The 57,671-nt window shown below is 50.1% G+C and carries 54 protein-coding genes (1 of these 54 only partly in view); 36 read left to right on the top strand and 18 right to left on the bottom strand.

Annotation, left to right across the window (positions count from 1 at the left end):
* Positions 1-103 precede the first annotated feature (103 nt).
* Both fabB and fabA read right to left on the bottom strand, forming a co-directional pair.
* Positions 104-1,324 (bottom strand): beta-ketoacyl-ACP synthase I, encoded by a 1,221-nt coding sequence (gene fabB / locus XMM383_RS06985; protein WP_173494746.1) that lies wholly within the window; start codon positions 1,322-1,324, stop codon positions 104-106.
* Between the two features lie 41 nt (positions 1,325-1,365).
* Positions 1,366-1,881 (bottom strand): 3-hydroxyacyl-[acyl-carrier-protein] dehydratase FabA, encoded by a 516-nt coding sequence (gene fabA, locus XMM383_RS06980; RefSeq protein WP_173480360.1) that lies wholly within the window; start codon positions 1,879-1,881, stop codon positions 1,366-1,368.
* A gap of 121 nt (positions 1,882-2,002) precedes the next feature.
* On the opposite strand from fabA, the gene tmpT reads away from it, so the two are divergent.
* Complete coding sequence (gene tmpT / locus XMM383_RS06975) at positions 2,003-2,635, top strand: thiopurine S-methyltransferase (RefSeq protein ID WP_173483846.1); 633 nt, start codon at positions 2,003-2,005, stop codon at positions 2,633-2,635.
* Between the two features lie 150 nt (positions 2,636-2,785).
* Here tmpT and XMM383_RS06970 read toward each other — a convergent pair whose 3' ends face one another.
* Positions 2,786-3,754: a polyprenyl synthetase family protein gene (locus XMM383_RS06970; RefSeq protein WP_173483847.1), complete on the bottom strand. Its 969-nt coding sequence runs from the start codon at positions 3,752-3,754 to the stop codon at positions 2,786-2,788.
* 254 nt (positions 3,755-4,008) lie between these two features.
* On the opposite strand from XMM383_RS06970, the gene rplU reads away from it, so the two are divergent.
* The 4 genes from rplU (at position 4,009) to proB (ending at position 7,155) form a co-directional block, all read left to right on the top strand.
* On the top strand, positions 4,009-4,320 hold the full coding sequence (gene rplU, locus XMM383_RS06965) for a 50S ribosomal protein L21 (protein WP_173480363.1): 312 nt from the start codon (positions 4,009-4,011) through the stop codon (positions 4,318-4,320).
* Between the two features lie 24 nt (positions 4,321-4,344).
* The gene (rpmA, locus tag XMM383_RS06960) at positions 4,345-4,602 is read left to right on the top strand and encodes a 50S ribosomal protein L27 (RefSeq protein ID WP_173482883.1); all 258 of its coding nucleotides are present in this window, start codon (positions 4,345-4,347) and stop codon (positions 4,600-4,602) included.
* A 227-nt stretch (positions 4,603-4,829) separates the two neighbouring features.
* Entirely contained in the window at positions 4,830-6,029 is a 1,200-nt protein-coding gene (gene cgtA, locus XMM383_RS06955) for an Obg family GTPase CgtA (RefSeq protein WP_173480365.1), read from the top strand.
* A gap of 1 nt (position 6,030) precedes the next feature.
* On the top strand, positions 6,031-7,155 hold the full coding sequence (gene proB / locus XMM383_RS06950) for a glutamate 5-kinase (protein ID WP_173483848.1): 1,125 nt from the start codon (positions 6,031-6,033) through the stop codon (positions 7,153-7,155).
* A gap of 308 nt (positions 7,156-7,463) precedes the next feature.
* Here the strand turns inward: proB and rpsT are convergent, their stop codons facing one another.
* A complete protein-coding gene (gene rpsT / locus XMM383_RS06945; protein WP_173480367.1) occupies positions 7,464-7,730 on the bottom strand; it encodes a 30S ribosomal protein S20 in 267 nt (88 codons plus the stop codon).
* A 243-nt stretch (positions 7,731-7,973) separates the two neighbouring features.
* Between rpsT and murJ the strand changes: the two genes are divergently transcribed.
* From murJ to XMM383_RS06885, 12 genes are all read left to right on the top strand, one after another.
* Positions 7,974-9,467 carry a murein biosynthesis integral membrane protein MurJ gene (gene murJ / locus XMM383_RS06940; protein WP_217363611.1) on the top strand — a complete coding sequence of 498 codons (1,494 nt, stop codon included), beginning with the start codon at positions 7,974-7,976 and terminating at the stop codon, positions 9,465-9,467.
* A gap of 101 nt (positions 9,468-9,568) precedes the next feature.
* Positions 9,569-10,501 carry a bifunctional riboflavin kinase/FAD synthetase gene (ribF, locus tag XMM383_RS06935; RefSeq protein WP_173494745.1) on the top strand — a complete coding sequence of 311 codons (933 nt, stop codon included), beginning with the start codon at positions 9,569-9,571 and terminating at the stop codon, positions 10,499-10,501.
* A 15-nt stretch (positions 10,502-10,516) separates the two neighbouring features.
* Positions 10,517-13,327, top strand: coding sequence for an isoleucine--tRNA ligase (ileS, locus tag XMM383_RS06930; RefSeq protein WP_173482881.1), 2,811 nt, complete (start codon positions 10,517-10,519; stop codon positions 13,325-13,327).
* Positions 13,305-13,802, top strand: coding sequence for a signal peptidase II (gene lspA / locus XMM383_RS06925; protein ID WP_173494744.1), 498 nt, complete (start codon positions 13,305-13,307; stop codon positions 13,800-13,802). The genes ileS and lspA overlap by 23 nt, the downstream gene beginning before the upstream one ends.
* 3 nt (positions 13,803-13,805) lie before the next feature.
* A complete protein-coding gene (locus XMM383_RS06920) occupies positions 13,806-14,234 on the top strand; it encodes a peptidylprolyl isomerase (RefSeq protein ID WP_173482879.1) in 429 nt (142 codons plus the stop codon).
* 57 nt (positions 14,235-14,291) lie between these two features.
* A complete protein-coding gene (locus tag XMM383_RS06915) occupies positions 14,292-14,726 on the top strand; it encodes a type IV pilin protein (RefSeq protein ID WP_173494743.1) in 435 nt (144 codons plus the stop codon).
* A 2-nt stretch (positions 14,727-14,728) separates the two neighbouring features.
* The gene (locus tag XMM383_RS06910) at positions 14,729-15,193 is read left to right on the top strand and encodes a GspH/FimT family pseudopilin (protein WP_173494742.1); all 465 of its coding nucleotides are present in this window, start codon (positions 14,729-14,731) and stop codon (positions 15,191-15,193) included.
* A 7-nt stretch (positions 15,194-15,200) separates the two neighbouring features.
* Positions 15,201-15,821: a PilW family protein gene (locus XMM383_RS06905; protein ID WP_173494741.1), complete on the top strand. Its 621-nt coding sequence runs from the start codon at positions 15,201-15,203 to the stop codon at positions 15,819-15,821.
* Between the two features lie 2 nt (positions 15,822-15,823).
* Positions 15,824-16,906 carry a hypothetical protein gene (locus XMM383_RS06900; RefSeq protein WP_173494740.1) on the top strand — a complete coding sequence of 361 codons (1,083 nt, stop codon included), beginning with the start codon at positions 15,824-15,826 and terminating at the stop codon, positions 16,904-16,906.
* The gene (locus tag XMM383_RS06895; RefSeq protein WP_173494739.1) at positions 16,906-18,936 is read left to right on the top strand and encodes a hypothetical protein; all 2,031 of its coding nucleotides are present in this window, start codon (positions 16,906-16,908) and stop codon (positions 18,934-18,936) included. The genes XMM383_RS06900 and XMM383_RS06895 overlap by 1 nt, the downstream gene beginning before the upstream one ends.
* A gap of 35 nt (positions 18,937-18,971) precedes the next feature.
* Positions 18,972-19,466, top strand: a complete 495-nt coding sequence (locus tag XMM383_RS06890) for a prepilin-type N-terminal cleavage/methylation domain-containing protein (RefSeq protein WP_173494794.1) — start codon at positions 18,972-18,974, stop codon at positions 19,464-19,466.
* 257 nt (positions 19,467-19,723) lie between these two features.
* Positions 19,724-21,352 carry an NAD+ synthase gene (locus tag XMM383_RS06885; protein WP_173494738.1) on the top strand — a complete coding sequence of 543 codons (1,629 nt, stop codon included), beginning with the start codon at positions 19,724-19,726 and terminating at the stop codon, positions 21,350-21,352.
* 135 nt (positions 21,353-21,487) lie between these two features.
* On the opposite strand, the gene XMM383_RS06880 is transcribed toward XMM383_RS06885, so the two are convergent.
* Entirely contained in the window at positions 21,488-25,408 is a 3,921-nt protein-coding gene (locus XMM383_RS06880; RefSeq protein ID WP_173494737.1) for a NahK/ErcS family hybrid sensor histidine kinase/response regulator, read from the bottom strand.
* Positions 25,409-25,686: 278 nt separating this feature from the next.
* Here XMM383_RS06880 and XMM383_RS06875 point away from each other — a divergent pair, with 278 nt between their 5' ends.
* The 16 genes from XMM383_RS06875 to XMM383_RS06800 all read left to right on the top strand — a co-directional run bounded on the left by XMM383_RS06875 (position 25,687) and on the right by XMM383_RS06800 (position 41,725).
* Positions 25,687-25,941 (top strand): DUF4212 domain-containing protein, encoded by a 255-nt coding sequence (locus tag XMM383_RS06875; RefSeq protein ID WP_173482871.1) that lies wholly within the window; start codon positions 25,687-25,689, stop codon positions 25,939-25,941.
* Between the two features lie 10 nt (positions 25,942-25,951).
* Complete coding sequence (locus tag XMM383_RS06870; protein ID WP_173482870.1) at positions 25,952-27,667, top strand: sodium:solute symporter family protein; 1,716 nt, start codon at positions 25,952-25,954, stop codon at positions 27,665-27,667.
* 244 nt (positions 27,668-27,911) lie between these two features.
* Positions 27,912-29,738, top strand: a complete 1,827-nt coding sequence (locus XMM383_RS06865; protein ID WP_173494736.1) for a DUF294 nucleotidyltransferase-like domain-containing protein — start codon at positions 27,912-27,914, stop codon at positions 29,736-29,738.
* A gap of 40 nt (positions 29,739-29,778) precedes the next feature.
* Entirely contained in the window at positions 29,779-30,399 is a 621-nt protein-coding gene (locus tag XMM383_RS06860) for a 3'-5' exonuclease (protein ID WP_173480382.1), read from the top strand.
* 79 nt (positions 30,400-30,478) lie between these two features.
* On the top strand, positions 30,479-31,129 hold the full coding sequence (gene ccmA / locus XMM383_RS06855; RefSeq protein WP_173482868.1) for a cytochrome c biogenesis heme-transporting ATPase CcmA: 651 nt from the start codon (positions 30,479-30,481) through the stop codon (positions 31,127-31,129).
* Positions 31,129-31,809 carry a heme exporter protein CcmB gene (ccmB, locus tag XMM383_RS06850; RefSeq protein WP_173480384.1) on the top strand — a complete coding sequence of 227 codons (681 nt, stop codon included), beginning with the start codon at positions 31,129-31,131 and terminating at the stop codon, positions 31,807-31,809. The genes ccmA and ccmB overlap by 1 nt, the downstream gene beginning before the upstream one ends.
* A gap of 5 nt (positions 31,810-31,814) precedes the next feature.
* Positions 31,815-32,564: a heme ABC transporter permease CcmC gene (gene ccmC / locus XMM383_RS06845; protein ID WP_173494735.1), complete on the top strand. Its 750-nt coding sequence runs from the start codon at positions 31,815-31,817 to the stop codon at positions 32,562-32,564.
* 55 nt (positions 32,565-32,619) lie between these two features.
* Positions 32,620-32,799, top strand: a complete 180-nt coding sequence (gene ccmD, locus XMM383_RS06840; protein WP_173480386.1) for a heme exporter protein CcmD — start codon at positions 32,620-32,622, stop codon at positions 32,797-32,799.
* Positions 32,796-33,257, top strand: a complete 462-nt coding sequence (gene ccmE, locus XMM383_RS06835; protein WP_173480387.1) for a cytochrome c maturation protein CcmE — start codon at positions 32,796-32,798, stop codon at positions 33,255-33,257. Before ccmD ends, ccmE begins: the two co-directional genes overlap by 4 nt.
* Complete coding sequence (locus XMM383_RS06830) at positions 33,254-35,215, top strand: heme lyase CcmF/NrfE family subunit (RefSeq protein ID WP_173494734.1); 1,962 nt, start codon at positions 33,254-33,256, stop codon at positions 35,213-35,215. Before ccmE ends, XMM383_RS06830 begins: the two co-directional genes overlap by 4 nt.
* Positions 35,216-35,224: 9 nt before the next feature.
* Positions 35,225-35,758 carry a DsbE family thiol:disulfide interchange protein gene (locus XMM383_RS06825; RefSeq protein ID WP_173480389.1) on the top strand — a complete coding sequence of 178 codons (534 nt, stop codon included), beginning with the start codon at positions 35,225-35,227 and terminating at the stop codon, positions 35,756-35,758.
* Entirely contained in the window at positions 35,755-36,216 is a 462-nt protein-coding gene (locus tag XMM383_RS06820; RefSeq protein ID WP_173488516.1) for a cytochrome c-type biogenesis protein, read from the top strand. Before XMM383_RS06825 ends, XMM383_RS06820 begins: the two co-directional genes overlap by 4 nt.
* The gene (gene ccmI, locus XMM383_RS06815) at positions 36,216-37,463 is read left to right on the top strand and encodes a c-type cytochrome biogenesis protein CcmI (RefSeq protein ID WP_173482865.1); all 1,248 of its coding nucleotides are present in this window, start codon (positions 36,216-36,218) and stop codon (positions 37,461-37,463) included. The genes XMM383_RS06820 and ccmI overlap by 1 nt, the downstream gene beginning before the upstream one ends.
* Positions 37,464-37,509: 46 nt before the next feature.
* Complete coding sequence (locus XMM383_RS06810) at positions 37,510-39,135, top strand: cell division protein ZipA C-terminal FtsZ-binding domain-containing protein (protein ID WP_173494733.1); 1,626 nt, start codon at positions 37,510-37,512, stop codon at positions 39,133-39,135.
* A gap of 11 nt (positions 39,136-39,146) precedes the next feature.
* On the top strand, positions 39,147-41,474 hold the full coding sequence (gene ligA, locus XMM383_RS06805; protein ID WP_173494732.1) for an NAD-dependent DNA ligase LigA: 2,328 nt from the start codon (positions 39,147-39,149) through the stop codon (positions 41,472-41,474).
* Entirely contained in the window at positions 41,474-41,725 is a 252-nt protein-coding gene (locus XMM383_RS06800) for a YheU family protein (protein WP_371731417.1), read from the top strand. Before ligA ends, XMM383_RS06800 begins: the two co-directional genes overlap by 1 nt.
* A gap of 45 nt (positions 41,726-41,770) precedes the next feature.
* On the opposite strand, the gene mnmC is transcribed toward XMM383_RS06800, so the two are convergent.
* Genes mnmC through galU form a run of 4 tightly spaced genes read right to left on the bottom strand, consistent with a single transcriptional unit; the run spans position 41,771 to position 47,523 of the window.
* On the bottom strand, positions 41,771-43,738 hold the full coding sequence (mnmC, locus tag XMM383_RS06795; RefSeq protein WP_173483864.1) for a bifunctional tRNA (5-methylaminomethyl-2-thiouridine)(34)-methyltransferase MnmD/FAD-dependent 5-carboxymethylaminomethyl-2-thiouridine(34) oxidoreductase MnmC: 1,968 nt from the start codon (positions 43,736-43,738) through the stop codon (positions 41,771-41,773).
* Between the two features lie 15 nt (positions 43,739-43,753).
* Positions 43,754-45,019, bottom strand: coding sequence for a UDP-glucose/GDP-mannose dehydrogenase family protein (locus XMM383_RS06790; RefSeq protein ID WP_173480395.1), 1,266 nt, complete (start codon positions 45,017-45,019; stop codon positions 43,754-43,756).
* Positions 45,016-46,635: a glucose-6-phosphate isomerase gene (gene pgi / locus XMM383_RS06785; protein WP_173480396.1), complete on the bottom strand. Its 1,620-nt coding sequence runs from the start codon at positions 46,633-46,635 to the stop codon at positions 45,016-45,018. The genes XMM383_RS06790 and pgi overlap by 4 nt, the downstream gene beginning before the upstream one ends.
* Positions 46,636-46,644: 9 nt before the next feature.
* Positions 46,645-47,523, bottom strand: a complete 879-nt coding sequence (gene galU, locus XMM383_RS06780; protein WP_173482860.1) for a UTP--glucose-1-phosphate uridylyltransferase GalU — start codon at positions 47,521-47,523, stop codon at positions 46,645-46,647.
* A 130-nt stretch (positions 47,524-47,653) separates the two neighbouring features.
* On the opposite strand from galU, the gene XMM383_RS06775 reads away from it, so the two are divergent.
* The gene (locus tag XMM383_RS06775; RefSeq protein ID WP_173494731.1) at positions 47,654-49,432 is read left to right on the top strand and encodes an O-antigen ligase; all 1,779 of its coding nucleotides are present in this window, start codon (positions 47,654-47,656) and stop codon (positions 49,430-49,432) included.
* On the opposite strand, the gene XMM383_RS06770 is transcribed toward XMM383_RS06775, so the two are convergent.
* Genes XMM383_RS06770 through tsaD form a run of 9 tightly spaced genes read right to left on the bottom strand, consistent with a single transcriptional unit; the run spans position 49,417 to position 57,137 of the window.
* Positions 49,417-49,788, bottom strand: a complete 372-nt coding sequence (locus XMM383_RS06770) for a Na+/H+ antiporter subunit G (RefSeq protein ID WP_173480399.1) — start codon at positions 49,786-49,788, stop codon at positions 49,417-49,419. The two genes, XMM383_RS06775 and XMM383_RS06770, sit on opposite strands and share 16 nt — an antisense overlap.
* Positions 49,789-49,807: 19 nt before the next feature.
* Positions 49,808-50,077, bottom strand: coding sequence for a K+/H+ antiporter subunit F (locus XMM383_RS06765; RefSeq protein WP_173480400.1), 270 nt, complete (start codon positions 50,075-50,077; stop codon positions 49,808-49,810).
* Entirely contained in the window at positions 50,071-50,568 is a 498-nt protein-coding gene (locus XMM383_RS06760; protein ID WP_173482858.1) for a Na+/H+ antiporter subunit E, read from the bottom strand. The genes XMM383_RS06765 and XMM383_RS06760 overlap by 7 nt, the downstream gene beginning before the upstream one ends.
* Positions 50,565-52,076 (bottom strand): monovalent cation/H+ antiporter subunit D, encoded by a 1,512-nt coding sequence (locus XMM383_RS06755; protein ID WP_173494730.1) that lies wholly within the window; start codon positions 52,074-52,076, stop codon positions 50,565-50,567. Before XMM383_RS06755 ends, XMM383_RS06760 begins: the two co-directional genes overlap by 4 nt.
* Entirely contained in the window at positions 52,073-52,417 is a 345-nt protein-coding gene (locus tag XMM383_RS06750) for a Na+/H+ antiporter subunit C (protein WP_173494729.1), read from the bottom strand. The genes XMM383_RS06755 and XMM383_RS06750 overlap by 4 nt, the downstream gene beginning before the upstream one ends.
* Positions 52,417-55,209: a monovalent cation/H+ antiporter subunit A gene (locus XMM383_RS06745; protein WP_173483868.1), complete on the bottom strand. Its 2,793-nt coding sequence runs from the start codon at positions 55,207-55,209 to the stop codon at positions 52,417-52,419. The genes XMM383_RS06750 and XMM383_RS06745 overlap by 1 nt, the downstream gene beginning before the upstream one ends.
* 43 nt (positions 55,210-55,252) lie before the next feature.
* The gene (folK, locus tag XMM383_RS06740) at positions 55,253-55,732 is read right to left on the bottom strand and encodes a 2-amino-4-hydroxy-6-hydroxymethyldihydropteridine diphosphokinase (protein WP_173483869.1); all 480 of its coding nucleotides are present in this window, start codon (positions 55,730-55,732) and stop codon (positions 55,253-55,255) included.
* Entirely contained in the window at positions 55,732-56,091 is a 360-nt protein-coding gene (gene folB, locus XMM383_RS06735; RefSeq protein WP_173480406.1) for a dihydroneopterin aldolase, read from the bottom strand. The genes folK and folB overlap by 1 nt, the downstream gene beginning before the upstream one ends.
* Complete coding sequence (tsaD, locus tag XMM383_RS06730; protein ID WP_173480407.1) at positions 56,088-57,137, bottom strand: tRNA (adenosine(37)-N6)-threonylcarbamoyltransferase complex transferase subunit TsaD; 1,050 nt, start codon at positions 57,135-57,137, stop codon at positions 56,088-56,090. The genes folB and tsaD overlap by 4 nt, the downstream gene beginning before the upstream one ends.
* 175 nt (positions 57,138-57,312) lie before the next feature.
* On the opposite strand from tsaD, the gene rpsU reads away from it, so the two are divergent.
* Entirely contained in the window at positions 57,313-57,528 is a 216-nt protein-coding gene (rpsU, locus tag XMM383_RS06725; protein ID WP_169451420.1) for a 30S ribosomal protein S21, read from the top strand.
* A gap of 70 nt (positions 57,529-57,598) precedes the next feature.
* Positions 57,599-57,671 carry the start of a GatB/YqeY domain-containing protein gene (locus XMM383_RS06720; protein WP_173494728.1) on the top strand. Its footprint extends 371 nt past the window's final position, so the window shows 73 of its 444 coding nt (coding positions 1-73); the start codon lies at positions 57,599-57,601; its stop codon lies off the right edge, out of view.

Here is a 57,671-nt window from a genome sequence, read left to right as displayed (position 1 = left end):
ATCTCCAGTTAATTACTGCTTCATTTATAGCATGGATTTAGTTGTGGTTAATAGGTACAAAAAAGCGACCCGTAGGTCGCTTTCTTATTGAGCAGTATGGCGATTAGCCGTTGTACTTCTCGAACACCAGAGTCGAGTTGGTACCGCCAAAGCCGAAGCTGTTCGACATAACGCGCTGTAGGTCGACGCCATCTTTGCGTGTAGTCACGACAGGTAGGCCTTCAGCCTCTGGGTCGATCTCTTCAATGTTCGCTGAGGCGCAGATGAAGTTGTTCTCTTGCATCAGTAGACAGTAGATCGCTTCCTGTACGCCTGTAGCGCCCAGTGAGTGACCCGCCAGTGACTTAGTCGAGCTGACCGGTGGCATCTCTGTACCGAAGGTCTCTTTCATCGCTTTCAGCTCTTGAATATCGCCAGCAGGTGTCGAAGTACCGTGTGAGTTGATGTAATCGATCTCACCATCAACCGTGCTCATAGCCTGTTGCATACAGCGAACAGCGCCTTCACCGGATGGGGCAACCATGTCGTAACCATCGGAGGTCGCGCCATAGCCTACAAGTTCAGCGTAGATTTTCGCACCGCGTGCTTTAGCGTGTTCTAGCTCTTCAAGAACCAGCATGCCGCCGCCACCTGCGATCACGAAACCGTCACGGTTTGCATCGTAAGCGCGAGACGCTTTTTCTGGTGTTTCGTTGTATTTGCTTGATAGGGCGCCCATGGCATCAAACATGACACTCAAAGACCAGTGTAGCTCTTCACCACCGCCAGCAAAGACAATGTCCTGTTTGCCTAGTTGGATCTGTTCCATCGCGTTGCCAATACAGTGTGCGCTGGTCGCACAAGCAGAGGTGATTGAGTAGTTCACACCTTTGATCTTGAATGGGGTAGCAAGACAGGCTGATACGGTAGAGCCCATGGTGCGAGTCACGCGGTATGGACCGACACGACGAACGCCTTTATCACGAAGGATGTCGGCGGTTTCAACAATGTCAGCCGACGAAGCACCACCAGAACCTGCGATCAGGCCAGTACGTACATTCGAAACCTGATCTTCTGATAGACCCGCATCTTTAATGGCTTGTTCCATTGAGATGTATGAGTAAGCTGCTGCATTACCCATGAAGCGGCGCAGTTTACGATCGATCAGTTCATCCAGATCCAGATCATCAATACTGCCTGCAACCTGGCTACGGAAGCCAAGATCAGCGTATTCCTGCTGGAATTTAATGCCTGACTTGCCCTCTTTTAGTGATTCCAGAACGCTCTCTTTGTCAGAACCTAGACAAGAAACGATACCCATTCCGGTAACAACTACTCGACGCATGTTTACTCTCTCTCTAATTGTGTTTCTAAGCGTTAACGCTCTTAGAAGTTTTCGGTGCTGGTGAATAGACCGACTTTAAGATCCGTTGCTGTGTAGATCTCGCGACCATCCACTGATACCGAACCGTCTGCAATACCCATAACCAATTTACGCTCAATCACGCGTTTCATCTGGATGTTGTAAGTGACCTTCTTAGCAGTCGGTAGTATCTGACCTGTGAATTTAACCTCACCTGAACCCAGTGCGCGACCGCGACCTGGGTTGCCTTTCCAGCCTAGGTAGAAGCCAACGATCTGCCACATTGCGTCTAGACCAAGACAGCCAGGCATAACAGGATCGCTAGGGAAGTGACAGTCGAAGAACCAAAGATCTGGACGAATATCTAGTTCAGCGATGATTTCGCCTTTACCGTGCTCGCCACCTTCAGCAGAGATCTTGGTAATACGGTCCATCATAAGCATGTTGCCAACAGGTAGGCGGGCATTGCCTTCGCCAAACATTTCGCCGTGGCCACAGCTTAGAAGTTCGTCACGGTTAAAAGATGATTGTCTAGTCATGGTGTTCTAATTCACAGTCTTAATTACAAAAATTTGCCGGATTATACCTTTTTAGGGCTCGCTAAGCACGACATCGATCAGTTAAATTACCTGAATCACCCCATTTTAAGGAAAAACCCCTATGAAACACGCCTTCTGGCATGAGCGCTGGTCTGAAAATCGCATCGGTTTTCACCAGTCAGATTTTAACCCTTGGTTGACGAAATATTGGTCCACACTTGAGCTGTCTGGAGAGGAGTCTATCTTTGTGCCGCTCTGTGGTAAAAGCCGCGACATGCTTTGGTTGCGTGAGCAGGGTCATAAGGTCATCGGTGTTGAGTTGAGTGATCTGGCGTGCCGTGACTTTTTTGCAGAGCAGGGTGTCGATATCGATGCCATTGATGAGGGTGCTTTTCACCGTCGTGAGCGTGATGGAATCTCTCTGTTGGCTGGTGATGTCTTTAAAACCACCCGCGCTGCGCTCAATAACCCACGAGCCATCTACGATCGAGCGGCACTAATAGCACTTCCGCCCGAGATGCGAATCGACTACTCCGCGCACATCGCAAGGCTCACAGTGGTAGGCGATCAGATTTTGTTGATTGCGCTCGAGTATGACAATCCTAGAAACGAACCACCTTTTTCAGTAAAAGGTGATGAAGTGCAACGTCTATTCTCTGCTGAGTTTGAGATTGAAGAGCTTGATAGCGCTGATCTAAGTGAAGGGCGTTTTGAAAATCAGCGTGAAGTGGTTTATCGGTTGGTGCGTCGGTAGGTCGAAGCCAGTGAAGGTGACAGGCTAAAAGCCAGTCACCGGCCAAGAATCGTGACTGACTTCAGTCTGTCATCGGCTATTTCAGCGTCTTCCTGATAATTTATGTTATTGGAAAGCGGATGACAGGCTGAAGGCCTGTCACCAAAGTGTTCACTGGGTTCTTGCGATAGCCAAATCAGCAATCTGATTCAGCGTCACTTTAAACGAAGTGTCTGGTAGAGAGGCGATCGCGTTTTTCGCTTTATCGATCTCTTCGGCTGCTTTTTGACGCGAGTAGTCTATCGATCCATTGCGTTGCACGATCTCGAGTACCGGTGATAAATCATCCAGTCCACCTTTGCGGATCGCTTGGCGAATCAACTCTCTATCTTCATCGCTGCCGACGCGCATTGCATGAATCAGCGGCAGTGTGGCTTTGCCTTCGGCGAGGTCGTCTCCAACGTTTTTACCCATGGTTTCGCTATCAGATAGATAGTCGAGTAGGTCATCGACGATTTGGAAGGCGATGCCAAGGTGGCGACCATAAAGTCTTAGGGCTTCACGATTCTCTGCAGAGCTGTCCGCTAGAATTGCTCCGACCTCTGTTGCTGCTTCAAACAGCATGGCCGTTTTGCCAAGAATGACCTGAAGGTAAGACTCTTCACTGGTATCTGGGTTGCGCTGGTTTAGCAGCTGCAGAACTTCGCCTTCGGCAATGATCGTAGTGGCGTGTGAAATGACCTGCATGATCTCCATGCGGCCAATCTCAACCATGATCTGGAATGAGCGAGAGTAGAGGAAGTCACCGACTAATACGCTCGGCGCATTACCCCACTGAGCGTTTGCGGTGGCGTTACCGCGACGTAGCTCAGAGTTGTCGACCACATCGTCATGCAGCAGTGTTGCCGTATGAATGAATTCGATGACCGCTGCCAGTGGAATGTGTTGTTCCCCTTTATAGCCAGCGGCATTGGCAGCCAGTAGAACCAACAACGGACGCAAGCGCTTACCGCCACCTTCAACAATGTGATGTGCAATCTTCTCTACTAGAGGGACATTGGAGCCAAGATTGTTAAGGATGTAATCCGTAACGGCATCGAATTGAGGCTCGATCAGTGGGTTGAGTTGGTGTGGTTGCATTTTGGCTACTACTTATAAATGACAGACGGATGCTAGGGGGTGAGAGCGGGGGTGTCAATATGACTCTGGTGTATAGGCCTTCCAATGCCTCAATTTAGTGTAAATAAGGGTTGAGTTTGAGTGGGGGGTTCTGTATTATTCTGCGCCCTAGCTTGTCCAAATAACGCTCCCTGTGCGAGGGTGTCGTAAGACATCAGCCCTTCAGAGCAGGTTTCGTATTAGTAGCCGGGTAAGCAAAATATTGGAGAACACAGATGTTTGCAGTAATCGTAAGCGGTGGTAAACAGTACCGCGTACAAGAGGGTCAGACCCTTAAAGTAGAAAAGCTAGCGGTTGAAGCTGGTTCAAACGTTGATTTCGATCGCGTACTACTTGTTAGCAACGGCGACGACGTTAAAGTTGGCGCGCCAGTTGTTGAAGGTGCTAAAGTTTCTGCTGAAGTGGTATCACACGGTCGCGGTGACAAGGTGAAAATCATCAAGTTCCGTCGTCGTAAGCACCACATGAAGCGTCAGGGCCACCGTCAGTGGTACACTGAAGTTAAAATCACTGGCATTAACGGCTGATCAACGAATCTAGGAGATTAGAGAATGGCTCATAAGAAGGCAGCCGGCTCAACGCGTAACGGACGCGATTCGGAGTCGAAACGCTTAGGCGTTAAACGTTTTGGTGGTCAGGAAGTACTTGCGGGTAACATCCTGGTTCGTCAGCGCGGTACTAAATTCCACGCTGGTACAAACGTAGGCATCGGCAAAGACCACACTCTATTTGCGAAAGCAAACGGTGTTGTTAAGTTCGAAGTTAAAGGCCCTTACAACCGTAAATTCGTTAGCATCGAAACTGCCTAAGTTTCGTTGTTACGTAAAAAACCCGCTTAGGCGGGTTTTTTTGTTTTTTAGGCCGTGTCAGCGTGTCAGGCTGAAGCCAGACAGGGCTTGAAAAGCTATTAAGTTCAAAAAAGCATGTAAGGTTGATTCTTACCAGAGTAAAATCAGCCCACTGAGGGAAAATAGGATCATGTCGTTAGGTTTGACAGACGATCTGGCCCTATTTTTCCTCCATTTAGGAGAAAGAGATGAAGTTTGTTGATGAAGCACTGATTACCGTACAAGCCGGTAAAGGCGGAAACGGCTGTATGAGTTTCCGTCGCGAGAAGTACATTCCAAAAGGTGGCCCAGATGGTGGCGACGGTGGTGATGGTGGTTCTATTTTTGTCGAAGCCGATTCAGGTCTTAATACGCTAATCGATTACCGCTTTACGCGTCACTACAAAGCACAAAACGGTGAGGGCGGTCAGGGTCGTCAGTGTACCGGTTCCAAAGGTGAAGATCTGGTGCTTAAAGTGCCAGTCGGTACCACCATTGTGGATGTGGATACCGATGAGGTGTTGGCGGATCTGACGGCTGTCGGTCAGGTCGAAAAGATCGCTCAGGGCGGTTGGCACGGCTTGGGTAATACGCGTTTTAAAAGCAGTGTAAACCGTGCGCCTCGTCAAACGACTAAAGGTTCCGAGGGTGAGTTGCGTAACGTTCGTCTGGAGTTGCGTGTCCTGGCTGATGTCGGCCTTCTTGGTCTGCCAAATGCCGGCAAATCGACGCTGATTCGTTCTATCTCAGCCGCTAAGCCTAAAGTGGCTAACTACCCATTCACTACCTTGGTACCTAACCTGGGTGTCGTTCGCACCGAAGCGCACCGCAGTTTCGTCGTTGCCGATATCCCTGGAATCATTGAAGGTGCCGCAGAGGGTGCCGGTCTTGGTATTCGCTTCCTAAAACACTTGGCGCGTAACCGTGTACTGTTGCACCTGGTTGATATGGCGCCTTGGGACGAGGTGACACCTGCTGAAGCAGCGGTCACTGCAGTTAATGAGCTGAATAAGTTCTCGCCTACCTTGGCTGATCAGCCTCGCTGGTTGTTGCTGAATAAGATCGACATGGTGCCAGAAGAGGAGCTTGAAGAGCGTTGTCAGTCAGTGATCGATGCGTTGGAATGGGATGGTCCGGTATTCCGTATCTCTGCTATCAACAAGCAAGGCACTGATCTTTTGGTCCATCAGTTGCAAGACTATCTTGATGAGAAGAAAGAGGCGCTTGCAGAGAATCCAGAATTGGTGGATGCAGAGCGTGAGCTGCGTATGCAGATTGACCGTGAAGCGCGTGAAAATCTTGAGCGTATGCGTGCCGAAATGCGTGCGCGTCGTGAAGCGGGCGAAGCTGATGATTGGGATGACTTCGATGATGACGATTACGATGTTGAAGTGGAGTACGTAAAGTAACATGTCTGCATCACGTCAACGGTTAACAGAAAAGGGTCGTTGGGTCGTCAAAATCGGCAGTGCGCTGCTGACGGATGATGGTAAAGGTCTAGATCAGCAAGCGATTGTTGGCTGGGTTGAGCAGATCGCTAAACTGGTGCAGCAGGGTGTTGAGGTGGTTCTTGTCTCTTCAGGTGCTGTAGCCGAGGGGATGAATCGTTTAGGCTGGTCAGAACGCCCAAGCGAGATGTATAAGCTGCAAGCCGCCGCCGCTGTCGGTCAGATGGGTTTGGTTCAAGCGTATGAATCTATTTTTCAGCAACACAACCTTCATACCGCGCAGGTTCTTCTGACGCATGATGACCTCTCTAACCGTAAGCGTTATCTAAACGCACGTTCAACGTTGCGCTCTCTAATCGATCTGGGCGTCGTAGCCATCGTTAATGAGAATGACACGGTTGTGACCAGTGAGATTCAGTTTGGTGATAACGATACGCTCGGTGCGTTGGTGGCTAATGCCATTGAAGCCGATGCGCTGATTCTGCTGACGGATCAGAAAGGTCTGTTCACCGCAGATCCTCGCTCTAACCCTAATGCTGAATTAATCGCCGAAGGTCGAGCTGAAGATGATCACTTCCTTCAGATTGCAGGCGGAGGCGGTAAGTTGGGTCGCGGTGGTATGGCAACTAAAGTACGTGCCGCTCGACTTGCGGCTCGTTCAGGTGCTGTAACGGTTATTGCTAGCGGTCGTGAAGAGAGTGCGTTGTTAAGAATCTTCTCGGGTGAAGAGATTGGTACGTTGTTAGTACCTGATCACGGTCGCCAAGCTGCGCGTAAACACTGGATCGCAGGGCATCTTCAGGCGCGTGGTCGTCTAGTCTTGGATGCTGGCGCGGTGAAAGCGCTTAAAACGGGTGGCAAATCACTGCTGCCTGCGGGTGTTGTCAAAGTAGAGGGTGATTTCTCACGGGGTGAGATGGTCGAGCTGGTCGATACTGACGGTGAGGTTATCGCACGCGGCTTGGTTAACTACGCCTTCGATGAGGCGGACCGTATCAAAGGTCACGCCAGCCAAGAGATCGAATCCCTTATCGGTCACATCACTGATCCAGAGCTAGTCCATCGCGATAATATGGCGTTGGCCTAAATCGTTGGAGCGGTCTGGGTGTCTGGTTGCAGCCTGACAATCGCTATCCCAGCAGGTTAATCCTCTAGCTAAAAGCACCAGTGACTGGCTTCAGCCTGTCATCTGCTTTATCGGTGTTTTCCAGATTGGCAGTAAAGTCTACCAGCGGATGACAGGCTAAAGCCTGTTAAGCACACGGATGTGATGTATACAGTAATTGCAGGAGCAAATTACTGTCACCGGTATGTACTCTGTCAGCATCTTCCAGATTGCAGGCAACAAAAAACCCGCTAATTAGCGGGTTTTTGGAAAAGCTTTTAAGCAGTCGCTTATGCAGCCATCGCTTTGATGCGTGCGTTTAGGCGGCTCTTAGTGCGTGCAACAGCGCTCTTCTTGAAGATTCCTTTGTTTACTGAGCTATCTAGGATAGGCTGAGCAACTTTGAATGCTTCGTTAGCAGCAGCTTGGTCACCACCAGCAACTTCTTTTAGTACTTTCTTGATGTAAGTACGTACCATGGAGCGCAGGCTAGCGTTATGTTGACGACGCTTTTCCGCCTGGCGAGCACGTTTACGAGATCCTGCGGAATTTGCCACAGCTGAGCTCCTTAAATTTGAGTTAAACAAACGAGACAAGTGTCTCTCAAAATTGGATGCGAAATTATTCCGATATCGTTGCCGTCTGTCAAGCATTAAACACAGAAGAAATGCACTTTTAGTTGACCTTCTTCTTAGGTAGGCGATAATCGACGGATTAATTCGGCACTTTGAGGTTAAAAGTTGAGTCAAAAAGCGACATCTGGCGGCGGTCTGCTGCGCTCAAGTGCTGTAGTTGGCATCATGACCATGATCTCGCGAGTGCTGGGATTAATTCGTGATGTGGTGGTCGCGGGTTACTTTGGCGCCAGCGGTGCATCCGACGCTTTTTTTGTCGCATTCAAAATCCCCAACTTTTTACGACGTCTTTTTGCTGAAGGGGCTTTTGCTCAGGCTTTCGTGCCGGTGCTCTCTGAGTATCGATCGCAACGTGATTTAAAAGCGGTTCAATTTCTCGTCAATCGTACCGCCGGCAGCTTGGGTTCGGTGTTGTTGCTGGTCACGCTGGTGGGCAGTCTGGGTTCGCCACTATTGGCGATGCTGTTTGCGCCTGGGTTTTATATGTCAGGCTCCGAGAGCTTTGGTCTTGCGGCTGACATGCTGCGCATTACCTTTCCCTATCTGATGCTGATATCCCTAACCGCATTTTGTGGTGCCATTCTGAACTCCTATGAGCGATTTGCGGTGCCTGCCTTCACCCCGGTATTGCTGAATCTCTGTCTGATCGGTTCAGCGGTCTACTTAAGCCCCATGTTTGATCCGCCCATTATGGCGCTGGCTTGGGGTGTGTTGATGGCCGGTACCGTCCAACTGCTGTTCCAGTTGCCGTTTTTAGCGCGCCTGCGTCTATTGCCCGTGCCGCAAGCCGGTTGGAAGGATGAAGGGGTGCGGCGCATCCTGAAACTGATGCTGCCGGCTCTATTTGGTGTATCGGTTGCACAGATTAACCTGCTATTGGATACCGTGCTTGCCTCGTTCTTGCAGACGGGCAGTGTCTCTTGGCTCTACTACTCAGATCGTCTGGCAGAGCTGCCCTTGGGGGTATTTGGTATCGCGATTGCGACGGTGATTCTGCCAAGCCTTTCTCGTAAACACGCTGAAAAGTCAGGGGAAGAGTTCGCCAAAATGTTGGATTGGGCAGTGCGAATGGTGCTATTGATCGGCATTCCTTCGGCTGTGGCGCTGATTCTGTTGGCGGAGCCTCTGCTAACGACGCTGTTCCACTATGGTGAGATGACCGATCGCGATGTCAGCATGGCGGCTATGAGTCTTCGTGCTTATGGCTTAGGTTTGCTCGCATTTATGCTCATCAAGGTGCTGGCGCCGGGCTACTTCTCTCGCCAAGATACCAAAACCCCCGTCAAAATCGCTGTTAAAGCGATGGTGGCGAATATGGTATTTAACCTGATTCTTATCTTCCCTCTGGCGCATGCGGGTCTTGCGCTAGCAACCGCGCTGTCCGCCTTTATGAATGCGGGTTGGCTTTTGCATGGCTTAATTAAACAGGGTGTCTTCAAGTGGCAAACTGGCTGGTTAAGGTGGTCTATGCAGTTGTTATTTGCCAACGCATTGATGGCGGTGGTTATTCTGCTGTTCGCACCAGTTGCTTCCGACTGGTTATCGGCCGGTTTGTGGCAGAGAGTCGAGTGGATGTTCCTGCTCGTGGCCGGCGCAGTTCTGGTTTACTGTGCCTCTTTGATCCTTTCCGGTGTGCGAATTCGTCATTTGCGTGGCTAAAGTCATAAACATAGTGTTTTAGGTCTTAATTAGAGGGGCCTGCATGCGCTATAATCGCGCGTTTATTATTTGTCTGATGCTTGGGTGAAACTGATAACGCAATGGAACTGATTCGAGGGCTTCACAATTTACGCGATCATCATCGCGGCTGCGTTGCGACGATCGGTAACTTTGACGGCGTTCACTTAGGCCATCAGATGATACTGTCAGGTGTGCGAGAAAAAGCGCAACAACTGGGGTTGCCCTCTGTTGTGATTGTGTTTGAACCGCAACCACGTGAGTTTTTTTCGCCAGAGTCTGCGCCACCTCGTCTAACGCGTTTCGGCGAGAAGCTTCGCCTGTTAGAAGCTGAAGGGGTTGATCGCGTGCTTTGTCTTAGCTTCAACGAGCGTTTACGTTCACTGTCAGCTGAGGCGTTTATTGATGAGCTGCTGCTGAAGGGCTTGGATGTAAAGCATTTTGTGGTGGGTGACGATTTTCGTTTTGGTTGTGATCGCCGTGGCGATTACGCACTGCTTAAGGCTGCAGGTGAATCACACGGTTTTACCGTCGCTGACACACCGACACTGATTTTAGAGGATGAGCGCGTCAGCAGTTCACGCGTTCGTGAAACGCTTGCCGCTAACAACTTATCCTTGGCTGCTCGATTGTTAGGGCGTCGCTATCGTGTCACCGGCCGTGTGCAACATGGGCAAAAAGTGGGTCGTGAGCTCGGCTTTCCGACAGCCAATGTACGCATGCACAAGTATGCCTGCCCTATGCGGGGTGTCTACACGGTAAGGGCGCACTTGGCGGGTAAGGTCTACAACGCGATTTGCAATGTTGGCAGTCGGCCGACACTTAATGGTGTTCGTCCTGTATTGGAAGTGCACCTGCTAGATTTTACGGGGCAGCTCTATGGTGAGCTGCTCAGTGTTGAATTTTTACATCCAATGCGTGCGGAGCAACGCTTTGATGGATTGGATGCTTTGCGAGAACAGATCGCAAAAGATATCGCTGCAGCGCGCGCTTGGTTCGCTGCCGCAAATACCTAAACTGGGACTGGATTGATGACCGATTACAAACCGACTCTAAACCTGCCGGAAACTGCGTTCCCAATGCGCGGTAACCTGCCATCTGCTGAACCTAAGCGTCTTGCTAAATGGAAAGAGATGGATCTTTACGCACGAATTCGTGAAGTGAGCGCAGGTCGACCAAAATTTATTCTGCACGATGGCCCTCCTTACGCTAACGGCAGCATTCACATTGGTCACGCGGTGAATAAGATCATCAAAGATATGATCATCAAATCCAAAACCCTAAGTGGTTTTGACTCGCCTTACACGCCGGGTTGGGACTGTCACGGTCTACCAATCGAGCACAAGGTTGAGACACTGATCGGTAAAGCGGGCGAGAAAGTTTCTTACGCGGATTTCCGTGCTAAATGTCGCTCCTATGCGACTGAGCAGATCGCCGGTCAGAAAGAGGACTTTATTCGTCTAGGTATTCAGGGTGATTGGGATGACCCTTACCTAACGATGAACTTCAAAACCGAAGCGAATACCGTTCGTGCACTGGGCAAAATTGCAGAACGAGGCCACCTAGTGAAAGGTTACAAACCGGTCTACTGGAGTGTTGTCGGTAAATCAGCTTTGGCTGAGACTGAGGTTGAGTACCAAGACAAAACATCTACTGCGATTGATGTGCGTTTCACCTTTGTTGATCAAGCCAAAGTGAATGCACTGTTCGGTACTGACAAACAGAACGTCTCGCTCGTCATCTGGACAACCACACCTTGGACAATTCCTGCTAACCAAGCGGTATCGGTTAACGGTGAGTTGGAGTATGCCCTGGTTGAAGTGCACCTTGAGAGCGGTGTCGATTACCAGGTTCTAGCCGAGTCGATGGTTGAGTCGATCATGGAGCGCTGGGGCGTAGATAAGTTTGAAGTATTAGGCCGTGTAAACGGTGCGGCGCTGGAGCTGCTTCAACTTGAACACCCTGTGTTTGATCGTGAGGTGCCTGTGATTTTGGGTGATCACGTCACTACCGATGCAGGTACCGGTGCGGTTCACACGGCGCCTGATCACGGTATGGACGACTTCGTTGTCGGTAACCGCTACAACCTTAAAACCCTAAACCTTGTTCAAGCGGATGGTGTCTACACTGACGCGGCAGGTGAGTTTGCTGGCATCCATGTCTACAAAGCGGATGCACCGGTGACGGAAGCGCTAGAGCGTGAAGGTAAGTTGGTGCACCTAAAACGTTTCCAACACAGCTACCCACACTGCTGGCGCACCAAAACACCACTGATCTACCGTGCAACGCCACAGTGGTTCATCTCTATGGAGAAAGAGAACCTGAAAGCGGACGCAATGAATGCGATCAAGGGCGTACAGTGGTTCCCAGATTGGGGTCAGACACGTATCGAAGCGATGGTTGGTCAGAGCCCAGATTGGTGTGTATCACGTCAACGTACTTGGGGTACGCCGATTACGCTATTCACTCACAAGCAGACAGGTGAACTTCACCCACGCACGACTGAGTTGATCGAGCAGGTTGCGCAGCGTATCGAAGAGACCGGTATCGACGCATGGTTTGATCTAGATCCAGCAGAGCTGTTGGGTGAAGAAGCAGCGGATTACGATAAAGTGACCGATACCATGGACGTTTGGTTCGATTCGGGTGTCACGCACCACTCAGTTCTGCGTACCAAAGAGAGCCTGCACTTCCCGGCTGATATGTACCTAGAGGGGTCGGATCAGCATCGTGGTTGGTTCCAGTCGTCACTGAAAACATCGATTGCGATTAACGGTTGTGCACCGTACAAGCAGGTTCTGACTCACGGCTTTACTGTCGATGAGAAGGGCTACAAGATGTCTAAGTCACTGGGTAACGTCATTGCACCACAGCAGGTGAATGACAAACTAGGTGCGGATATTCTTCGACTTTGGGTTGCCTCTACAGACTACTCAGGTGATATGGCTGTATCGGATCAGATTCTTCAGCGTACGGCAGACAGCTACCGTCGTATCCGAAATACATCGCGCTTCCTATTGGCGAACCTAAACGGCTTTGACCCAGAAGCGCACAGCGTAAAACCAGAAGAGATGCTGGCGCTGGATCGTTGGGCAGTTGATTCTGCTTACCGTTTGCAGCAGCGAGTGATCGATGCGTACAACAGCTACCGTTTCTTGGATGTTTACCAGCAAGTTCACAACTTCTGTGCACAAGAGCTGGGTGGTTTCTACCTAGACATCATTAAAGATCGTCAGTACACCACTAAGCCAGATAGCTTGGCGCGTCGTTCATGTCAGACCGCTCTGTACCACATTGCACAGGCGCTGGTTCGCTGGATTGCTCCGATCTTGAGCTTCACCGCTGATGAGATCATCGAAGTGCTACCAGGTAACAACCCTGAAAGTGCCATGCTAACGACTTGGTACGAAGGCTTGTTTGAGATGACTGCAGACGATGCTTTTGGTCGTGAGTACTGGGAGCGTGTGCTGCAGGTTAAACAGGCGGTTAACAAGTGTTTGGAAGAGGCGCGTAACGAGAAGCTAGTTAAAGCCTCGCTAGCCGCTGAAGTGACACTCTATGCTGATGAGCAGATCACTGCCGATTTGAATCGCCTAGGTGATGAGCTTCGCTTCGTATTGATTACATCGACTGCTAGCATTGAGCCGCTAGCGAATGGCGCAGACGCTCGTGAAACAGCGGTTGAAGGTCTTAAAGTCGCAGTTAAAGCGTCGGAAGAGGCGAAGTGTGCTCGTTGTTGGCACCACCGTGAAGATGTCGGTCAAAACGCCGATCACCCAGAGCTGTGTACACGTTGTGTCGATAACGTAGAGGGCGAAGGTGAGCAGCGTCACTACGCGTAACCCTTCAGCACTGCAGTGGCTATGGCTCAGCCTAGCCATTGTAGTGCTTGATCTTGGCAGTAAAGCGTTGGCATCCAGTATGCTGAGCTACAACCTGCCGATCGCTATTCTTCCCATCTTCGATCTAAGACTGCTGCATAATACGGGCGCAGCCTTTAGTTTTTTAGCCAGTGAAACGGGGTGGCAACGTTGGCTGTTTGTGGCCATTGCGGTTGTCGTGAGTGGGTTGATCGTTCACTGGCTACGCCAAACGGAGCCACAGCAAAAGATACAGGCCTTTGGCTATGCCGCTATTTTAGGCGGTGCTCTGGGCAATCTTTTTGACCGTATTGTTCACGGTTATGTAGTGGATTTTTTGTCCTTTCACTACGCAGGTTGGTATTTCCCAGCCTTTAATATCGCCGATGTGGGTATCACCCTCGGCGCCATCGCATTGATTGTTGATGCACTATTTTTATCAAAAGACCGGAGCTAATAGATGAGCGAACTTACCATTGAACAGGGCCGTAAAGTGACCATGCACTTCGCGATCAAACTCACCGATGGACAGATCGTGGACTCGAACTTCGAAGGTGCTCCTGTCGAATTCGAAGTGGGCGATGGTAATATCCCCGAAGGCTTTGAAGCCGCTTTGTCTGGGCTGAAAGTGGGCGATCATCTCGATCTAACCATCGATCCAGAGCGCGGCTTTGGTCAGCACAACCCAAGCAACATCCAAACCATGAAACGCTCAGACTTCAAAGATATGGAGTTAGAGCCGGGCTTGGTCATCTCATTCCAAGAGCCCGGTGGTGAACTACCCGGTGTCATCGTCGAGTTCGATGACGAGCGTGTGGAGGTTGATTTCAATCACCCTCTTGCAGGAAAAACGATTCTTTTCGAAGTTCAGGTTCTGAATATTCAGTAAAACCCCCTCCATATTCTGTTCCTCTGCTATATTTAATGAATGTAACGGAGGGACTCAATGCGTCACCAAAAAGGCTTTACTCTGATTGAATTGATGATCGTAGTGACGATCATCGGAATTCTTGCGGCCATCGCTTATCCGGCTTATCAGGATTATGTGCTTCGAGCCAAGCGTGGAGACGCGATGAATGGATTGGCCGCAATTCGCATTGCTCAAGAGAAGTACCGTGCTAGCAATGTTTCTTTTGCAACTACAGTTGATCAGTTAACTAATCATTCATCAAATACATTGGATATTAATTACAGTAGTTCTCCGGAGGGGCACTACTCTATATCACTGCTTACCGGAGCATCATTAGCTAACGCTTCATCATTTTGGGCTACAGCTTCGGCAAGCCATTCTGATCCAGAATGTGACAAGCCCTTCCTTGTTGATCGAAATGGCAAGGTTACTAGCGATTCAAATTATGCTGGCGCTAATTGTTGGGAGTGATGATGTTTTCTGATGTTAAGCAGAAAGGTGTCACTATGATTGAGGTGATGGTGACGGTAGCTATCTTCGGAATCATTGCGGCTATCGCTATACCTTCTTATCAAGACTATATTGCTAGAGAGCGTTTGGTCGGTGCGGCTCAGGCAATCTATAGTCAGGCGATATTAGCTAGGCGCCAAGCTGTATCGAACAATCGCAATCGATACTTCTTTGTCAGCGATGATTCGGGTGACTGGTGTGCCTATGCATCCAGTGCGAGTGACGCAACTTGTGCATCATCGGATGCACCAATCTATGCTCACGGGCGTGATTATCCCGGAGTCACGGTTTCAACCGGAGTAAGTACAGCGTTTGTAATGCCAGCACTATCTGCTGCTTCGGTTTCAATTCCGGTCACTGGTGCAAACGGTGATTTTCGAAAAATATCCATTTCCAATAATCAGATGATTAGGGTGCTAGATGAGTAGATTGAGAATGAAGTTTCAGTCTGGCTATACCTTGATTGAACTGATGATCGGTATAGCGGTTGGTCTCATCGTTCTCTCTGGGGCGCTGTTTCTCTACCTTCAAATTGTCACCGTTGCTGAGTCGACTCTTGCTGCAACAAAATTGAATCGAGAATTAGGAATATTGGTAGATTCGATGAGCGGCGAAATTAGAAGGCATGGCTATTCAGCGGCGGGTAGTGCAAGCTTTTATCAAACTTCTAGCTCTGCAGGGCTTTCAGTTTCCGGAGATAACCAATGCATTCTCTACGCATATGATGGCGGGGAGAGTGACTCGGGTAGTGCTGAAGTTGTAGCTGATCGTAAAGGCTTTAGAAAAGTAGACAATGCTATCTACATTAAAACCAATGCTGTGGGTGAATGTAGCGATCCATCGGATTCTGTAAATTGGGAGCAATTCAGTAACTCTCTAGCAGTATCTGTGGCAGGTATGAGTGCTGAGGTAGATGTTTCCGCTTCAACAAGTGACGGAACTACTATTTATACACGGACTGTTGAACTAACAGTTTCAGCTGCAGATCCTTCGGGGCAGGTTAGCTCCTCCAAAACTGTTTCAATTCTTATTCCCAACAATGTTTTAGAGGAATAGAGATGATTTCTAGCGGCTTAGGAAATTATAAGAGAGAGCAGGGCATAGCCACACTTGTTACGGTTGTGGTGCTTCTGATTTTTACGACACTCGCTGTGTTTACTGTCTCTTCATCGGTGGTTAATGAGAAGCAGGTTGTGGCTAATGAGTTGCGAGCACTCGCTGCATTTGAGGCTGCTCAAGCCGGATTAGCAGAGGGCGTCGCTGCATTTCGTGAGAGTCCACAGGAGTCGGCTTCATCATCAGGAGCTATGCCCTCAGGGCAAGGTCGTTGGGGTTATAGTGTGACTTCGGGTGATGAGACTGTTATCTCCTCAATTGGTACGAGTGATGACGGGTCTGTTCAACGACAGATGCGGATGAATATAACCTTCTCCAGGTTGGACTTGCCCGATGCACCAGTAGTTGCTGCTGCGGGCGCGAATTTTAGTGGTAATTTTGAAGTTAAAAATCTCAACGGAAACCTTACAGTTTGGTCTGGCGGTACCGTTGATTTGAGTGGTTCATTTTCAACAAAAGTACCTCATCCTACGGATGATGGCGTCTATATCACCTCTTCAAGTAGCAGTTATCGAGGCAGTGATCTGATCGAAAACGACCCTAATTTAAGTTCGTTGAATGAAGAGGATTTTCAGCGTGCCTTTCTTGGTAGTACCGTAGATGAGTTTTGCAAAAGTGCATATATAGATCAGAACGACGATACCATCGATTTTCAAGCTGAGATTGAAAGTTCAGGTAGCGTTATATGTATTACAAATACTAAAGTCGTCGAGTCTTTTCCAGATACAGTATACGAAGCAGTAACGATACCTACAGGTACTGATCTTGGTGGTATCCCCAAAACTATTATTATCAATGGGGATTGGGATCAATCAAATCCTAATGACTTTATGGGTCTGGTGTTTGTGAATGGTTCAGTCGATAAGTTGAATGGTAGTAGTACCTTTAAAGGCTCGTTGCTTGTCAATGGTGATGTTGATATGGGTAATGGTGGCCCCGATTTAGAGTTTTCTATCGACTATACTTCGAACTTAGGAGACTCTGTGACAGCCTCTGCAGTGGCAGGTAGCTGGAGGGATTGGTAATGCAAAAACTGCGTGGATTTGTGCTAATAGAGGCGATGGTGGCACTTGTTGTGTCTGTGGTCGGATTGCTTGGGATTGCACTTTTTTCATCACAACTCTTCTCTGAGACTACAAACTCCAAAGCTCGCGCGGAGGCTATCGTTGTTGCGCAAAAAGAGATGGAGCTATTACGTCACTATGCGGGTCAGTATGAGTTGGCCTCCATAGCGACTGTATCAGTACCTTGGCCTAGTCAATCTACTTACATAGGTACAAACCAATCTTACTCAGTTGGCGGTAGTCTAGCATCTGAATCAGGAGGGTCATGTCCTGGATCAGGTAACAAATGCTCTGCAGTTATTGAGGTCTCATGGGGTGAGCCGGGTGCGTTAGAATCGGTTCAGCTAAGCACAATTATTGTAAGTGATATATTCGATTCAACTGCAGTTAATGGTACGGGAACGGGTGTTGTTGTGGGAGGAAACCCCTACGCTATTGATCCTCCATCGGGAAATGCTCAGTACGGAGATGATGCGCAAGGCGGTGTTCTTCCCTCGGGGTTGTCTTTGGAGACTGTGACTGTCTCTTCTGCAGTAGGCTCAAGTGAGATACGACTTCTTGGAGAAGTTGAAAGCGTAACTAAAGAGTTGCTTACATATAGCGGCACTGCATTCGCAGAGATTCGTGGTGTTGTTTATGTAGATAATGCATCCACTACGCTTAGTGAAAGTGACTTGGGCACTATTGTTATACGTCCCTCTGATACGGGGGTATGCCCTAAAGGACCAGCGAAATCGATTACAGGTTCTGATGATTGGTTTTTTGAGTACCGATGCTTCTTTGGCGATGGTTGGTACGGCAGTATTCAGGTGTCGGTAGTAACTGGTGATAGTTTTGAGACTGATAAAACTCAGTGTGTAGGCGATCCAACGGTACTTTCAAATGACGGCACACTAGTATCCCGACATGCGCAAATTGCCGTAGGTGCAGTGCGCAGGTATAGAGGATATTCGATCGCTTATGGGGAAAGTGGCCCTCTTTTTGATGGCTCAGGTAATTTGCTTCTAGTTACACATGGTATGGATGCTGGCGATGTGTATGGGTATGGGACTGCACTCACGGGCCAGGACTTAATAGTGGGAGATGGCCAGCACGACTTTGTTCTAGTTTCGAATCAAGGGGGTGGATCAGTCTCAACTGATGCGGAATGTGAAACGAGACTCGGATCAGCGGTTAATTCCGTTGCTTATACCAGTTATATCCCAGGCTTTACCGCAGGGTTTGAAAATTTTGTTGGTAATACGGGTGACTACGTCTGTCTTGAGGTTAACGGTACCAGAAACTGTCCTACCGCAGTGACATCTATAGATAGTGAGGAGGTGTCTGCTGCTGTTGTTAGTATTACAGGGGCAATTACCGCTCCGGAAGATTTTACTTCTGCGGCTCTTTTTTCTACCACATCACAATTCCCCACTGGTTTGATTTCGCCTTGTTATCGTTTAGATGATGGTTCCTGTGATCCTGAGCGTGTGACACCAATTAATGTTTGTTCTAACGATGCAGAAACATTCTCGTGCAGTGTGTTTACTTCAGTAAGTGGAAGTGGATGGAGTGGGACGATCACACATACGATTAGTGGGGCAGATTTTAGTATCTGCGACCCATTAGGAGGTGTTGAGTCAATTACCGCGAGTTCACCATCAGGTCATGATATAACCGTGGTGAGCGGTAGCTGCGCAATAAACTACTTAGGTAACTATGATCTAATATTAACCAACGGCATGGGTAATAAGGTAACAATCAAAGGGGATAGTGTAACCTATACTGGAAACGCAATTGTTAGCTGTGGCGATGTTGATGATACTAATGATTATATAAATATCGCAGATGGCGCTGTTGCTCCCACGTTAAGTGGTTTGTGTAGTGTAAATGCTGGTGACCTGTCATTGAGTGACACGATAACCGTAGGGTCATTGACTGCAGATGTGACGGCTATTACTCCAGCCTCCGGTGGTTCCGGCGGCTCGATATCTGCCACTTTACAGCCTTAATAGGAAATTTTTTCTCAAGGATCGAGGAATAAAAAATGGAAAGAAAGCCAAACCCAAGGACGGGTGGCTATACCCTTATCGAATTGATGATTGCGGTCGTAATCATCGCTATTCTCTCTTCCATTGCGCTGCCTGCGTACACTCAATTCACGGTGCGTGCCAAGTTGATCGATGCTCTGGCAGCAACGGAGCCGATTAAGCTGGCGCTGGTTGATTATGCGATTGCGAATGGCGGTACTTCAGGTTTAAAAGATTTGAAATGGAATACAGCCCTTAGTGAACTAGGCGTCAGTAATGAATACTTTGGGGATAACTCCGCTTATGTAAAGAATGCATGGTGGAGTCATTCCTCCGGCGAAATTCGGGTATCAATTGCCAATATTGATGAGTTGGAAGGGCGGCGGTTTGTGTTGCGGGCAGAGAATCCTGATTTTCCGACGACTTGGCGCTGTATCAGTGATGATTCGGATGAGTCGTTGATTCCAAGTGAGTATTTGCCAAGTTTCTGCCAAACATCTGCGGATGATTAAAAGCGGTCGGCGTCCCTTTGGGTGGCCTCCTACAGGGTGTGTTTTTCCATGGTGCGGATGACAGGTTAAAACCAGTCACCTGATCGCTTCCTCTTTGAGAAAGCTCCAACAGGGTGCTTTTTATTGGGGTGGTGATAGGCTGAAGCCAGTCGCCATGAATGAATTTTCGGGCTTTTTCGCTTTGCTCAAATTCCCTCCTACGGGGGATGTGCGTATACTTTGGCAATCTATTTAATTTGAAGATTTCAGATCGCTTTATGTCTCAGCAACTTGTCGTCGCGCTCGCTCAAATCAATTTTCTTGTCGGTGATATTCCGGGTAATACACAAAAGATGATCGATGCTGCTATGGATGCAGCGTCTCAAGGTGACACGGATATTATCGTCTTTTCAGAGCTGTCGATTACCGGTTATCCGCCAGAGGATCTGCTGCTGCGTCCAAGTCTAAAACGCCGGGTTGATGAGGCCCTCAATCGCTTGAAAACTGAGGTCCGTGGCATCGCTCTGTTGGTGGGCTATCCAGCTGAGAAAGAGGGCGAGTTACGCAACATGGCGGCCATCATTGAGGATGGTGAGGTGTTGATCGAGTATGCCAAACAGCATCTGCCTAACTATCGTGTATTTGATGAAGATCGCTACTTTGAACCGCATACCAATGACGGTGTCTTTGAGTACAAGGGTCACACTTTAGGGCTGCAAATCTGTGCTGATATTTGGGAGAAAGAGCCGACTCAACGTCAGACCGATGCCGGTGTTAAAGCGATTCTTGTGCCTAATGCATCTCCCTATCACATGGGTAAAACCAATGAGCGTACTAATGCGTTACAAGACCGTGCAACCACTGCCAATGCACCGATTGTCTATGTAAACCAAGTGGGTGCGCAGGATGAGTTGGTCTTTGATGGTGGTTCGCAGGCCGTGGATGCCAAAGGGCAGCTAGCCTACATGGCCCCTCATCATGAAGAGGGTGTCTACAAGGTCTCTATCGATCTTGAATCGGGTGCTGTTGAGCCGCTGCAGCCTTCAACGCCCGAAGCTGATCGCTACAGTATGGTCTATCAAACGCTTGTGATGGGCGTACGCGATTACGTTAACAAGAACGGCTTTAAGGGGGTAGTGTTTGGCCTATCTGGCGGTATCGATTCGGCATTAACGGCTGCAGTTGCTGTGGATGCCTTGGGTCCGGATCGCGTTGAGTGTGTCATGATGCCGTTTAAGTACACCTCTTCTATCAGTGTCGAGGATGCTGCACTGGAAGCAGAGGCTTTAGGTATTCGTCATTCGGTGATTTCAATTGAGCCGATGTATGAAGCATTCATGCAGGAGTTGGCGGGCGAATTTGCTGGCACAGAGGTCGATGCAACGGAAGAGAACCTGCAAGCACGCTGTCGGGGTGTCTTGTTGATGGCGATCTCCAACAAGAAAGGCTACCTCGTTCTGACGACCAGCAATAAATCGGAAACAGCCGTCGGTTATTCAACCTTGTACGGTGATATGGCCGGTGGTTTCTGTGTCCTAAAAGACATTCCGAAAACTCTGGTTTACGAGCTATCGCGTTACCGCAACACGATCAGCCCGGTCATCCCAGAGCGTGTCATCACTCGTCCACCCTCGGCTGAACTTCGTCCAGATCAAACAGACCAAGACAGCTTGCCAGATTACGATCAGTTGGATGCGATCATCGAGATGTACGTCGAGCATGATTACAGCGCAGAGATGATTATTGCTGAGGGGTACAACGAAGCCGATGTACTGCGAGTGATTCGTCTAATCGATATTAATGAGTATAAACGTCGCCAAGCGCCGATCGGAACGCGTATTACCAATCGTGGCTTTGGCCGTGATCGACGTTATCCGATAACGTCTGGTTGGAAGGCTGGGGTGTGACGCTGAAGTGTCACCGGGTCAGACCGGAGGTCAGACCCAGGTTTACTGTGTCAGGCTGAAGGGCAGACACCGCCACCAAAAAATCGCGGCCTTTTTAAGACCGCTCCAACAACAAGTTTAAGACCGCTCCAACAGCTACTTCGCGACGTTCTTACTGATCAGCTGGCGAAGGGCGGCGGGTTTGACCGGTTTGTTCAGCAGTATCGCGCCGTGTTCTGTTATCTCTGCTTTAACCTCGTCGGTACGGTCGGCGGTGATGATGATCGCTGGCACGTCGCCGAGTCCCAATACAGCTAACTCATTCAGTGCCATGATGCCGGTATCGGTCTCGCCAAGGTGGTAATCGACCAGCATGATGTCCGGTCTGAATGAACCATCGCTACAGGTTTCAACAGCCGCTTGAATGGAGAGGGCGGTTCGTACTTCACAGCTCCAGCCGGTCAGTAGTGCGGTCATCCCCTCTAGGATCTTCGGTTCGTTATCGATCACCAATACGTTGACGCCGTTTAGGCCTTTCGAGCGGATCCAGCCACGCTGTTGTGGTTTCTGCTTCACAGCAAGTGCAGGGTCGCCCAGCGGAACATCAACACTGAAGACCGTGCCTTTGGTCGGCCAGGATCGAACATTCAGCTTATGCTTCAGCATCTTGGCGATACGTTCTGTAATCGCCAAGCCTAATCCGAGACCCTGTACCTCTGAGTGGCGTGGGTTGTCGATGCGACGAAACTCTTCAAAGACTTCAGAGATCTTATCCTCTGCAATGCCGACACCGGTATCCCATACTTCAATGCGGATAAACTTGCTGTGGTGGCGAACACCCAGCAGTACTCGGCCCGAGTTGGTGTAGCGGATCGCATTTGAGATGAAGTTCTGCAGAATACGACGCAGTAGTGTTTGATCTGAATGCACCACCGCTTTGCAGTCGATACTCTTGAATTTCAGCCCTTTCTTCTCCGCCATAGCGGTGAATTCAGTATCCAGGTTCGAGAAGACGTTTTGGACAGAGAAGTGAGTCATGTTGGGCTCTAGCGCACCGGCATCCAGCTTGGAGATGTCCAGTATGGCAGTAATGAGCTCTTCCGCTGATCGCAGAGCACCATCCAAGTTATCAACCAACTGTGCGGTCTCGTTCTGGTGACTCTGTTGAGCCAGCGCCGATGTGAAGAGACGAGCCGCATTCAGTGGTTGCAGCAGGTCGTGGCTGGCCGCAGCCAAGAATCGTGTTTTACCTAAGTTGGCCGCTTCAGCATCCGATTTGGCCTGGCGTAGTTCATCTTCCATTAGCGCACGGACGGTGTTCTCTTTGCGCAGCTCTTTGTTAATTAGGGATACCGCTTGGGTGCGCTCTTCAACACGTTTCTCAAGGTTTTCATTAGTCTCTTGCAGAGCGATCTCGGCATTACGGCGCTCTGTGATATCTTGGTAAAGTGTGAAGTAACCCAAGATGTCCCCGTACTCGCCAATGTGCGGAATCATCGTTAACTCAGCAAAGCGCAGTGAATCGTCTTGGGTCGGTAAGCGAGCTTCAAATTTGACACGTTCACCCTGCAATACACGTCTCACGAACGGCTGGCGCAACTCATACTGATCTTTAGGCATGATGGTATGACTAGGTGTGCCGGCAATGGTATGTCGGTTAATGCCAACGCCATCAGCAAACGCTTTGTTGACGAATAGGTAGTTCTGCTCCGGATCGAGATAGCTGATCATGACCGGCACGTTGTCGGTATAGACGCGGATGTTCTGCTCACTCTCACGCAGTGCGTCTTCGACACGCTTGTGCTCGGTAATATCCATGTAGGTGTTGACGTAACCGCCATCGGGCATCGGGTTACCGCGTACCTCTAACACTTGGCCGTTCGGGCGATAACGTTCAAACCCGTGCGGTTTGCCAGAACGCAGCAGCTGCATGCGCTGTTCAACCTGTTCATCGATGGAGTTTCCAGAGAATCCATACTCACCATGAACCGCGTTGAAACGGATAATCTCCTCGATGGGGCGGCCGACGCTAATTAGCTCTTCTGGGTAGTCGAACATGTCGATGAACTTTTGGTTCCATGCAACCAGACGATACTTCTGATCGACTACGCTGATGCCCAGAGAGACGTTCTCAATGGTCGACTGTAGCAGCGATTTGTTGAAACGCAGTGCCTGTGATGCCTCATCAACAATCGCAACGACATCGCCAATCTGCATATCTTTACCGCGCAGTGTCGAGTCCATGACGATTCGAGCTGAAGACGCACCGATCACACCGGCCAGTAAGCGTTCGATGTATTGAATCAGTTCGTTATCCGCTTTGACACCCGCTGGCAATGGCTCTTCATCGCGACTGCTCCAATACTCGTTCATCGCCTCTTGTGTGCGGCGAATGCCCAAGAAACGCTCGGCAAGCATCTGCAGGTCGCTGATGGTGACGGGTGTCGTCTGACGGCCTGGCTCTGTTGTTTCATCGCGTCGGCTATCGACATATGCACTGGCCTGAATACGATCCACCAAGCGGGCGCGCGTTAGGTTGGATACTAGGTAGTAGGCCAGAATGTTAATGCCCAGAGACCAGATGACACCATGAGTCAGTGGGTTAATTCCTTGAATTCCAAATAGGGAGGTTGGTTGTAACCAAGTTGGAATGACACCGTCACGTATCAGTGTATCAGGAACTAAATTGGCGACTTCGAATACAGGGTAGACTAGCGTATAGCACCAGAGTGCAAAGCCGCTTACTAAGCCAGCAATGGCACCGCTTCGGTTGCCCTCTTTCCAGTACAACGCACCGATGATACTGGGTAAGAATTGAATCGCTGCGACAAAGGCGAGTAGACCAAAGGAGGCGAGGGAACCCTGGTCCCCCAAAATTCGGTAGTAGAAGTAGCCCATCAACAGAAGCATGAAGATGGTGATACGGCGCACACTTAACAGTAGTCGGCCAAGATCTTTGCTCTCTGCAATGCGAAGACTCGGAATGCGCAGCAGAATAGGAATGACTATGTCGTTACAGACCATGGTAGCCAGAGTAATAGAGGCCACGATAACCATACTGGTCGCCGCTGATAGGCCACCGATAAAGGCAAAGGTTGCCAGTCCAGGATAGCCCTGGCTTAACGGTAAGGTCAGTACCCAAGAGTCCGGGTTAAGCGCGAAGGTTGGCAGTGAGATAGCACCGGCCGACGCGATGGGCAGAACAAATAGCGCTAGCAGGAATAGGTAAGTGGGGAAGAGCCAGCGGGCGATTCTAAGGTTGTTGTGTTTGATGTTCTCGACAATGGTCACGTGGAACTGGCGTGGTAGACAGATGATCGCCCCACAGGCCAACAGAATTTCAGTTAAGAAACTCCCCGCAAACAGTGAACCTGAAAAGTTTATCGAGTGCAGTTGCGATTGAACGCTGGCAACGGTCTGCTCTACACCACCATAGAATTCAAAGGTGACAAAGAAACCGACCGCAAGGAAGGCGGTCAATTTGATGACCGACTCAAACGCAACGGCTAATACCAAACCCTGATGGTGCTCAGTGGCATCGATATGGCGAGTACCAAACAGAATCGCGAATAGGGCCATTGTTAGTGCTACTACAAGGGCGGTATCACTACCTTTGCTCAGTGCCTCGGTCGCAGCAGGCGCAATCGCGTTGTAACTCACTGCAACCGCTTTTAGCTGAAGTGCGATGTAGGGAATGGTTCCCAACACCGCTATGACTGTAACCAGAACGGCGATGGTTTGACTTTTGCCGTAACGTGACGAGATAAAGTCGGAGATAGTAGTAATGTTCTGCTGTTTACTGACACGACTGATCTTTTCGATGACCTGCCAGCCCAAAATGAAGACAATGACCGGCCCTATATAGGTCGCCAAAAACTCCCAACCAGTGGTATGAGCTCGTCCGACGGCACCATAGAAGGTCCAAGATGAACAGTAAACCGCTAAGGAGAGAGAATAGATGATCGGGTTGCCCGCCCAGCTCTTCCCGGCACGACTTCGATCGCCCAAGTAAGCGATCGCAAAGAGTAGGCCAAGGTAGCCTAAAGCGATGAGGGTGACGGATAGACCTGATAGCATGGTGTGATTCCTAACAACAGTTGCCTGCATTCTAACGATTTGTGCCGTTTCGACCAAAAGTTTCAGTTTAATGCTTAAAAACAGTGTTTTTGATGTAATTTTGGTTATAAAGGTATATCTAAAAGTTTGAAAAATCATTAAAATCAGCCACTTACTTAAGTCTGTGCGACTAAAGTTGCTCTCCTTTTAGGGAGATGGCTTAGGTATAATGTCTACAACTGTGGTAATCACAGCCTTTTTGTTTATAACAACAACTTGTAAAGGGATAGGTTATGTCAATGACCAAAGAAAATGCGCAGGCATACTGGGGTGAGAACCTTCGCATTATTATCACCTACATGGCGATCTGGTTCGTCGTATCGTTTGGATGCGGTGTGCTATTCGTCGATGCTCTTGATCAAATCCAATTCTTCGGTTTCCCGCTAGGATTCTGGTTTGCTCAACAGGGTTCAATCTTTGTATTCGTCGCGTTGATCTGGGCTTACGTGTCTAGCATGAACAAACTTGACGAAAAATATGACGTTCACGAGTAAGGAGTAAATCATGAGTCTTGACGCGTTAACGTTTCTATTTGTAGGTGGCTCTTTCGCCCTTTACATTGGTATTGCGATCTGGGCACGTGCCGGATCAACTAAAGAGTTCTACGTTGCAGGCGGTGGTGTACCACCAGTTGCAAACGGTATGGCGACTGCTGCGGACTGGATGTCAGCTGCATCGTTCATCTCACTAGCGGGTATCGTATCGTTCATCGGTCGTGATGCTTCTGCCTACCTAATGGGTTGGACAGGTGGTTACGTACTACTAGCGATGCTACTTGCACCTTACCTACGTAAGTTTGGTAAGTTCACAGTGCCTGACTTCATCGGTGATCGTTACTACAGCAACACTGCTCGTACGATTGCGGTTATCTGTACCATCATCATCTCGTTCACATACGTAGCTGGCCAGATGCGCGGCGTTGGTATCGTATTCTCACGTTACCTACACGTAGACATCAATACTGGTGTAATCATCGGTATGGCGATCGTATTCTTCTACGCTGTACTAGGCGGTATGAAGGGTATTACTTACACTCAGGTTGCTCAGTACTGTGTATTGATTCTTGCATTCATGGTTCCTGCGATCTTCCTATCAGTTCAGGTAACTGGTCACTTCCTTCCACAGACTGCACTAGGTGCAACTCTGGAGAGCGGTCAGTCAGTACTTGCGACTCTGGATGCATTGTCTGTTGAGCTAGGTTTTGCTCAGTACACTGCAGGTTCTAAAACTACGGTTGACCTATTCTTCATGACGGCTGCACTAATGTGTGGTACTGCAGGTCTTCCTCACGTAATCGTTCGCTTCTTCACTGTACCTCGCGTAAAAGATGCGCGTATCTCAGCTGGTTGGGCGCTTATCTTCATCGCTATCCTTTACACATCTGTACCAGGTGTTGCGGGCTTCGGTCGCGTAAACCTAATCCAGACTGTAAACGGTACTGCTGAAACTGCGGCTTCTGGCGTTGCTAACACGGGTGTTAAATACGAAGACATCCCTGAGTGGTTCGCTCGTTGGGAAAACACTGGTCTTATCAAGTGGGAAGACAAAAACAACGATGGCGTTGTTTTCTACAGCAAAACAGATGCAAACGAGCTAACAGTTAACCGTGACATCATGGTACTTGCTAACCCAGAGATCGCTCAGCTTCCAGCTTGGGTAATCGCTCTAGTGGCAGCAGGTGCGGTGGCAGCGGCACTATCAACAGCAGCGGGTCTTCTGTTGGTAATCTCGACATCGATCTCGCACGACTTGATGAAGAAAACCATCAATCCGAACATCACCGACAAGCAGGAGCTTCTATACGCACGTGGTGCAGCAGTCGTTGCGATTCTTGTGGCTGGTTACTTCGGTGTTAACCCTCCAGGCTTCGTAGCACAGGTTGTTGCATTGGCATTCGGTCTAGCAGCATGTTCTGTATTCCCTGCGATCCTAATGGGTATCTTCAGCAAGCGCATGAACACTCAAGGTGCAGTCGCTGGTATGGTCGTTGGTATCGTATCGACTATGGCTTACATCGTGTACTTCAAGTTCATGGGCGGCACTAAAGACGAAATGTGGTTCGGTATCTCTCCAGAGGGCTTCGGTACTGTGGGTATGATCCTGAACTTCGTTGTGGCTAAAGTTGTCTCTTCTATGACAGCTGAGCCACCTGCTGAAATCCAGCAGATCGTTGAAGACATCCGTATCCCACGTGGTGCGGGCGCAGCTCAGTCTCACTAAGAGCTAGCTGACAATGAGAAAGGCGTCCTTCGGGGCGCCTTTTTTAATTGCCGATGGTGGCTTTGTATAGATGTCGGGGTTTGTCGCTGCGCGCCAATTCCCTCCTACAACCTAACTTTGTAGGAACGAATTTAGTGAAACTAAAACCGTGACGCTTTTCAGAAAAAGTTGATTTGAGTTCCTGCAATTTTTTCTAAAACGCGCAATACTCAACTGATTATTCGACGACCTAAGTGAGGATCCAATGCCTGATTCTTTTAAAATGGGGAATCTCCCTTTTAGCCTACTGACTGAGTCCGAACAGGAGTTCTTGCGCGCCAATCTTGATATCGGCTACTACCAGTCTGGTGAAGTGATTATTAAGGCGGGTGAGCAGTCAGAAGGGGTCTATGTGGTCTTTCGTGGACGCGTTGCAGAGAGTGAGCCTCAGGATGAAGATGATGAGATGCTACACGTCTTCATGCACTATGAGAATGAGGACTACTTTGGTGGTTGGTCCGCGATGCATGGCTCTGCCATTCATAATTTCACAGCCGAAGAGGAGACAATCTGTCATATCTTCTCGACGGAGATACTGCTTGAACTGATCGATTCGAATCCGGGTTTTGCTGACTATTTTCAACAAAATCTAGCCGCGAAATCAGAGATCGTTGCGCAGCAGGGCGAAGGCCAGGATATGGCTGAGTTTATGCTGGCGACGATAGAGGAAGCGGTGGTTCGTGACCCTCTGATCGTTAATGAAGGGACTAGCATTAAAGAGTCGACTCAACTGATGCGCGAGACTAAGTCGGATTCGGTCTTAGTTCGTCGTGGTAGTCGTATTGGTATGGTGACTGGTACCGATATTCTCAATGCTATTGTTCTCAATGATGGTTCAGTCGATGAGGATGTTGCGACCATCGCGACCTATCGATTGATCACCTGTAAGCCGGATGACTTCCTTTTTAACGCTTTGGTCATTATGACGCAGCAACAGATCGAGCGTGTGGTTGTCATGGAGGGCGATACCCTGGTTGGCGTGGTGCAACTGACGGACGTGCTCTCCTACTTCTCTAGTCACTCGCACGTGATTGGTCTGCGCCTTGAGCGAGCCAGTACGATAGAGGATCTCAGAGAGGCAGCAACAGGGTTGAACAACCTCATCAAAGCGCTGATCTCTACCGGTGTTCGTATTCGTTTTACTATGGATCTTCTTGCGGCGATGAATAAACGGATCATCGCTAAGCTGTTTGATCTGGTGGTGCCGGCCGATATGCAGCCTCACGTCTGCTTGATTGTGATGGGGTCTGAAGGTCGCGGTGAGCAGATCATGAAGACGGATCAAGACAACGCGTTGATCTTTCGTAATGGCCTTAACTGGGCTGAAAAGCGACAGACCATGCAGCGCTTTAGTGAGACGTTAATTTCGTTTGGCTTCCCGCCTTGTCCCGGCAATATCATGGTCTCTAACCCTGAGTGGATCAATTCAGTCGATGACTGGACCCAGAAACTGCAGGACTGGTCGATGAGCAGCGATCCCGAGGACCAGATGCGACTGGCGATAGCGGTGGATGCCAAGCCGGTCGCGGGTAACGTAGCACTGTTTAAAGTGGCTCGAAACTGGTTCCTGCGTACTATGCGTAACAATGATCTGTTCTTCTCGCATTTTGCTAAAGCGGCGGTTGAGTTTGATACACCGTTAACCTTCTTTGGCAATTTAAAAGAGCGTGGTGAGTTAGATATCAAGAAGGGCGGAATTTTTCCTATTGTTCATGGCGTAAGAACCTTCGCGCTTGAGCAGAGAATCCTTGCTACCAATACCTTTGAGCGTTTAGAGGCCCTGGTCGATGCAGGGGTAATGCAAGAGAGTGTCTCTAAAGATATCTCAGAAGCACTAGGTCTGTTTGTGAACATTCGTCTGCGTCAGCAGATCCGTCGTGCAGAGCAGGCAGAGGATGGTATTGACCCAACGCCTAATATCATTGAGTTGCAACAATTGAATAAAATGGATAGAGAGTTGTTAAGGGATGCTCTGTTAGTCGTGAAAAGCTTTAAGAAATCACTAACGTCCCGATTCCATCTGTCGAGCTAAGCTGAATAGTGCTTCTGAACCAAAAGGATATTGGTTAAACATGATATTGCCTCGTGCTATACGCAAATTTAAAGACAAACGTGCGGTTAAAGATCCGCGTTGGGTCTCTCTTTTTGATCAGTATGAGGGTGATGAGGTTGTCTCGTTAGATTGTGAGACAACCAGTCTTGATGTCAGCGAGGCATCAATACTGTCGATTGGCGCCGTCAAAATCAAAGGTAAGCGCGTAAAGACCAGTGATCGTCTTGATATTAAATTGAAACCACCGGCTGATTTGACGGCTGAATCGATCAAAATCCATAAAATCCGCGCAGCCGATCTGGCCGACGGTGTCTCCATTGAGGAGGCGCTGGAGCAGGTGTTGGAGTTTGTCGGTAATCGCCCCATCCTCGGCTACTACGTCAACTACGATATTCGCATGCTCGATAAGTTCTTGCGTCCTGCGTTTGGCTTTGGTCTTCCTAATAAGGCGATCGAGCTGTCGCACGTCTATCACGACATCATTAAGTGGCGTCACGTTGGGGGTGATGTCGACCTGCGGTTCGACACTATTGCTGACAAACTGAATATGCCTATGATTCAACGTCATACGGCGTTAGGTGACGCAATCTCCGTAGCGTTGATGTATGTCCGTCTCAAGCACGGCGATACTCCGCTTTAACTGCTATCTCTACCTGACTACAGATGGTAATAAGGTTATAATTTCGCGAATTGTAATTTGCTAACCTTTTGGAGTCTTTGTGGCGCAGGCGCTTTTAACAGCCCAATCCCTATTTTGTGAGCGTGATGATCGTATTCTGTTCGATCATCTACAGCTGACTGTCTCCGAAGGTGAAATCTGGCAGGTTGAAGGACGCAATGGCTCCGGTAAAACGACGCTGCTGAGTATTTTGTGTGGTCTCAGCTCCCATTATGAAGGTGAGCTCTATTGGCGCGGTGAGCCAATGGATGAGGTGCGTGAACAATTCCTATCAGAACTACTATACATAGGTCACCAAGCCGGTGTCAGTGCCATGTTGACGGCAGAGGAGAATCTGCATTGGCAGTGTGCATTACACCCCTCTTTGGACGCTAGTCGAGCGCAACAAGCACTAGAGAGTGTGGGTTTGAAAGGGTTTGAAGATGTTCCTGCGCATCAGCTTTCCGCCGGTCAGAAGCGTCGTATCGCACTGGCAAAACTCTATATGAGCAGAGCGAAACTCTGGATACTCGATGAGCCGTTTACAGCAATCGATAAAATTGGTGTGGCAGCGAAAGAGGCGTTAATGGTTGAGCACATTCAAGCGGGTGGCAGTGTCATTATGACTACGCACCAGGATCTTAGTGCAGAGATTCCTCTGCATACCATCAATGTTGAACACTTCGCCTCGTCTCAACGGGAGTGGTCATAATGAGTTCCACTCTACAGCTGTTTAAGCAGACTTTTAAGCGTGATCTTACGCTCGCGTTTCGTCGCAAAAGCGAACTGGTGAATCCGCTGATCTTCTTTTTAATTGTCGCGTCACTCTTTCCAATCGGAGTTAGCCCAGAGCCGAATTTTCTCTCTCAGTTAGCCCCCGGTCTGGTCTGGGTAGCGGCTCTTTTGGCAACACTGTTGTCGATGGAGACCCTGTTTAAATCGGACTACGAAGATGGCTCGTTAGAGCAGTTGCTGCTATCACCTCAGCCAGTCTTTTTAGTGGTGCTATCCAAAGTGTTAGCTCACTGGTTGCTATCAGGTTTGGCGTTGACTTTAGTGGCACCCCTTTTGGGTGTGATGTTGTTCTTGCCTTCGGAGGGGATGCCCGGGTTGATGCTCAGTCTGTTGTTGGGCACTCCAACGCTGTCACTGATCGGTGCGATCGGTGCAGCACTGACGGTGGGTCTGCGTCGTGGTGGCGTGTTGATCTCTCTGTTGGTTTTGCCCTTGTATATTCCGGTGCTCATTTTTGGCTCTAGCGCCGTACAAGCAGCAGTAACAGGTTTGCCCCTAGACGGTTATCTGGCGCTGTTGGGGGCTATGTTGGCATTAGCATTGGCATTGGCGCCTATTGCAGCCGGTGCGGCATTACGAATTTCAGTGAGTGGATAAAAGTTATGGCTAGTGGTTGGTTACCTCGTTGGTTCTATCAGTTGGCATCACCTCGTTGGTGTTACTCGATCACCGGTAAATTGATTCCCTGGTTTGCGGCCATTGGTGGTCTTTTGTTTGTTATTGGTCTGGTGTGGGGGCTAGCGTTTGCGCCATCGGATTATCAGCAGGGCAATAGCTTCCGCATTATCTATCTGCATGTACCGACGGCGATTCTGGCGCAGAGCTTCTATATGTTGATGGCGATTGCCGGTGCAATTGGCCTGATCTGGAAGATGAAAGTGGCCGATATGGTAGCCAAATCTGTGGCGCCACTGGGAGCTGCGCTCGCTGTGTTAGCTCTGGCAACCGGTGCTATTTGGGGTAAGCCTACCTGGGGCTCTTGGTGGGTTTGGGATGCGCGTTTAACCTCAATGTTAGTGCTTCTATTCCTCTACTTGGGGGTGATGGCGCTAAACTCGGCTATTGAGAGTGAAACCACAGCCGCTAAGTCGACGGCGGTATTGGCGTTAGTGGGTCTGGTTAACATTCCGATCATTAAATACTCGGTGGAGTGGTGGAACACACTGCATCAGCCAGCCACTTTTAAAATAACAGAGAAACCGGCCATGCCCGCTGAGATGTGGATGCCACTTCTGGTGATGGTGATCGCTCTCTACTTAGTGTTTGGGCTAGCGATGATGTTGCGTCTTCGTAATGAGATTTTAACTCGCGAACGCCGTGCAGGCTGGGTAAAAGAGCTTCTTGGTAGTTAAGGTTTGCGTCAGAAAATGACACTACCTTACAGCCAACTCAAATTTTAGGTGAACTATGGCGTTTGAAACCTTTGCAGATTTTTTAAATATGGGCGGTCATGGCCTGTATGTCTGGTTAAGTTATGGGCTGGGTCTGCTGACCATCGCACTCTGCCTTTATCTGCCCATTATTCAAGGCCGCGAGACTCGTCGTTCGCTTCGCCGCCGCATTCAACGTGAAAGTGTTAAGTCATGAATCCAAAACGTAAAAAGCGATTAATCATTGTTCTTATGATTGTATTTGGCGCCAGTGCCGCGATCGGTCTGACGATGTATGCACTGAGTCAAAACATTAACCTATTCTACTCTCCGACTCAGATTGCCAAGGGTGAAGCCCCTGCAGACACCCGTATTCGTGCCGGCGGCATGGTCGTTGAAGGCAGTGTGAAACGCGATCCAAACTCGTTGCGTGTTACCTTTGAGGTGACCGACTACGAGAACAAGGTTGCCATTGAGTACAGCGGTATTCTTCCTGATCTGTTCCGTGAAGGGCAGGGCATTGTTGCGCAGGGTAAACTTGACGCCTCTGGCACACTGCAAGCCGTTGAAGTTCTTGCGAAGCATGACGAAAACTACATGCCGCCTGAAGTGGCAGAAGCGTTAGAGAAGAGCGGTAAGATGCCGATGCCTTCAAAAGAGGAGTTCAACAAGTGATTGCCGAACTGGGAACCTACTCTCTAATCTTAGCTATGTTTTTAAGCATTCTGCTGTCGGTTGTTCCGATGGTAGGTGCTCAGCGTTCGAGCCTTTTGTTAGTCAGCTACGCTCGCCCGCTGACGATCGGTGTAACTTTTTTTGTTGGTCTGGCCTTTGCTTTTCTGGTCTACGCCTTCTTAACCAACGACTTCAGTGTTGAGTACGTTGCCAATAACTCTAATACGGCCCTACCTTGGTACTACCGTGTCAGTGCAGTATGGGGTGGTCATGAGGGGTCTCTTCTACTTTGGGTACTGACCCTTGCTGGCTGGACGTTAGCCGTTGCTCTGAAGAGTAAAGCGTTGCCGTTGGACATTATTGGTCGCGTTTTAGGTGTGTTAGGCATCATTACGACCGGTTTTCTGTCGTTCGTCATCTTTACCTCAAGCCCGTTCGAGCGTCTTTTACCTCGTTCTCCGGCACAGGGTGCAGACCTTAACCCACTGCTTCAAGATTTTGGTTTGATTGTTCACCCTCCAATGCTCTACATGGGCTATGTTGGCTTCTCAGTTGCGTTTGCCTTTGCTATTGCGGCCCTGTTGAGCGGACGTATGGATGCCGCTTGGGCACGCTGGTCACGTCCATGGACGAACGTTGCTTGGGCATTCCTGACGCTGGGTATTGCACTAGGCAGTTGGTGGGCCTACTACGAACTTGGTTGGGGCGGCTGGTGGTTCTGGGATCCAGTCGAAAACGCGTCATTGATGCCGTGGCTAGTTGGCACTGCATTGATTCACAGCCTGGCAGTCACTGAAAAACGTGGCGTCTTTAAAAGCTGGACGCTACTGCTTGCGATCTTTGCCTTCTCGTTAAGTCTGTTAGGAACCTTCTTAGTTCGTTCCGGCGTTCTGACCTCGGTGCATGCCTTTGCATCGGATCCAGCACGTGGTTTCTACATTCTGGTCATGCTTGCGGTTGCCATTGGGGGATCGCTTCTACTGTACGGTATTCGTGCCGCTCAGGTGAAGAGTGACTCTAGCTTTACCTTGGTCTCGCGTGAAACCCTGCTGTTGGTCAACAACGTTCTACTGACAGTCATCGCATTCACAGTGCTACTAGGCACCCTCTATCCTCTGCTTATTGATGCACTGGGTATGGGTAAAATGTCGGTTGGACCTCCCTACTTCAATGCTTTGACGGTTCCTTTAGGCGCTCTGCTGATGGTTGCTCTGGGTGTCGGTGCGCTGGTGCGTTGGCGTCAAACCGATGCGACGCAACTGTTTAAACGTCTGATCGGTCCTTTAGTGCTTGCTGTCGTCTTTGGCGTCGCAACCATGATGATTCGTGGTGGCGAGGGTTGGGATCACTGGACATATGTGGGCATTATTCTGGCCTACTGGATCGTATTCTGTGCACTGGTCGATCTATACGATCGTGCTGGTAAGCGTTCAGGTTCACTCTTTGCCTCACTGAAAAAACTGCCTCGTGCTTACTGGGGTATGCATTTGGCACATTTGGGAATGGCTGTTCTTGCGGTGGGTATCGCGATGGTCTCTGCGTTTACTGAACATCGTGATCTGCGTATGGCGCCCGGTGATCGCCAAGAGGTTGGGCAGTATGTGTTTGAATTTAAAGGTATCGAGCACGTTGAAGGACCTAACTACACCTCTGACAAGGGTGTTATCAACGTCTACCAGGATGGTCAGCTCTACGAAGTCATGACACCCGAGAAGCGTCTCTACACCGCCCGTGGCAACGTGATGACCGAAGCGTCGATTGATGCGGGTCTATTTAGAGATCTCTATGTGGCACTGGGTGAGCCTCTAGAGGGCGGGGCTTGGGCGATTCGTCTCCAGTTTAAACCCTATGTTCGCTGGCTCTGGTTGGGCGGTCTGTTGATGACCTTTGGTGGTTTCCTCGCGGCGATGGATAAACGTTACCGTAAGATGTCGCAACGCGATGCGAAATTGGCCTAAGGAGTCGTCATGAAGAAACTGTTTCTATTTGCTCCGCTGGCGCTCTTTATCGGCTTAGGCTTTTTCCTTTGGAAGGGCCTATATCTAGATCCTCGCGAACTGCCCTCAGCACTGTTGAACAAGCCGATGCCTGAGTTTGAGTTGACCTCTGTTACTGATCCAAGTCGCAAGCTGACGGTGGACGATTTTAAAGGCGATATCGCACTGGTTAATGTCTGGGCTACTTGGTGTCCCACCTGTAAAGAGGAGCACGCCTTCCTTAATCAGTTGGCCAGCCAGGGTGTCACCATTTATGGCATCAACTATAAAGACGATTTAACCAAAGCGAATGATTGGTTACGTCGCTACCTAGACCCTTACAAAGAGGTTGTTTTCGATCCTCAGGGCCGTCTAGGATTGGATCTAGGAGTCTACGGTGCTCCAGAGACCTACGTGATCGATCAGCAGGGCGTTATTCGTTACCGTCATGTTGGTGCGGTGGATGCAACAGTTTGGCAGGATCTCTCGTCCGTCATCGAGACGATCAAGGGTGAAGCCTCATGATTCGCGCACTGTTTCTGTTGGTTCTGCTCTCGACCTCTAGCTTTGCAGCCATTGATACCCACAACTTTAAATCGGTGGAAGATGAGAAACGTTTCCATGCATTAGCGGCTGAACTACGTTGTCCGAAGTGTCAAAACCAGAATATCGCTGATTCCGATTCCCCAATCGCAAAAGACCTACGCACCGAGGTGTTTCGTATGATCGATGAGGGTGCTGAAGATGAGACCATCATCGATTTTATGGTGACTCGCTACGGTGACTTTGTTCTCTATCGCCCCAAAATGAACAGCCAGACTTGGTTGCTATGGAATGGGCCGTTTTTAGTATTGGGCTTTGGTGTGTTAGTGATTTTAGCGGTTGTATGGCAGCGCCGTTCGCGTCGAAAAGTGAGCGAGGCAGCGCTAAGCTCTGATGATCAGGCACGTCTCGATGCGCTTTTAAAACAGGATAAAGAGTAATGTTGTATTTGTGGTTGGGTATTGCGCTGTTATCGGTCGTAGCAATTCTGTTTGTTATCTACCCGGTTTGGAAACAGTTCAAAGATAAAGTCGATACGGTCGTTACCTCTGACCCGCAACGCGATAACGTCGAAGTCTTTAAAGATCGTCTTCAGGAGTTGGAGCAAGAGGTCGCATCGGGATCATTGTCACAAGAAGACTTTGCCGTTCTTAAAACAGAGCTTGAAAAGAACTTGCTGATTGATGCCAGCACGGAGAGTCGTTCGCTCAGTTCCGAATCGATCTCAACTAAACAGTTTATGGCTGCCTCTTTTATCGCGTTAGTGGTGGTGGTTGCTTCATTAGGGCTTTACGCCAAAGTCGGTAGTGCACCAGCGCTAGAAGTGGCACTGAACATGTCTGAAGATCCATTTGATGGTCGTCAGCCCACGCTGCAAGAAGCGATTGATCAGCTGCGTAAAGAGCTGGAGCTACAACCCGCAAACCCAGAAGGTTGGTATCTGTTAGCCAGCACGCTGATGGGCCAACAAGATTATCAGGGTGCGTTAGAGGCTTATCAAAATACCTTAGCCTACCTCACGCCTCAGGATGTTCAGTACGCGACAGTGATGGGGCAGTTGGCTCAGTCTATGTTCTTCGTTGCCGGTGGCATGACGCCTGAAGTTCGTGACCAAGTTGATAAAACGCTAGCGGCGGAACCGTTCGAAATCACAGCACTAGGCATTTTGGGAATCGATGCCTTTGAGCGTAAGGCCTATCGCGATGCGATTGGCTTCTGGTCAACAGCGCTAATCAATGCCGATGGTGCTTCTGCTCAGTCGTTACAGAATGGCGTTGAGCGTGCTCGAAATGAGTTAATCGCCTTGGGTGAAGATGTCAGCGATATCGAAATGCCTGCGATGGCGGCTATACCCGTAAAAGTTTCAGTGGCTGCTGAACTGCTCGCTAATGTACCAGCAGAGACGCCAGTCTTCATTGTTGCGCGTCCTTTAGAGGGTGGTATGCCACTGGCAGGTGTGCGTTTAACGGCGGCCGATTTGCCGGTTGAGTTGGTGTTAAGTGATGCCAATGCGATGACACCTCAAGCCCGTCTATCGGGTTATGAGACCGTTTCAGTCAGCGCCCGAATCAGCCTCAGTGGTGATGTGACTCCACAGCCAGGCGATATGATTGCGGAAATCACTGATATACCTACAAAAGGTTTGTCTCAACCACTAGAAATAGTGGTCTCTGAAGTTGTAAAGTAGGGGTTTACAAAAAGCATAAATTTCAGTGGTTCAAGGATAGCGTTTAATGGAGTTAAGAGATTGGTTGATGGCGGCAGGTGCCGTGCTGATTCTGCTTATCCTTGTCGATGGATGGCGACGTATCAGCGGTGGCTCCAATCGAATCCGCATGAAGATCGATCCCTCCTCTGAATCGACTGACACTGATGAAATTGCCGATAAACATAATCCTGAACTGCCTAACGGGGGTGCTCGAGTAAAGCGCAAAGTTGAGCGCCCCGATATCGATGCCTTAATGGCAGCCGAAGCTCAGCAAGCCAGTCAAACTGAAGACCCACTTGATAGTCTAACGGCGCAGCCTGAACAATCCTCTGTTGAAGCTGAGCCAGTGATTGATGACCCTCTCGCTGATCTTCGAGTCGATGATCTTGAGCCCGATCCATTTGATAGCCTATCGGATGAAGGTATCGTATCGGCTCCTCGCAAAACCAATCTTAAGCCCAGTGAGCCGACGCTCTCTATTGACAGCCCTGAGTCTGAGAACAGCCCTGAGCTTGAGAGCAGTCCTGAGCCTGTAAGTAGCCTTGAGCTTGAGAACAGTCCTGAGCCTGAAGATAGCACTGAGCCTGAAGAAACGCTTGAGCAACCCATCGAAGAAGCCGTTCTAGAAGAGTCTGTCCAAGAAGAGGCAATCCAAGAGGAAGCCGTTCAGGAAGAGCCCGCAGCACCTGAAGTTGAAATTGCTGACGAGTCACCTGAAGAGGCGCTTGAACAAGAGATTACAGTCGAACAGACTGCAGAGCCAGAGCCAGAGCCAGAGCCAGAGCCAGAGCCAGAGCCAGAGCCAGAGCCAGAGCCAGAGCCAGAGCCAGAGGCTGAACCCGTTGCAGAACAACCTGTCGGTCACGTCGATGACCTATTTGGCCTAGATCTTGATCGCCCAATTCATGAGTTGGTCGATGCGGGCGCCAAAAAAGAGAAACCGGCTCGTAAACGCAAATCACCTGCCAAAAAGCCGGAACCAGAGGCCAGTGAGTTCGATCAGCTCCTTGAGCCTAATGTGGATGCCGTTGATGAACCGCTTGAGGATATTGAATCACTGGTGAGCTCGCTGCCAGAGATCGAAGAGCCTGAGCTGATCGACCAGGCTGAAGCGATACAGGACTCCGAGACTCAAGAGGCTGCAGTCGCCGCTGCATCTCCATCGACCGGACGACAGTTCCGTGAACTTGACCTCAGTGATCCAGAAACCCGCTTGGTTGTCTTTGTTGTTGCACCCAAGGGTGGCTCCCTGTCGGGTGCTCATATTCAAACCGTGGTTGAACGCTGTGGTATGGAGTTTGGTCAGATGGATCTTTTCCATCGTTTCGAAGACAACAGTGATCACTCACCGATTCAATTTACCATGAGTGATGTGGGTGAACCTGGCTCATTCAATATAGAGACCTTGGCTGACCATGAGACGCCTGCGGTCACCTTCTTTATGTCGATGACCGAACCACGTGATCCTTCCTACGCGGTTGATTGCATGTTGGCCACGGCGGAGACTCTGGCTAAGGCACTGGGTGGCGAGATGCTCGACAGTGATCGTTCAGTGATGCGTCCCCAAACTCAGGAGCACTATCGTGAGTTGGTGAAGGCCTACAAGCTTCGTTCACGCGCTAAGAGCCGTCGTACTCGCAAATCCAAATAAGTCCAAACCTTATGTCGATTGAACAACAGATTCTGGAGCTCAGAGAGCAGCTCCAACAGCACGCCTATCGCTATTATGTACTCGATGACCCCTCGGTCACGGATGCTGAGTATGACCACCTCTATCGCCAACTCGAAGCATTCGAAGCAGACCACCCTGAGCTAGTTACCGCGGATTCGCCAACTCAACGTGTCGGCGCTAAACCCGAGGGTGGCTTCGCTGAAGTGGTACACGAGATCCCTATGCTGAGTCTGAGCAACCAGTTCAATCGTGATGACGTTCATGCATTCTACCGTCGTGCTCAAGAGGGGTTGGACAGCGATGCCTCGCTGGCGATTACGCTTGAACCCAAACTGGATGGTCTGGCCGTCAGCATCCTCTATGAGAATGGCTTTTTGGTTAGAGCAGCGACCCGTGGTGATGGCTCTACCGGTGAGGATATCACCAGCAACGTACGCACCATCCAAAGTGTCCCTCTGAAATTGATGGGAGCGGGTTGGCCAGAGCGTATTGAAGTGCGTGGCGAGGTCTATATGCCGCGGGCTGGGTTTGAAGCGCTCAATCAACAGGCTCGTGAGACGGGTCAAAAGAGCTTTGTGAATCCGCGTAATGCTGCAGCAGGCAGCCTGCGTCAGCTCGACCCATCGATTACCGCCAGTCGTCCTTTGACCTTCTGCTGTTATGGAACGGGCGTTGGTTCCGATGAGCTGCCTGATAGTTACTATGAGACCTTGCAGTTAATTAATAGCTGGGGCCTCAAGATCAGTGATCAAATCGCTCGTGTTGAGGGCGCGGATGCCTGTTTCGACTACATCGAGGCTCTGGGTGCTAAACGTGACGCTCTCCCTTATGACATAGATGGCGTGGTATTGAAGTGCGATTCGCGAGAGGTGCAAGAGACCCTAGGTTTCCGCTCACGTGATCCTCGCTGGGCTACGGCGTTTAAGTACCCTGCCCAAGAGGAGGTGACACAGCTTCTCGATGTTGATTTCCAAGTTGGCCGTACAGGTGCTGTGACCCCTGTTGCTCGTTTAGAACCCGTATTCGTCGGTGGAGTCACGGTCAGTAATGCCACCCTACACAACATGGACGAGATCGCGCGACTGGATGCGAAAGTAGGGGATTGGGTTGTTATTCGCCGCGCAGGTGATGTTATTCCGCAAATCGTCAAAGTGGCAACCGATCGTCGCACCGGTGATGAACAACCGATTGCTATCCCTTCTGCTTGTCCTGTGTGTGGCTCTGAGGTGGAGCGTGTGCAGCTCGTTAAGCGCAGCAAAGGACAGGAGCAGAAGGTCGAAGGTTCGGTCTACCGTTGTGTTGGGCGCCTCAGTTGCAGTGCCCAGTTGAAGCAGGCGTTGATCCACTTCGTCTCTCGTAAAGCGCTCGATATTGATGGTCTGGGCGACAAGGCGATTGAACAACTGGTGGATCGTGAGCTGGTTAAATCACCTGCGGATCTGTTTAGACTGACCAAAGATCAGGTGTTAACCCTAGAGGGATATGCTGAGCTGTCAGCGCAAAACCTGATCGATGCGGTCGGTCAGTCTAAAACCATCTCTCTAGCTCGCTTTATCTATGCCCTCGGTATTCCTGAAGTAGGGGAAGAGACGGCTCGAACTTTAGCGCTAAGTTTGGGGACGCTTGAACGAATTCGTCAGGCGCAGTCTCGTACGTTGACCCTTCTTCCAGATATTGGTCTGGAAGTAGCCCATGAGATTACCCACTTTATGGCGGAGGAACATAACCAGAAGGTTCTGGATGATCTCCTGTCGTTAGGCATTCAACTGGAAGAGCAGGAGCAGATTGCCGCCAAGCTGCAGGCCAGTGTCAGCTTTGCTGAGCTGATTGAGGGGTCTAACATTAAAGGTGTAGCAGCGACCGGTGCTAAGGCTTTGGCAGCCCATTTTGAAACAGTCGAAGCGCTTTTGGCTGCAGATGAAGATGCGCTTAAAGCTGTGCCTAAATTGAGTAGTCGTGCGGCAGCTGGCGTCCTAGAAGCGATCCAAGATGAGACTTGGTGCCAACAGTTGCAGCGTTTTGAAACGCAGCTGATTGAGTTCGGTATGCATTGGTACTCTGAGAGAAGGGTCAGCGACGCCAGTGCGCCATTAGAAGGGCAGACTTGGGTGCTTACTGGTACGCTTGAAACTATGGGACGCAGTGAAGCGAAAGCGCTTCTTCAAGAGATGGGTGCGAAGGTCTCTGGCAGTGTCTCGTCCAAAACGGATGCGGTGGTCGCAGGACCCGGTGCTGGGTCCAAATTGGCCAAAGCAGAGCAGTTGGGCATCCGCGTGCTAGATGAAAATGAATTTAACCAGTTGTTAGGAAGAGTGTAGTGATTGTTCCAGCGAATATGCTTTCGGATGATGCCCTACGTGGCATGATCGAAGAGTTTGTTACCCGTGATGGGACAGACTACGGTGAACAGGAAGTGAGTCTTGAAGAGCGTGTCGAAGAGGTGAGAGAGCAGATCCTTACCGGTAAAGCGCTGATCATGTTCGACAGTAAAACCGAGACCACAACCATTATCCCTGCTGAAGATCTTGCCAAGATTCAGCAGCAGAACGCAGAGCAAGCCTCAGAATAAGCGATTAGCTGATTAAACCTGGCTCAAGCTTACTAGCGGTTCGCATTAGCCTTTTGAATGAGCCGCTCTAATCAGATCGCGGATCGCAAATCGCTGTGGCGATAAGATATCCACCAACTCCTGCTCTAAGGGGTAGGGCTGGTGGGTGATTTGCGCGGCAATGATCTCCGCTGCGATAGGGCAGGTGATCAACCCTTTAGAGCCATGCCCCACACTGACATAGAGCCCCTCAAGCCAAGGCGCTGTGTCATTGAACTCTGTACTGGCATCGACACTTAAGCGCTGGTACTGCTCAACCAATTTCTCTGTATCACACAAAGCCCCGACCATCGGCAGGTAGTCGCGAGTCCCTGCTCGCTGCGATGCTCGTCCAGAGAGTTCTCTGTTTTGCACCGATTCAGACAGCTCAGGCAGCGCCCGTTCAAGAAGATCTAAGTTGTGTTGGTGCTCTGCCTGTTTCAGATCCTGACTAGTGTCATTCACCTTAAATGAGGCGCCAAAACAGTACTGTCCATTCAGAGCCGGTGAAATGTACCCCTCACCGCACACCACGGTTTTTAAGTTCGGTGTCTCTTCGGATGAGCACCAGCTGGTCTGGCCACGAATAGGCTTCAGATCAAGCTTCGCTAACCCTGTTAGTAGCTCTGTCTCATACGCACTGCAGATAACCACCTGTGAATAGGCTTCACCGTTGATTAGCCATTGGCTGCCGTCACGCTCAAGGGTTTCAATGGGGCAGTTAAAGTGGCTGCGAATATTGTCATGTTTGAGTAGATAGTCGACCAGTTTAGGAGGCGATGCCCAACCCGCGTCTGGAAAATAGAGTGCTGAATGTTCTGTGACGGTACCTGCCAGTTCAGACGCCTCTTCTGCAGATACCCGTTTAACCAGCGATTCAGGGTAGTTGTTTGCTTCGATCAACTTCTGCTGCAGTTTTTGATCTTTTTCACTGACAGCGAGCTGTAACACCCCACACAGATCGGCGTGCTGTTGGTCATCAAGGTTTAATGCCTTGAGTTGATTGACGGTGAACTGCAGGCCGTTGGCGTGGACGCGGGATGCCGCAGTCGGCACCGCCGGTAACTTGGCATAGAGCGCCCCTTGTGGGTTACCGGAGCCGCCCGTTGCGGGTTTCGGTGCTCGCTCATAGAGATCAACCTCTATGCCCCGCTCAGCTAATGCGTGAGCAACGCTAGCACCGGCAAGCCCAGCCCCGATGACAGCGCAGTTTTTGCCTCTCTCTTGAGCAGTCGGGCGAGCTAACCATGGCTTAGTCTGCGACTGTGAATCTCTGGCCTGAATAAATTGGCCGTGAATCATCTCTCGCTTTCGGCCGAATCCAGGAATCTTTTTGATCTCAAAACCCACCGATTGCAGGCCTCGTTTAACGATGCCGGCAGAAGTAAAAGTCGCAAAACTGGTGTTCTCACTGCTCAATCTGGCCAGCTGTTTAAACAGACCTTCGTGCCACATCTCAGGGTTTTTTGACGGAGCGAACCCATCTAAGAACCATGCATCCACTCTGGCGTCGATCTGCGACAGTTGTTGGGCTGCATCGCCGAATAGGAGCCATAACTGAATTCTCCCGTTGTCGAAGCTTAATTGGTGAAACCCAGGTAGAGCAGCAGGCCATAGCCTCACCAGTTGATCAACGCCCTCTGCGAACGGCTCTTTTGCACCAATGGGTGTCAATGCGCGCTTAAGATCAGCGAGGCGCATTGGGTACTTTTCACAACTGATGAAGTGCAGTGTTTGCTGCGGTTTAGCCGTCGTTAAAAAATGGTGACGAGCTACTAGGAAATTAAGTCCGGTACCAAATCCGGTTTCACCAATGGTGAACATTGGCTTGTCGAGTGATGCTAGTCTCTCTGGAAGCTGATTGGATTGAATGAACACATGCTCAGTCTCGGCGATACCATCTTCAACACTGAAGTAGATATCACCAAACTGAGTCGACTCGGGTTGTTCGTCACGCCAGTTCAGCTGGGCGTGTTCAATCTTTTTATCGGTCACAGCAACCTTTTGAAATTAGGCGTTGGTTAAACAGCTGCGTCCCATACAGTAGTAGGTTATGCCTGCTGATTGGACGCGGTTTGGATCATACAGATTGCGCCCATCAATGATAAGAGGATTCTCCAACTGGGAGGCGATGCGATTGAAGTCGGGTGATGCGTACTCTGGCCAGGCCGTCAGTACCAACAGCGCATCGGCGCCCTCACAGGCGTCGTAGTTATGCGTCATCAGTTGTATCTGCTGGTTGCCTGGATAGCGCGCGGCTAGTGTCTGTAGCGCTTCAGGATCATGGATCTGTAGTTTAGCCCCCTGCGCCAACAGTGCATCGATGACGCGCAGTGCTGGTGAGGTCTCAACGTCGGCCACACCTGGCTTGAATGCAACTCCCCAGATAGCAAAGGTCTTGTTACTTAGGTCACACTGATAGTGTTGCCACAGGGTTCTAAATGGCCACTCTTTATTGACCTCATTCTGCTGCAGTAGGGTGTCGACAAAGACAGAGCCCTTCTGTTCACTGAGCAGTGTTGATAGTCCTTCTAGATATTGGGTGAACTGCTGACCACCAAATCCAGAGCCTGGTTGCAGGTAGTGGCTACCGATACGCACATCGGTCGTCATGCCACGGCGAATCGCATCAATATCGATACCCAGTTGATCGCACAGTCCCGCCATCTCGTTGATGTAGCCTAGACGGAGCGCCAAGATACCGGTGATCGCATACTTAACGAACTCGGCCTCACGGCGTGTCATGCGTTGAATGGCTCTCTGCCCTAGGTGGAAGGGGCGTAACAGGCTTAGCAGTAGATCTGTTGCTACCTCGTGCTCACTGCCGATCAGTAGAGCCTGAGGGTTGGCAAACTGCTGCATCGCTTGGCCTGCTTGCAATACATCGGGGAAGTAGACGACGTACTGCCCTTTGCTCTCATCCAGCATCGACTGCAGCTCATCGCTGGCGCCAACCCCAAAGTTACTCTGGTTAATCAGAAGCAGAGGTTTGTCAGATTCGGCTAAACGCTCGACCAGCGTTTTCGCTTCATCGAAAGCGCTCGACTCCATGGCTATCCAGTGAACATCGGACTCTAGGGCTTTATGAGGGTCGATAATCAGACGCTGATTAAACTCGGCTGCTTGGATGCTGGTAAGAAGTCCTGGCTCAGATCGCAGGTGGCTCTCAATGGGTTCGTTATCGGCGACCGCGTGGTAGATGTCATTACCATAGGCAGCCAATTGCGCACGGGCAATCCATGCGCTGAGTTCGTGTCCCCAAACGCTGATCTTCATTGTCCGTTACCTCGCAAATTTTGAATCTCATTCAGAAGTCCCTCGGTAGCCGGGTCGTACTGATGGTCGGCACTTTGGTTGAGTGCAGTAATTAGATCGTTCGCCACTTTTTTACCCAGCTCAACACCCCACTGGTCAAATGGGTTGATGCCCCAGATAACTGCTTGGACGTAGACCTTGTGTTCATAGAGGGCAATCAGGCTGCCTAAGTTGTAAGGCGTTAGCTCATCCAGCATCAGAACCGTGCTGGGCTGGTTGCCGAAGTAGCGTTGCCAGGCTGGACGCTCAACACCATCGGTCAGCGCTGCATCGCCTAGCGCAAGCACTCGAGCTTGAGCTAAACAGTTGGCCAGCGCCAGTTGGTGCTGCTCTTGCAGTGAGCTCTCACGATCGACGTAGCGGCGTGCAGGGACAATAAAGTCACACATCACACGCTCAGTACCCTGGTGAAGAAGCTGGTAAAACGCATGCTGTGCATTCGGGCCAATTTCACCCCAAAGAATCGGACAGGTACGCTGTGCAATCGAGTTTCCATCAATGCCAACACTCTTGCCGTTACTCTCCATCTCCAACTGCTCTAGATAAGCGGGAAGATGGGCTAATCGACCGTCATACGGCAAGATCGCATGGGCATGAATGTCCTGGAAGTTGATGTTCCAGATACCGATCAGCGCCAGAAGAACCGGAAGGTTATAGGCAAACTCCGCCTCTTCGAAATGTTTGTCCATGCTGTGTGCACCAGCCAGCAGATCACGGAAGCCCTGCATCCCTATGCTGATAGCAATCGGTAGGCCGATCGCGGACCAGAGAGAGTAGCGCCCGCCGGTCCACTCCCAAAACTCAAGCAGTGTCTCTTCAGAAAGGCCCCAAGCGACGGCTTTTTCAGGAGCAGCAGTGACCCCAATAAAGTGCTGCTTGATCAGCAGCTCACGATTTAGACCGCTACGCTCTTGTAGCCAATCCACCGCAGTTGCCGCGTTAGCTAGCGTATCAATGGTGCCAAAGGATTTAGACGACAGAACAAATAGAGTGGTTTCAGAATCCAGCTCGAGCAAAAGATTCGAGAGCTGACTGCCATCCATAGAGGAGACAAAGTGCAAACCGATGTTCAATGACGCTTCTGGTCGGAACTGGTGGGTCGCTTCACACACCATCAACGGCCCAAGATCAGAGCCCCCGACACCGATGTTGACAACGTCGGTGATCGGTTTCCCCGTGTAGCCACGCCACTGCCCCTGATGGATCTGGTCAACAAACTGCTCCATGCGATCCAAGGTTTTGTGAACATCACTGACAACATCTTGGTCATCGACTCGGAGCTGTGCACTTTTAGGAAGACGAAGGGCAGAGTGAAGCGCCGCTCTGTCTTCTGTGTTGTTGACGTGCTCACCTTGTAACAGCGCTTTGATGGCTGACGGAAGCTGCTTCTCGTCGGCCAGTGCAAGTAGCTCATTCATCACCTGAGCATCAATGCGCTGACGACTGAGGTCCATCAACATCCCTTCATGTCGGAACGAGAGTGATTCAAAGCGTTGATCGGTATCGATCAATTCACGAAGATGCTGTGCACTCAGGCGTGCAGCTGATTGTTCCAGTTTCGACCAAGCTTGAGTCATATCGACCTCTTAGAGTTGCTTCTTAGCTAGGAAGTCACGCATCGCATCAGCGGTTTCAGGGTGCTTCAAACCGAATGCAAGGTTAGCTTGTAGAAGACCCGCTTTGTTACCACAGTCATAGACGGTGCCGCGCATGCTGTAGGCCTCCATTGTTGATTCTGACAGTAGCTCAAGCATCGCATCGGTCAGTTGGATTTCGCCGCCGGCACCGGGTTGTGTCGTCTTCAACAGCTCCATCACACGGTTAGGCAGAATGTAACGACCGACAATCGCTTGGTTTGATGGCGCTTGATCGACGGGTGGTTTCTCAACCATGCCATGAATTGGGGCGCCTGTGCCGGCGGTCAACTGTTGGCCGCCGCAATCAACGATACCGTAACGATCCACATGTTCCTGTGGTACGCCCTCTACCATGATCTGGCCAGAACCGTTTTTCTGGTAACGTTTCACCATCTCAGAGAAGTCGCTGGCAAGACCCTCATCGTCAATCACCATATCGGGCAGCATGACGGCAAAGTCCTCTGAACCAATGACGTGGGCAGCACACAACACCGCATGCCCCAAACCTTTTGCACTAGGTTGGCGCACAGAGATGACCTCGATGCCCTTTGGTAGTGAGTTCTCTACCGCATTCAAAAGAGCAGTCTTATTCTTAAGGGCAAGCATCTGCTCTAGCTCGTAGTTGGCATCGAAATGGTTTTCGATCGACTCTTTGCCCGAGCGTGTCACCAAAACAATCTGGCGAAATCCTGCGCGTGCGGCCTCTTCCACGACGTGTTGGATAACCGGTTTATCGACGACGGGCAGCATCTCTTTAGGAATGGCTTTAGAGGCTGGAAGAACTCGAGTACCGAGGCCGGCAACGGGGATGATCACTTTAGAGAGCATTGAATTTCCTTTATCAACAAATCTACTTTGTAGGTATAACTGTCATTATAAGCATAAATGCACGACAATTTTCTTACATGTGCTATTACTTAATAGTCATCAGCTATTTACCCAAACTTACGGAGATTACATGCAACTATTGGGCCAAGATTCAGATGAGAGTCGTGCATCTAAAGTTTTAACGATTCTTTTGAGCCTGCTGTTTCTGGTTGCGCCCTTCTATTACCAAGACAATTTAGGTGGTGAAGGGTTGAATCTACCGTTTAATGCGGTGGTCTGGTTGCCGGTGCTCTTTATCATTGCGGGCGCCATTTTCAAGATTATAGAGTCAGGTGAATGGGTGCGTCCAAACTACCTTTGGTTAATTTTAGCGATGCCGATAGGGCTCTACCTGACGGGATTTGTCTCAGGTATGGATCGCCCCGGCGAGTGGCTGATTCGACTCGGTGTGGTGTTTGGCGGTATCGCGCTCTGGTTCTCTGTGTTGCAGTATCGACTCAGTGAGCAACAGATGAATCAGTTGCTCTATCTGTTATTGGCGTCGATGTTGATTCATGCTCTGGTCGGCCTGGTACAGATGATTTCACACCCACTGTTTAGAGGTTGGGTGCCTATCTCATCGGGCAATCGACTGCTGGGGATGTTCCAGCAACCCAATTTACAAGCCTCATTGATGGCAACGGCGGTGGCGCTAGCGCTTTGGTTAGCGACTACGAAAACCTTCAGTGAACAGCGCTGGCCGCAAAAATCAGCGCTGTTTCTGACGCTGTTTCTAGCGTCACTAGAGGTCGCCGCATCCGGTTCTAGGGTCGGTTTGATCGGTGCTTTGCTGGCACTATTGTTGATTTGCGCAGGGCGCATTAAAGCACTAATCAGTCAGCCGCTACTGGCGATTGCGTTGGCATTCACACTGGGAACCGGAGCTATTGCCGGTTATCAAGCCAATGATGGTGCACTGCAGGCCTACAATAAGATCGAAAAACTGGCAGAGGAGGGTAAGGATGCTCGTCCTCATATCTATCGTATCGCACTGGATGTGTTTGAACGCTCGCCGCTGTTTGGTCACGGCATCGGTAGCTTCCAGTCTGAATTCCAAAAAGAGCGTGTCACCTACTATCAGACAACGGACGCTTCAGCGGTCGATGGAAGTCCTCGATTCTCCCATCCTCATAATGAACTGCTGTTTTGGATGGACGAGGGCGGCTTGGTCGCACTGCTGGCCATTGGTATCGCGGTCTTAGGGGTTGTGTTGCAGTTGATCCGTTTAGGGTGGGGAGAGGGGTTGGCGCTTGCCGCACTGCTATTACCCATCGCTCTGCATACCCAGACAGAGTTACCTTTTTATATTTCAACATACCACTGGATTCTACTGACACTGCTGTTAGCCGTGCTCTTCTCGTACCGCACTCTTATCAAACCGGTCAAACTCTCGCTGGGTGCGACGGCTCTTTTGAAAGGTAGTCCACTATTCATTGTGCCGATTATGGTGCTCTTTTTGGTTCACTCGCTGTTGTCGCAGACCGGAATCATGCAGTACTACAAACATCGCGGCACTGAGCCCACCCATTTGAGGTTCGCGCTCAACAATGTCTACTTTAAAGAGTTGGGTGAGTACTTTGTAATGCGCTCTTCACTCTATGGTGCGATAGAGCATCAAGATCAGAATGCTGTATTGGGCTTTATTGAGTGGGGCGAAGCTTATCTTGAACAGATACCGGATATTCAACTCTATAGAGATGTGGCGATTGCTCGTCAGAATATTGGGGATGAGGAGGGTGCGCTAGCGCTGATTGATCAAGCAAAAGCGATCTACCCTAAGGATCGATCCATCGAAGATACTCACCGTCGATTAGAGGCCGGTGAGCAGTTGGTTACATCGAGCCTAGCCTTGCTTCAATCCGAAGAGTGATTGGGGGCTTCTCGATCCCTAGCTACTTCAATCAGTTCCGCGTTTTTGGTCTTGTCGATCTGTTTTAAGCGCTGATGCATGGCTGTTTTGGCTAACAGGTGCCCTGTCAAAGGGGCGCTGATGAACAGGAACAGCGTGATCAAGAGTTGCTGCACACTTAATGAACCCTGATCGAACAGAGTGAATAGCATTGATGCAATCAAGATCGCACCCATACCGAGGGTGGTCGCTTTTGTAGGCGCGTGCAAACGAGTGTAAACGTCAGGAAGACGAATCAGACCCAGTGAGCCAATCAGAATTAACGATCCTCCTAGCAGTAGTAGCAGAGATAGGATCAGTTCAATCGCAAAATTCATAGTTCTTCTGTCCTATCCCTTACTCAATGATATCGCCGCGCAGAAGGTATTTGCAGAGCGCGGCCGTGCTGACAAAGCCAAGCATGGCGATTAACAGTGCGGCTTCAAAGTTGATGGAGCTGGCTTGCACAATGCCATAGATCAGAATCAAACCAATACTGTTAATGTAGAGCGTATCCAAGCTCAGAATGCGCTCGGGCAACGAGGGGCCTCTGACTAAACTGTAAGTGTTCATGATAAGAGCGATGCTGATCATGACGAGAACGATTTTAAGGCTGATCTCTAACATTGGAATATCTCCTTCAGCGGGGTCTCGTAACGCTGTTTAATCTCATCAATCAACGCTTGCTCGTCGGGAAGATCAAGGGCGTGTATGTAAAGCCACTCTCGATCCTTGCTCACTTCGGCACTCAAGGTTCCAGGCGTCAGTGATATGGTTGAGGCAAGCAGGGTGATCGGTAGATCCCCCGTTAAGTTAAGCGGGTAGGCGATAAAACCAGGTTGCAGTGCTTTGGTTGGCCCTAGAATCAATTTGGCTACCGCAAGATTGGCGACCACGATATCCCACAGTAATACCAGAATGTATCTGATCAGTTTTAGCGGTCTCTTAACCGCCATCTGTTGAGTCTGTAGAGGTTCTGTCAGTAGTGGGATTCCCAAGGCTAGGATCAACCCCAGCACTATTTGCCCGAGCGAGAAACTGTTGTTCATCAGCAACCAGACAATTAACAGAACCAGTGATAAGAAGGGGCGTGGTAGCCAAGATCGTACGAAACTCATCGTTGCACTCCTTTAGCCATAATCTGTGTCGGGTCCTGCTCAAACGCTCGTAACTGCTCAACAGTTGCGTCTGTGTACTGGGTGATTGGGCCGGCAAATAGGCTCATCAACGGTGCAGCGCTCAGCAGTATGCCGACCGCAATAAATTTACGCGTTGCTGAGGCCTTGCTGCTATCCGGTTTGCCGTTGGAACGCCAAAACAGTGTCGATCCGGCGCGTGAAAAGGCGACCAGTGCTGCCAAACTGCCGATCAATAACAGCGGCCAAGCCCAGACCAGTGCCGAGCTGCTGTCGATCGACTTCATGATCAAAAACTTACCAATAAAGCCCGACAGTGGTGGCATGCCGATCAGAGTTAGAGCTGCAATGAAAAAGAGTATCCCAATGCCCATCGGCTGCGCCAAAGAGCGACCGGCCACGATTCGGTCAAACGAGCGTTCACGCTGCTCAGCGATAATGTCCCCGATTAGGAAGAAAGCAGCGCCCGCTAGCGTAGAGTGAACGGCGTAATAGAGCGCTGCTGATAGCGAGTTTGCACTGCCAAAACCGACGGCCACCAACAGCGTGCCGACAGACAAAATGACTAAGTGAGCGGCTAGACGTTTCACGCTCGGTGCTGAAATAACCCCCAGAGTTGCCATCACCAGTGTGCCGAGCGCCAATACCCAGATCCAATCCTGTCCTAGATCGGTTAGAGCACCAGCGCTGTCACCAAAGATCAGGTTTTGAACGCGAATGATTGAGTAGATGCCCACTTTGGTCATGATGGCAAAGAGCGCCACAACGGGGCCTGGGGCCGATGCGTAGGTTCTTGGTAGCCAAAATTGTAGAGGCAGTAGCGCCGCTTTCAGAGCGAACACCGAGAGCAGCATCATGCCGCCAATCTTAGTCAGTTGAATCTCAGACTCATTAAGCTCACGTACTCGCAGCGCCATATCGGCCATGTTTAGGGTGCCGAGCGTGCCGTAGATGATGCCTAACGCAAACAGAAAGATCGCAGAGCCGACAAGGTTCAGGAAAACATAGTGCACAGCTGCACTGGTTTTGTGTTTTCCGCCACCGTGAATCAGTAGAGAGTAAGAGGCGATCAGCAGGATCTCAAAAAAGACGAATAGGTTGAATATATCCCCTGTCAGAAAAGCACCGTTGATCCCCATCGCTTGGAACATCATCAATGGGTAGAAGTAGCGCCCTTGGTTATCGTCACCTGCGCTGGCATAGAGATTGGCCGATAGCAGTAGAAGTGAGGTCAGCATAACCATCAAGCTCGATAGGCGATCTCCAACTAGCTGGATGCCGAACGGCGCATCCCAGTTACCCAGTGCATAAAGCGTTACATTACCTGCTGATGCTGACATGAGCAGAGCGACTGAGAGGATCACCAGAGTGAGCGAACCTAACAGGCTGATGACACGTTGGCGTTCGATGCTTTTTTCAAAAACAGGCAGTAACTGCAGCGTGGCTAACAGAAGCGGCAGAATGATAGGCAGAGTGATTAGGTGGTTCATTTCTGATCTCCACTCTGTTCTGGTAGTCGGCCATCGACATGGTCGTTACCTAGGTCGGCACGTGCGCGAATAGCAAGGATGACCGCGAAGGCGGTCATCGCAAAACCGATAACAATGGCGGTAAGAACCAGCGCCTGCGGAACAGGGTCCGGTGTTGCTAGGCCAGATTTCAATACCGCGGCACCATCAAGGACAAGTCTGCCGGCGGAAAAAATAAACAGGTTCACGGCGTAAGAGAGCACCGTTAAACCAAGTACCACTGGGAAAGTACGACCACGAAGTACCAGAAATACCCCCACAGCGGTGAGTAGGCCAATAATCAAACTGATCAGTAGCTCCATTATTTAGACTCCTCTGGACGTGCGTGGGTCGTTAATGCGCCTAGATTCCCGAGTATAAGTAGGGTGGATCCAATGACGGTTAGGTAGACCCCTAGATCAAACAGCATGGCACTGGCCAACTCGAACTTTCCGATACCCGGCAGATAGAAGTAATCAAACCACGAACTTAAGAAGGGGTAGCCAAACAGCCAGCTGCCCATTCCCGTAGCGCCTGCGATGATCAAACCGACAGAGATCAGCCACTGGTAGTTCAGTTTCGAGCGTTCGCGCATGAAATCGACACCGTTGGCGATGTACTGCAGGATCAGTGCTACAGCGGTTACTAGACCGGCAATAAAGCCACCACCTGGCAGGTTGTGGCCACGTAAGAAGATGTAAGCCGACACCAAAAGTGCTAAAGGAAGCAGTGCTCTTGAGACGGTCGCAAGCATCATCGGGTGGTGATCGTTGCTCCAAGGTATGCCGTTAAGATCAGCTGATGGCATGAAGAGTTTCATGCGTGCGATCAGTTTGTAGATACCTAAACCGGCAATGCCCAGTACGGTGATCTCGCCAAAGGTATCAAAGCCCCTGAAGTCGACCAGAATCACGTTGACCACATTGGTACCACCACCGCCTATTTTTGAATTGGCGATGAAGAAGTCGGCAATCGAGGTTTGCGGATGCGTCATCATGGCGTAACTAATGGTTGCCATCACACCACCAATCAAGGTTGCCAAACCAAGATCACGTACCACCGATGAGGGGCTAGCGGCTTTTGCAGTGACCTGTGGTAAGAAGAAGAGTGCGAGCATCAACAGTATCACCGTGACCACTTCAACTGAGAGTTGAGTCAGTGCTAGGTCAGGTGCTGAGAAGCGGGCAAAGATAAGCGAGACGATTAAGCCGACGACCGAGACAGCAATCAGTGCGATCATCCGTTTGCGGTGCCAGATCAGCGTCACCAGTGTGGAGACGACCAAAATGATGGTAGCGACGATGCTAATACCATCGACCGGCAGCAGTGGGCGTGCTCCCTCTAAATTGATCAGCTTCGTCATTGGAACCGTCGTAAAGAGCGCAACACTCAAGATGAACAGCATGGTGTAGCGTTGCAGCGATCCGTTCTCAAGTGTGCCGTAAATTCTTGTGGCAGCATCCACAATGCGCTTGATGTTTTGATCAAAGATCGCTTTAGCGTCTCGTTCAGGGAATTGCGCCTGAAACTCAAACAACTGCTTACGGGTCGCGTAGACGACAATGCCACCCAACAGTGCAATGAAACTCATCAGCAGTGGGAAGTTAAATCCGTGCCATATGGCCAAGCTGTAGTAGGGCGTCTCGCCTTGCAGCAGAGAGGTTGCAGCGCTGTGTAGAATCTCTGCAACTACCAGACCAGGGGCAATACCCACGACAAAACAGAGTGCGACCAGTATCTCGACCGGAATCTTCATGTAGCGTGGAGGCTCATGCGGTGTCTTAGGAAGATTGATCGGTTCACCGTTAAAGAAGACGTCATGAATGAAGCGCAACGAGTAGGCAACCGAAAAGATACCGGCAACAGTCGCTAGAACAGGCAGAATCCATGAGAGCGCACCCAGTGACCCCTGCTGTAGGGTCTCTGCAAAGAACATCTCTTTGGACAAGAAGCCGTTCAGTAGCGGTACCCCTGCCATGGCCAGTGCCGCGACCATCGCTAGCATTGCTGTGTGAGGCATGTATCTCCACAAGCCGTTCAGCTTGCGCATATCCCGTGAACCCGTCTCATGATCGATGATGCCCGCTGCCATGAACAGTGAGGCTTTAAAGGTCGCGTGGTTAATGATGTGGAAGGTAGCAGCGACCGCCGCAAGCTTTGAGTTTAAACCGAGTAGTAGCGTGATCAGACCTAAGTGACTGATAGTGGAGTAGGCGAGAAGCCCCTTAAGATCGTGCTTAAACAGAGCCATGTAAGCGCCAACCAGCAAGGTGGCAAGACCGGTCAAGGTGACGATCAAGAACCACATGTCGGTACCCGCAAGCGCCGGGTAGAGTCGAGCCATTAAAAAGATGCCCGCTTTCACCATGGTTGCTGAGTGAAGATAAGCAGAGACCGGCGTTGGCGCCGCCATTGCGTGGGGCAGCCAGAAGTGGAATGGGAACTGTGCCGACTTAGTAAAGGCTCCCAGAAGCACTAGGACTAGAATATAGGGGTAGAGCTCAGAGCCACGGATTAGATCCCCTTGAGCCAATACATCCGTCAGGTTGTAGCTGCCGACTACCTGGCCGATCAGCAAAATGCCTGCAAACAACGCCAAACCACCCATGCCAGTAATGGTCAGTGCCATGCGAGCACCTTTGCGCGCTTCGCTCTTGTGATTCCAGAAGCTGATCAACAAGAAGGAGCTGATGCTGGTCAGTTCCCAAAATAGCCAGAGTTGAATCAGGTTCTCTGACAGCACAATACCCAACATGGCGGTCATGAAGAGAATCAACATCGCATAGAAGCGCGGCATGTTGTCCTGCTCTGAGAGGTAGTAACGAGCATAGAGGATAACAAGAAGACCGATGCCTAAGATCAACAGGGCAAACAGCAGTGCAAACCCATCGAGTCGGAAGGCGAGTTCTAATCCGACTGCTGGAATCCATTCGAATCGCTCAATAAAACGCTCGCCATCGAGTACCGAGGGTGCGTAAGAGATCAGGGTAGCCATAGCGACCGCTGGCAGTGCGGCTGTTGCAAACGCGCAGGCCGTTCTCGACACCTTGTTGGCAGAAAGTGAAACGAACACCCCAATGAGTGTCAGTAGGGGGATCCAGAACAGGTTTAGCACCGAAGTAGACCTCTGAAATGTAAGGTTTTATCTTGTTTCTGATCTATAAAGAGTGCGGGTAAAGGGATTGATTTTCAAGCAACTGATCCCTTTTTTTATTCCATAATTCAATAAAGGTATAACCAAGCGTTGGGTGTTGCTGGTTTGGGCATAGATCGGCGGCTGGCAGTAACACGTGTGCGTAGTTTTCTAGGTCCTTGTGTGGCAGGTTGAACTGTTCAGATTCGACGATCTCTTGGTCAAAACAGAGCAGGTCGATGTCGAGAGCGCAGTAGCGACCACTCATTCGTCCCTGCTGAATCTCGATCGACTTCAGTGCACTAATCAAGGACTCTTGGTCTAGTTCTGTTTCAGCTTTGGTGACGAGATTGAGGTAGTCGGGTTGAGTAGGATCGATGGCGGAGCTTCGATAGCAGGGTGAGTGTTCGATGTTGCTGCAAAAGTGAGTGAGCTGCTCTAGGCCGGCGCGAATGTTGGATTCAGCATGATGGTTGCTACCGACGCCGAGCAGAATGTGGTGCACTAGAAACTTACTCCGCGAGCAATTCGAACGCCGACCAGTTCCGCTTCAGCTACGGCGATCGGTTTGCCGATTTCAAGACGCAGTCCAGGAATATTGAATTGAGCCATTAAGAACTCGGATAGATTTTCGGCGAGCGTCTCTAGTAGCTCCGCTTTGGCCTCTTGGCAGAACTGGATAACCGCTTCACTGACGGCGGCGTAATTGATAGAGGCCTCTAAATCATTGTTCTTGGCCGCGTCACGAATGTCGTTGGCCATCTCTAAATTGATCACCATAGGCTGAAGTTCTGTCCGCTCATGCGGATAGATGCCGATGATCGCTTCGAATCTAAGATTTTTTATAAAGATAGTGTCCATCATTGCACCTCTCCAACTGAACCAAGGGCTGGCAGTGTCTCCATTGGCCAGCGTGGCTGGGCTGTAATGGCGAGCGGTGAACGCTCTCCAGCCATCAAGCGCTGAGTGCCTGCATAGGCAATCATCGCGCCGTTGTCGGTACAGAACTTGGGGCGGGCGTAGAAGAGTTTAGCGCCCTCTTTTTTGGCCATATCGCCCAATTTTTTACGAAGTTTTTTGTTGGCGCTAACACCACCTGCGATCACCAGCTCTTTAAAACCGGTCTGTTGAATCGCACGGCGACACTTAATCGCCAATGTATCGACCACGGCATCTTCAAAACAGGCCGCAATGTCAGCTGAGGTTTGTTGATCCAGTTCGCCCATTTCGCGTTTTGCTGCTTCGACGGTGTTCAAGGTGAAGGTCTTTAAACCTGAGAAGCTAAAATCGAGCCCAGGACGATCGGTCATCGGTCTTGGGAAAGTATAGCGATCGCTGTTGCCATTTTCGGCCAGTTTGGCGATCAGCGGGCCACCAGGGTAGTCCAGCCCCATCATTTTGGCCGCTTTATCAAAGGCTTCGCCGGCTGCATCATCCAAAGATTCGCCCAGCAGTGAGTATTCGCCGATCCCTTTGACGCTGACGAGCTGGGTGTGGCCACCTGACACTAAAAGCGCGACAAAAGGAAAGCTGGGCGGTGTCTCCTCTAGCATCGGGGCTAATAGGTGGCCCTCCATGTGGTGGACGCCCACCGCAGGGATACCTAGAGCTAGAGCCAATGCCCGACCGGTAGAGGCACCGACCATCAGGGCACCAATTAGACCGGGGCCAGCCGTATAAGCAATGGCATCAATAGAGTGCAACGTACACTCTGCCTCTTTACAGACTTCTCTAATCAGTGGGATTAGCTTGCGCACGTGATCTCGCGAGGCGAGTTCTGGTACGACGCCACCATACTCGGCGTGCATCTCTACTTGCGAGTAGAGCGCGTCACCTAAAAGGCCGCGTTCGCTGTCATAGAGCGCTACGCCGGTTTCATCACAGGAGGTTTCAATACCGAGTACAAGCATTCAGAGCTGGCCTTAATCAGTGCTATTAATGGTGCCTCATATTATTCAGAAATCTGGCTAGTTAGTGAAGCGTTAAATTGCTTTACATCAGCTGTGGTGCTCTGTATTATTTGGCGCCCTCGGAAAATTACGTCCGAGGTTAATTTAAACCAAACTTGAAAGGTAATTGGAAAACATGCCAGCCGTTAAAGTTAAAGATAACGAGCCATTTGACGTTGCACTACGTCGTTTCAAACGTTCTTGCGAAAAAGCAGGTATCCTAGCTGAAGTTCGTAAACGTGAAGCGTACGAAAAGCCAACAACTGCTCGTAAGCGTGCAGCTGCAGCAGCAGTTAAGCGTCACGCTAAAAAGCTTCAGCGTGAAAACGCTCGTCGCGTTCGCCTTTACTAATTAAGTAAAGACGCAGACTAGATTCCTTGTGGTCGAGTCTTTGTAGTAAACGATAGATTAGGTTATTAAGATGTCTTCATTGAAGAGTCAGATTACTGATGAAATGAAGGTTGCAATGCGCGCTAAAGATAAAGTGCGTCTTG

The organism is Marinobacterium sp. xm-m-383 (genome assembly GCF_013283255.1).
Taxonomy (GTDB): domain Bacteria; phylum Pseudomonadota; class Gammaproteobacteria; order Pseudomonadales; family Balneatricaceae; genus Marinobacterium_E.
This window is presented reverse-complemented; position numbering and strand designations above follow the sequence as displayed.

Excerpts from the sequence above, each read along its gene's own strand:
- fabB (WP_173494746.1), bottom strand. The coding sequence starts at position 1,324 with ATGCGTCGAGTAGTTGTTACCGGAATGGGTATCGTTTCTTGTCTAGGT.
- fabA (WP_173480360.1), bottom strand. The coding sequence starts at position 1,881 with ATGACTAGACAATCATCTTTTAACCGTGACGAACTTCTAAGCTGTGGC.
- tmpT (WP_173483846.1), top strand. The coding sequence starts at position 2,003 with ATGAAACACGCCTTCTGGCATGAGCGCTGGTCTGAAAATCGCATCGGT.
- XMM383_RS06970 (WP_173483847.1), bottom strand. The coding sequence starts at position 3,754 with ATGCAACCACACCAACTCAACCCACTGATCGAGCCTCAATTCGATGCC.
- rplU (WP_173480363.1), top strand. The coding sequence starts at position 4,009 with ATGTTTGCAGTAATCGTAAGCGGTGGTAAACAGTACCGCGTACAAGAG.
- rpmA (WP_173482883.1), top strand. The coding sequence starts at position 4,345 with ATGGCTCATAAGAAGGCAGCCGGCTCAACGCGTAACGGACGCGATTCG.
- cgtA (WP_173480365.1), top strand. The coding sequence starts at position 4,830 with ATGAAGTTTGTTGATGAAGCACTGATTACCGTACAAGCCGGTAAAGGC.
- proB (WP_173483848.1), top strand. The coding sequence starts at position 6,031 with ATGTCTGCATCACGTCAACGGTTAACAGAAAAGGGTCGTTGGGTCGTC.
- murJ (WP_217363611.1), top strand. The coding sequence starts at position 7,974 with ATGACCATGATCTCGCGAGTGCTGGGATTAATTCGTGATGTGGTGGTC.
- ribF (WP_173494745.1), top strand. The coding sequence starts at position 9,569 with ATGGAACTGATTCGAGGGCTTCACAATTTACGCGATCATCATCGCGGC.
- ileS (WP_173482881.1), top strand. The coding sequence starts at position 10,517 with ATGACCGATTACAAACCGACTCTAAACCTGCCGGAAACTGCGTTCCCA.
- XMM383_RS06920 (WP_173482879.1), top strand. The coding sequence starts at position 13,806 with ATGAGCGAACTTACCATTGAACAGGGCCGTAAAGTGACCATGCACTTC.
- XMM383_RS06915 (WP_173494743.1), top strand. The coding sequence starts at position 14,292 with ATGCGTCACCAAAAAGGCTTTACTCTGATTGAATTGATGATCGTAGTG.
- XMM383_RS06910 (WP_173494742.1), top strand. The coding sequence starts at position 14,729 with ATGTTTTCTGATGTTAAGCAGAAAGGTGTCACTATGATTGAGGTGATG.
- XMM383_RS06905 (WP_173494741.1), top strand. The coding sequence starts at position 15,201 with ATGAAGTTTCAGTCTGGCTATACCTTGATTGAACTGATGATCGGTATA.
- XMM383_RS06900 (WP_173494740.1), top strand. The coding sequence starts at position 15,824 with ATGATTTCTAGCGGCTTAGGAAATTATAAGAGAGAGCAGGGCATAGCC.
- XMM383_RS06895 (WP_173494739.1), top strand. The coding sequence starts at position 16,906 with ATGCAAAAACTGCGTGGATTTGTGCTAATAGAGGCGATGGTGGCACTT.
- XMM383_RS06890 (WP_173494794.1), top strand. The coding sequence starts at position 18,972 with ATGGAAAGAAAGCCAAACCCAAGGACGGGTGGCTATACCCTTATCGAA.
- XMM383_RS06885 (WP_173494738.1), top strand. The coding sequence starts at position 19,724 with ATGTCTCAGCAACTTGTCGTCGCGCTCGCTCAAATCAATTTTCTTGTC.
- XMM383_RS06880 (WP_173494737.1), bottom strand. The coding sequence starts at position 25,408 with ATGCTATCAGGTCTATCCGTCACCCTCATCGCTTTAGGCTACCTTGGC.
- XMM383_RS06875 (WP_173482871.1), top strand. The coding sequence starts at position 25,687 with ATGACCAAAGAAAATGCGCAGGCATACTGGGGTGAGAACCTTCGCATT.
- XMM383_RS06870 (WP_173482870.1), top strand. The coding sequence starts at position 25,952 with ATGAGTCTTGACGCGTTAACGTTTCTATTTGTAGGTGGCTCTTTCGCC.
- XMM383_RS06865 (WP_173494736.1), top strand. The coding sequence starts at position 27,912 with ATGCCTGATTCTTTTAAAATGGGGAATCTCCCTTTTAGCCTACTGACT.
- XMM383_RS06860 (WP_173480382.1), top strand. The coding sequence starts at position 29,779 with ATGATATTGCCTCGTGCTATACGCAAATTTAAAGACAAACGTGCGGTT.
- ccmB (WP_173480384.1), top strand. The coding sequence starts at position 31,129 with ATGAGTTCCACTCTACAGCTGTTTAAGCAGACTTTTAAGCGTGATCTT.
- ccmC (WP_173494735.1), top strand. The coding sequence starts at position 31,815 with ATGGCTAGTGGTTGGTTACCTCGTTGGTTCTATCAGTTGGCATCACCT.
- ccmD (WP_173480386.1), top strand. The coding sequence starts at position 32,620 with ATGGCGTTTGAAACCTTTGCAGATTTTTTAAATATGGGCGGTCATGGC.
- ccmE (WP_173480387.1), top strand. The coding sequence starts at position 32,796 with ATGAATCCAAAACGTAAAAAGCGATTAATCATTGTTCTTATGATTGTA.
- XMM383_RS06825 (WP_173480389.1), top strand. The coding sequence starts at position 35,225 with ATGAAGAAACTGTTTCTATTTGCTCCGCTGGCGCTCTTTATCGGCTTA.
- XMM383_RS06820 (WP_173488516.1), top strand. The coding sequence starts at position 35,755 with ATGATTCGCGCACTGTTTCTGTTGGTTCTGCTCTCGACCTCTAGCTTT.
- ccmI (WP_173482865.1), top strand. The coding sequence starts at position 36,216 with ATGTTGTATTTGTGGTTGGGTATTGCGCTGTTATCGGTCGTAGCAATT.
- XMM383_RS06810 (WP_173494733.1), top strand. The coding sequence starts at position 37,510 with ATGGAGTTAAGAGATTGGTTGATGGCGGCAGGTGCCGTGCTGATTCTG.
- ligA (WP_173494732.1), top strand. The coding sequence starts at position 39,147 with ATGTCGATTGAACAACAGATTCTGGAGCTCAGAGAGCAGCTCCAACAG.
- XMM383_RS06790 (WP_173480395.1), bottom strand. The coding sequence starts at position 45,019 with ATGAAGATCAGCGTTTGGGGACACGAACTCAGCGCATGGATTGCCCGT.
- pgi (WP_173480396.1), bottom strand. The coding sequence starts at position 46,635 with ATGACTCAAGCTTGGTCGAAACTGGAACAATCAGCTGCACGCCTGAGT.
- galU (WP_173482860.1), bottom strand. The coding sequence starts at position 47,523 with ATGCTCTCTAAAGTGATCATCCCCGTTGCCGGCCTCGGTACTCGAGTT.
- XMM383_RS06775 (WP_173494731.1), top strand. The coding sequence starts at position 47,654 with ATGCAACTATTGGGCCAAGATTCAGATGAGAGTCGTGCATCTAAAGTT.
- XMM383_RS06770 (WP_173480399.1), bottom strand. The coding sequence starts at position 49,788 with ATGAATTTTGCGATTGAACTGATCCTATCTCTGCTACTACTGCTAGGA.
- XMM383_RS06765 (WP_173480400.1), bottom strand. The coding sequence starts at position 50,077 with ATGTTAGAGATCAGCCTTAAAATCGTTCTCGTCATGATCAGCATCGCT.
- XMM383_RS06760 (WP_173482858.1), bottom strand. The coding sequence starts at position 50,568 with ATGAGTTTCGTACGATCTTGGCTACCACGCCCCTTCTTATCACTGGTT.
- XMM383_RS06755 (WP_173494730.1), bottom strand. The coding sequence starts at position 52,076 with ATGAACCACCTAATCACTCTGCCTATCATTCTGCCGCTTCTGTTAGCC.
- XMM383_RS06750 (WP_173494729.1), bottom strand. The coding sequence starts at position 52,417 with ATGGAGCTACTGATCAGTTTGATTATTGGCCTACTCACCGCTGTGGGG.
- folB (WP_173480406.1), bottom strand. The coding sequence starts at position 56,091 with ATGATGGACACTATCTTTATAAAAAATCTTAGATTCGAAGCGATCATC.
- tsaD (WP_173480407.1), bottom strand. The coding sequence starts at position 57,137 with ATGCTTGTACTCGGTATTGAAACCTCCTGTGATGAAACCGGCGTAGCG.
- rpsU (WP_169451420.1), top strand. The coding sequence starts at position 57,313 with ATGCCAGCCGTTAAAGTTAAAGATAACGAGCCATTTGACGTTGCACTA.